This window comes from Vibrio astriarenae, from assembly GCF_010587385.1.
In the GTDB taxonomy this organism is placed as follows: domain Bacteria; phylum Pseudomonadota; class Gammaproteobacteria; order Enterobacterales; family Vibrionaceae; genus Vibrio; species Vibrio astriarenae.
The window spans coordinates 346,029-403,699 of sequence record NZ_CP047476.1 but is presented as its reverse complement, the minus strand read 5'-3'; the positions used below and the strand labels follow the sequence as shown (position 1 = coordinate 403,699).

Sequence of the window (57,671 nt, the reverse complement as noted above, 5' to 3'; positions counted from 1 at the left end):
GTCTCGATGATCAAACAAGGGAAGCATCACGCTTCCCTTATTTAATAATGTTAGGTCGCTAACTCACAGAGTCTTACTCAAAATCCACAACATGCTCTTTAGTTGACTCTAACGTCACCTCTTGCACTTGCTCTGACGGGTTAGCGATCTTGATTTGGTCGTATTGAACAGGGTCATCAAGGTAAGCACCACAAGCAAACGCAACGGTGTAATCACCTGATGGGATAAAGCCGAAGAAGTAATCACCATCTTCCTCAACACCTACTGAAGCGTATGGCGCTACATAACCTTCTGGAAGTTCAAAATCATCATGGTAGTCATCATCAAACGGGTCGATATTATCCACTAACGTCCCTTCAGCGTGGTCGTGACCTTGGTATAGGTAGACAAAGTTACCGCCGTCTGCAGTACAAGCATCACCTTGTGAGAACAACGCAGGATCAACGTTGCCTGAAAGCGATGATGCCGAGCCGTTGTCAATAATCTTCACACCATGAGGTTTAAGATTGTAACCATTGTTATTATTGTTATTGCCGCGCAACACAAGCGACTGGCGCAAGTCAAACTCGATAGTAAACGCCTGAACTGTCTCTGCTGTGACCTCAAAACCACCTAGCTTTAGCTTATTACTTGGTACTTTTAAGTCATGCTGGCCATTTGCCTCTACCCACTGCAGCGAAGGGTTAGATTCTGTATGGATAATGAGCTCACGGTATTGACCTACAGGGATGCGTTCATCTGATAAAATCACACGTGAATCGCTGCCTTGATAATCCAACAAGTTAATTTGCTGGTAAGGATTATCTTCATCAGTATCTACCACATTTAAAAAGTAGCTTTTACCGTTTTCATGCTTCAACTCAAGAGCATCAAATGCAACAACCACTTCTGTCGCATCATCCACAGGCGCATCAGAAACAGCGAATGTTACTAGCGCTGTTTCATTCCCAGGAGTACCCGGATTCGTTTGATCATCATCACTACTACAACCTGCAAGCAAAGCTAATACAGAACTCACTGCAACCAATTTCGTTTTCATTATTTTGTTTCCACTAAATACGAACAATTTGGTGCGTAGTGTATTGCCGCAATGTCAGAGAGAAGTCATTGCTGTGTAGGCATTATGCTGTTTGTGTGACTGTTCAATGTTGAATGGAATTAAAGTCACACTTGATAGAGCTCCAAAGGTAAGCCATCCGGATCTTTAAAGAAGGTAAACGCTTTGCCGGTGAGCTCGTCTACGCGAATAGGTTCAGCATCGACGCCTTTTGACTGCAAATAATCCACATAGCGATGAACAGAATCAACCTTGAAAGCTAAGTGACGCAAGCCTTGAGCCTCCGGAGAGTTCACTCTCTCGGGTGGATTTGGAAAAGAGAACAGCTCTATCTGTGCACCGTCGGGTAACAATAAATCGAGCTTATAAGAATCACGATGCTCTCGGTAAGTTTCTGCGATTACCTCTAGCCCGAGGATATCACAATAAAATGCTTTTGAGGTTAGATAATCAGAGCAGATAATCGCAATATGGTGAATGCCGAGTAATGACATAAAGGCCGTATTTCCTTAGGTAATTCGATTCTAATCACCATATCAAGGCTGCATTTAGACCACCAGTCCATTTTCAGCAGTATGAGTGTGATGAGCTCAAACCTTTTCTACTACCTCAAGCTTTTCAGCATAGTGTATTAAAGCGTCGGTTAAATCTTTCTTGATGAGGGGCTTAGCGAGCACTTCATCTGCGCCAGCTTCAATAAATGAACGTGTCGATTTCTGCATAATATCGGCGGTCCAACCAAATATAATGAGGTTATCAATACCAGAGTCGCGAATTTGTTTTACCGCCTCAACGCCACTTAGTTCGGGCATGTGATTGTCGATAATCAAAAGATTGAAATGACCTGTCTCTAATAGTTCAATCGCTTCTTTACCATTACTACAAGTTTCGTTTTCGATACCAAGTTTATCCAAAAAGCCCTTCGCGATAATCCGGTTCATATTGTTATCGTCAGCCACCAAAGCACGGTAATTGGAAAAATCCATGACACCCGAATGCTCGGTAGTTGAGCGACTATTGCTCATCATCATAGGCAGAGGAATAGTAAAGGTGAAGCAGCTCCCTACTCCTTCCTCACTCGTGACCTCAAGTGTTCCGTTCATTAGCTTAGTTAACCGATAACAGATCGCCAAACCAAGGCCTGTACCCCCATATTTTCTGTTTGTAGAGATTTCCGCTTGCTCGAACTCATCAAAAATCGTCTCGATTCTATCTTTAGGTATCCCTATACCTGTGTCCTTGATGGAAAATTGGGCTTTGCCACCCGCTATCTGCTCAATGACAACATGGATAGCCCCCTCTTCAGTAAACTTGAGAGCATTACCCACTAGGTTGAGTACTACTTGGCGAATTCGAACGGAGTCACCGCTATAGACAGAATGTTCCGGGCAGTAATTGTTGAAAACGAATTGAAGTCCTTTCTCAGAGCATAAGGTTTGATAGGTACTCATCACTGGGTTCACAACGTCATCCATTTTGAATGGCTGCACATCCAGCACCAGCGCATCACTTTCGATTTTTGCTAGGTCTAAAATGTCATTGAGAATCGAAACCAAATGTTCACCCGACCCCAATGCTAAGCTGACGACTTTCTTTTGCTCCTGATTTTCAATATCCTCTTCAAGCATCTGCAACAGGCCCAGCAATCCATTCATTGGTGTTCTGATTTCATGGCTCATCGTTGCTAGGAACTTGGACTTCGCTTCATTGGCACTATTAGCTGCACTGGTTGCATCAGCCTGCTCTTTAACTAGGCGTTTTAGCTCAGTGACATCACGCTCGATGGCAATATACCGCTCAACAACTCCTTCTTCATTCACGAGAGGCATGATGTCGATTTCAACCCAATAAGGCTGACCATCAATTGTATAGTTGAGTATTTCTGCTTTATGTTGGACACCTTTTTTAATCGCTTGATTAAGTTGCCCTACTGTTTCAGGATCAGTTCCATCCCCTTGAAGGAATGAGCCTGGACTGCGACCAACAATGCTATCTAGGCTATAACCTGTCATTGTTTCAAACGCTTTATTGACCCACTCAATCTTTCCGTTCGAATCAGTAATCACCACGGAATCCTTAGTTGCTCTAACCACCGTCGCCAGCAGATCGCTTTCTCTCTCTTTGTCAGATAATTGCTGGTTTGAATCTTCCAACTCTCGCTTAGAGCGCTCAAGCTGATAGTGAGGATTAATAAAGAGCTTCTTACCTAGGTAAGCAACAAGGAGAGAGGAGATAAATACGACAACAAGCAGTGACTTAACCAAGTCATTTTGGATACCAGCAATTTGCTGGTTAACAAAGCTTTGGCTAAGGCCTTGCGTAAGAACTAACCCACCTTTTGTAAGATTCACACTCTCCGTATGCCAAGAGCCCACACTTTTATCAGTCGAATTGTGTTCGACATGTTGATAATAATGGTCGTCCAGATCTTCGGCCTTAATGATGTCTCCGACCGAATCTTGACTAAGTTCGTACCACCGCTCTCTTCCGTTGATAAAGCTTCCAAAAAACTCATCGTAGTCGACGGGAACCTCACCGTAGAGCATGCCAACGAACTGCCCCTCTCTTTTGACTGGCATAAAGAGCTTGAGACAAATATGACTGGTATCATCATGCAGTAAATACACGATTCTCTCATCCGTGGTCGCATTTGCCATCGCCTCAAAAATCACGGCCTCTTGTACCGACGCAGGGTGTCGAAAGGTATCCTCGTACTGTATCTGACCGTCAATATCGCGAGCGGCAAACAAGATAGGCTGATTGCTGCCCCGGTAGCGGTCAAGAAGATAGGTCAAATTCGCTTTGTCTTTTTCAGCTAAAGCATCCGCTAGAAGCGGGTTTTGTGACGCCAATACTATCCGGTCTTCGGCAACTTCTAAATACTGCTCAATGAAAATTCTGGCAGACTCAAGCTCAAAAGCACCGTTACCATCCTGAAGTTGCTCAATCGACTGACGGGTTTGCGATGACACCACCAGCATAGAGGTACCACCAAACACCAAGGTTATGGCGACGACAAATAGCATTAAAAGCCCATTCGGACTAAATTTAGATAATTTCTTTGTACTTGAGCCGCTCATTATCTTCCCTAGAGGTATCCTTACTTACATAAACTTAGGATATAAATCAGCACTTTTCGCTCAAACCGTTTTATCTACTTTCAAGTATTTTGAGTAACGTGATCAACGGGCATCAATGCATCATAAAACTATGAATAAAAGAGATAGATAGAGTACCTCTAGTAGTAGTTACAAAACTCCACATCAACCTAAGCTTGGGCTGTTAAATATCATCATTTAAACTGGATATTATGATTATTCAGGTGTGCCTACGAGATCACTATGATTCAGAGTCTTTCATTGCCAGAAGCGCAAAAACTAGTACTACTGTCGCAAGGCTTACTTTCCCAAGAGTTGAAAGGTCAAGCTTACCAACGCACGCTGCAGGCAATGTCGAACTTGGGCTATGTGCAGATTGATACAATCTCGGTTGTTCAGCGGGCGCACCACCATACACTTTGGAGCCGAAATCCAAAGTATCAGTTAGACCATTTAGACAAAATGCTGAGAGATAAGCATATCTACGAGTATTGGTCACATGCGGCTTCCTTTCTATCGATGAAAGACTTCCGATTCTCTCTGCCACGTAAACAGGCGATTAAATCCGGTCAGCAAAAACACTGGTTTCGTAAAGACAAACAACTCATGAGGACGATTCTTGGTCGCATAACCTCTGAGGGGCCATTGATGGCGAAGGATTTCGAATCTGAGGTAACAAAAACGACGGGATGGGAAAGTAAACCCACCAAGCAGGCGCTGGAAATGCTCTACATGCAAGGGGATTTAATGATCTCTGAGCGTCGCAATTTCCACAAAGTGTATGACATTACCGAGCGTGTATTACCAAGCTCTGTGGATACCTCATTGCCGACTGTGAATGAGCATGCTCGATTTTTGATTCAAGAATACATAGACAAGCACGGACTCGGACAGCTCAAGGAAATAACGTACTTGCTCAAAGATGTGAAAACCACCGTCAAAATCGCACTCAATGAAATGCTTGAAGAAGGAGAAGTCGTTGAAGTGAGCGCAGGTAATGAGCGCTATTACACTACGAACCAAACGCTCTCGTTATTGAACTGCAAACTTAAACGCAAACAAGCGAAGATACTTTCGCCCTTTGATAACTTCCTCATTCAACGAGCACGAATTAAGCACCTATTCAACTTCGATTACCTGTTAGAATGCTATACACCCGTTGCCAAGCGTCAATATGGTTATTTCTGCTTACCGATACTTTGGAGTGGAAAACTGGTTGGTCGGGTTGATTGTAAAGCCCACAGGTCAGCGTCAAGGTTAGAAGTGGTCTCGTTACACCTTGAGTTATCACACAAAGACAGCGAAGCGTTTAGAGAGGCTTTTCATCTGGAACTGGAGCGCTTTGCTCGCTTCAATCAAGTTGACACCATAAACGATTATCAAGACGCCATTTATTACAAATAGACTAAGGACGCTTTTCGAATAAGCGCCCTATTTGATTACTGTTTGGCTATCAACTCTTGAAGGATCTGCTTGTAAGACTCCTGTGGATGAGCGCCTGTCACCGCGCTTTCACGATTGAATACCACCGTTGGAACACCACTGATGCCCATTTGATGCCATTGAGCCTCGGTTGATCGGATTTCTTCCTTCAAGCTTTCGTTAGCTAAAGCTTCAGTCGCCCCCTGCACATCGATACCGACAGCTTGTACTTCGCTGAGCAACACCTCACGGTCAGAGATATCTTTGTGTTCGGTAAAAAATGCGGAGAATAAGCGTAGTTTGAGTTCAGTCTGTAAACCCAAGCTCTTCGCATATTCGAGAAGTACATGCGCATCAAACGTATTCACCATCTTCATCTCTTCAAAATAGTCAAATTTGAAGCCATATTCAGCACCGCGCTGTGCAATCTCAGTACGCGCTCGATCACTGTCTTCGCGCGACGCGCCATACTTGCGCGCAACGTGTGCTCGTAAGTTTTCTCCTTCAACAGGCATATCCGGATTTAGCTCGAATGGTTGCCACTCGATTTCAACCTGCTCTTGCAAGTCTAACTCCTTGATAGCGGCTTCTAAATGCTTATAGCCGACAACACACCAAGGACATACGACATCTGAAATGATGTCTAACTTTATCTTTTTAATCATAATTATTATCCAACTTTTAAGGGTCACCTCAATAGTGACGACTTGTACTTTCTAACTTGAATATCTGAACTATAATCACGACTGAACGATCGTTCAAGTAGTTACTTAATGGTAACTTTAATTGGTATTTGCAAGCAGTGGGAGTGACTTAATGTCAGGACAAACCGTTCTTTTTGATATCAATGAGACTGTACTCGATTTAAGTGTATTAAAACCTAAGTTCCAACAATACATGGGAAGTGATGACTACATAGCTACTTGGTTTGCTATGTTACTTCACTCATCGACAGTGTGTTTAATTACAAACACTCACACAGACTTTAAAAGTCTGGGTTTATCTGCACTGGAGTCGTTAGCTGGACGTTTAGGAAAACGCCTATCCAATCAAGATTATCAGGATATCTTGAGCACATTTGCTCACTTACCTGCACATCCCGACATAGAACCTGCTCTTGTGCTTCTGCGCGAGGCTGGATTTAGAGTCGTGGCTTTTTCTAACTCCTCTTCTGATCTTCTCAAAGCTCAACTTAGCAATTCTGGGCTACTAACCCATTTCGACCATATCATTTCTACAGAGCAAGCAAGCACTTTCAAGCCTGCACAAGTGGCATACCAATTTGCATTAGAATTACTTCAAGAACCAGCCAGCTCGGCTCGGCTGGTAGCAGCGCATGATTGGGATACGCATGGTGCTTTGTACGCAGGGTTAAAGGCCGCCTACGTTAACCGCTTTAACACGACGTACAACACGCACTATTTACACCCAGATATTCGAGGTGAAGATATGCTTGAAGTGACACGTAAGATTATTTCGGCTCGAGTTTAAAATGAAGAAGCCAAAAAGGCCGCACAACGCTAAACATATCGGACACGCGCTGAACGGCAAAATGGGAAGAGTAAGGGCTATGTCGTTTTCAAAAGGCAATCATGGGTGCCGTCTGCTTTAGAAAGGAATTGTATTAAGACATAGCCTTAGAAGAAGTATCTTATCCCTGCATAAACATCAGAGCTCGACTGATCGCTGAGTGTTGTTCCTGACACTTTAAGGCTTGAATTATCCAACTCTAAACGCGTGTTAATCCACCACTTCCTATCGCTAGTTAGCGGCGCATTAAGAATAATTTTAGTCGCGACACTCGCCGATTCGACCATACTGCCACTCAGCTTTCTGTATTCAGGCCAAAGCATGAGAAAAGCACCACTGTCGCTGACAGGAATCGATGCTGCGATAGACAGGTTAAGTCCATCCACATCATCCTTTTGGCCATTAATATCAAATTGACCGAAGACATAGCTTGCTAATGGAAACAGCATGAATCCTGGCGTGTACTGCGGATTCACAGCGGCAACACCGCCTAATGCCAGTAAGTCTGATTTTAAACCAGAGGCTCGTACATTAATGTAATCCGCTGACAGGCCTGCTCTGGGCATCATATTGAAACCCGTATCCGCAACTTGAAAATACTGAAAGCGAGATGAACCATACTCCAATCCAAATTCATTGTCTGAATTGTCGCCAACTTTGCCAAATTTTGCTTCAGCTAGAAGGGCAAACTGATGGCCGTTGTCATAACCGCCAGAAACCATGCCAACGGGCATTACGTTACTGTTGCCACTAACCATAACTGCGGCTTGGGTGTAAACCTTGGTCAAATCAGAGGGATCAATTTCTTTATCTGTTGTTTCCGAAAGTACGTTAAAAGAGAAAAGTGATAACGAAAGAAGAGGAATACTATATTTTGATGACATTATTGATATCCAAAATAGGAGGCAAATTCGCCTCCTAGTGAGATGCATTTGATTGTTTAAACAATGAATAAAGCAGACGCTTTGCTCACTTAATTTGTCGCGTAGTGCGCCATCACACCTTCTGTGTTTGTAAAGCGTTGAGTAACATCACCGAAAAGATCCGCTTTATCTGCAGCTAGGCTATAGTTCTTGCCATCATTCAGCTGGTCAAAATCAACATAGAAATGGGTGTAAGCATCACCGAACTGGTAGCGAACCTGCATCACTTGTTGGTCTAGGTTATAACCCACAGAGTAAATTGTTGCGTATCCGCGCATTACTCCTTCTGCATCCGGGCGATTTGCCGCATCCAATGGGATTTTGTAAGTCACACTATCAATCTTCGCAAGACCGTTCGTATAACTTGTCGGCTCTTTTAACTGCGACTTCATGAACTTGTTCCACACAAAGCGATGCGCTGAGTTGATGTTACCCAAGATTGGATACTCTCCATCGACGACATCTTGAGAGTTTGGTTTTGCTGCGTTCCAGTTTGCTAAATGCTCTTCAAAAGTTGGGCTGTTGGTCATCACGTCGTATTGCTTACCGTGATAAACCTTCCACTCACCATCCAAGAACTCAAGAATCGCAGAATCACCGCTCTTATCTTGAATTGAGTAGTGACCACGCATCGAGTGACCATTGTGTTCAAAACGTTGAATCTCAATGTCATGAATGTTTTCAAGTGCTTCTTCTACCGTTGCAAAACTATCAAGCAGGTAGGCGACAAAAACTGCGTTTGAGATTTGCGCTGCTTCGCCTTCTAAATTACCCGTAGACTCCTCATCTAAGAAAAGCCCGTTTGCTGAGAAGCCAACTTCGTTAAATCCATCTACGATACCGACACCATAGAGTGTCATACCAATTGATGCGTATTTTGACGTCCAGGTCTTGCCTTGTTCAGAGCCGTGCCCTTTATAGCTTTGACCAGCATGACGTACTTCAACAGTCGGTTGATTCTCTTCCATCCAATCCATGGTTCGACTCACAAATACCCCATGGTTTTCGGTTTCCCACAAGATTCGTGAACACGCCTCGGCTGGAGCTACAATAGTAGAAGATGTAAGTGCCGCAATTAAAGCCATCATCGTCTTATTTTTACTAGTTATCATGATATTTACCTTATAAACAGTGTCGTTTCGAAAGTAATTTATACATTTACTCTTCACTTCCAAAACCAGTTATGTTGTATAATTTGCAACATACCGACTATTGTTCTGGAGTATTTCTATGCCAAGAGCATCATTTGACCAACTCAGCGCCTTTGTTGCAGTCGCTGATGAAGGATCATTTAGCAAAGCCGCTAGAAAACTAAAAAAAGACCGCTCAACATTACATCGACAAGTCTCAGATCTTGAGATTGATTGGGGTTTAACGCTATTTGAGAGAGAGGGGAAATTCCCAAAGCTAACCGAGCAGGGAGAAAGTTTAGTTCGCTCATCAAGACTGATCATTTATCAAATGGAAGCACTTGAAACCGCAACCGATAGTTTGCACCTCGGGGATAAAACCAAAATCACAATTTGCTATGACTCATCGATTCCGAGTCTGGCAATACAGCAAATGGATAAAGTCATTCGCTCCAAGCACCCAATGACCGTTATCAATTGGCTATTAAGGAGTCGTAATCAAGGAATCGATCTGTTTATGGAGGGGACCGCTGATTTCTCCATTACTATCAATCAGGGAGCACTCCACCCAGACACAGGCCTTAGCTTTATTAACCTTGGCTATCCCAAGTACAATTATTACGCTCACAAAAGCTCTCCACTGGCAAAAAGCCATCGGCTCTCTATGGCAGAGCTACAACTTCACCGCCAGTTTGTACTCGAAAATTTAGAGCAGTCTGGTTTTGGTCAACAAACAAAAATTTCCTCACAAACCAGCTCTGTCAGTGATCCTATGACATTGCTCAATCTCCTTGAGTTAGAGGGGTATAGTTTGCTGCCAACCTATATGGTTGAACAATCAGGAAAAGACCTAGTGCCTCTAGATTTAGATTTTGCGCTACAGTCAGGACGGTTTGGTTATGTATTGCTTCATCCTTCCTGTGCCGTGAAAAAGCAATGGCAACAAGATGTCATCGATACTGTGGGAGATTGGTTTAAAGAATTTTGTCGTGATTAATTGTGGGTAAAGAAATCGTAGCGCCATAAAAACATGGCGCTACGAAAGTGAATGTATCAAAAAGAATGAAGATCTTATTTTGACCAAGCAAACTTCTGGAACACAGAATCAACTGGCGTTTTAGCGACATGATTTACATAGTTACTAATCACTTTTTGCGATAGGCCTAGAATCACTTCGAGAACTTGTTGCTGACCATAGCCCGCATCGAAAAAAGCATTCATCGTTTCTTCGGAAACATTACCACGCTCTCGAACTATCGCTAGAGTAAAATCCTTCAATGCCTGAAGTTTTGGTGTTGGCATCGCTTCGTCATTGCGTAGCGCTTCAGTAAGCGCTGGGTCAACCTTCATTGAGTGAGCAATTCCAGTATGCGCAGGAACACAATAATGACATTCATGCTCGACATTTATCGTTTGCCACACAACCGTTAACTCTTCTGCATCAAATGACGTAATCGTGAATAGTTGATGGAGTTGTGTATAAGCTTTTAGTGTCTCCGGTGATTCTGCCATTACTGCATACAATCCGGGAATCATGCCCATCTGTTTTTGCGCTCCTTCAAGGATTGCTTTGCTTTTCTCTGGTGCTGTATCAACTGTGTGTAATGTAAATTTTCTCATTCTTGATTTCCTCATTGACTGATCTGGTTCGTGTAATCGGTTATCTGCACAACCAAAATTAAGAAACTGATTTAACTTCAGGCTCTACTAGTACTCTAGTCACAAATAGGCGAACCGTTGGTGCGACGATGGCCAACAGTAATAACGCTGATGGCACCATCTGAGATACGGCATTGACCCAAGCATCAAAGAACTCACCATCAACAGGCAGTGTCTTTGACACCATAATCGCTGGCATACTCAATAGCATGGTAGGTAGAACCATTGACACCATTAGTGGGTATTGAAATTTACGTGGAAACTTTTTCATGACTGACTCCGTTTGACTAGTCTATGTGGTTATTCTAGGCTTGCTTTTAACAGTCAAAAATAGACAACATTGAATTTGAATCATTCATAAATGAAAGGTTGTCCTTGTGGAACGACAATGAAAGCCAAAGACATCTCAAACCTATATTTATTTTGCCAATCTGTAGAGTGTGGTGGCTTTGCTGCTGCAAGCTTAGTTACGCATGTCTCTGCTCCGACTCTCTCGCGAGCAGTCGCCAGCCTAGAAGATAAACTAGGAGAAAAACTGGTACACCGAAATGCTAAGCACTTTCAGCTCACTACAGCGGGGGACGAGTATTACCATCGCTTTGCAGATTTATTCTCTCAACTCAATGATGAATGGACACAGCTGTCGAATAGTCAGCCTGTGCTTACAGGCGAAATTAGAGTTTCATGCCCTGAACCTTTTGCGGATAATTTCTTACAAAAGATGGCCATCGAGTTTATGGATACTCATCCAGAAGTATCAGTGACGATTAACTTTAGCGCAGGAACAGAACGTTTTTTTGATGAACAGATTGACTTGGCGATTGTGACCAGTCCCCCACACGCTAATCATCTTGTACAACGACAACTTTTCGAATCGCCTTTGCTAATGGCGGCAGCACCGAGTTATTTGCAAAAGCATGGCACGCCAACATCGGCCGAGGATTTACTTTCGCACCGATTGCTTTCTGGTAATAACCTACCTTATTGGGAGCTCAAGGAAAAAGAAAAATCCATTCGTATTCCCTATCAACCACGCTATTCCATCAGTAGTCTTCGGCTAAATGTCGATGCAACGCTATCAGGCGCGGGTATTTGCATGATGCCAAAAGCGCTCTTTGATAACCGAGCTGAAAACGGGGAGCTAGTTGAAGTTTTACCAGATGTACAATGCCCTTCGGGTAAGGCCTATCTCGTTTGGGCTGATAGAAAGTTGATTTCGGCGAGAGTGGTTGCATTTAGAGATATGATCTTTGAACGTTTCGGCCAAAGCTCAGAGTTTCTAGCCTCTATCAACATTGAACATAATTGACCACGATTAAAAAGTACAACGCAAAAAGGCCGACTCACAGAAAAGTAAGTCGGCCCTTTCATATCAAGATTATGTTTAGCGACGGCGTTGATATAGGAATGCATTCAACCAAGCAAGTCCAAGAATAATTAATGTCATGACTGGTGGTTTTGATTGCAATGGTAGCACCTCAGCGGGCACACTCGGTAGCAGATGCACATAGACTGCCACCAACATGATGACTGTTGTCAATAAAGTCGATAGCTGCATCACTCTATCAATAACCGATTTAGAAAGCGTACTTTGGCCAATCATCACTAATAGTAAAAGCGTACCTGCAGCCATCTCTCCTAACTGTCCTGCCCAACGTGAAAGTGTTGGAAAAGGAAGTTCACTCAACGCAATTTGTGTTGTGAACATTGTCGTAAACGGGTCAAAAAACTTCACTGTGCCGGCCATAAGCATAAATGCTCCAAGCAAACCGGTTAGTATTTTTTGTACTTTCGTTCCCAAATCATCTGCTTTGTCATAAGTGCGAATCAGAAAATAACCAGTGATGACTAGCATAGAACCAATTAATGAAAGCTCTAGAAGAAGTTGTGATGTGCTCATTTCGATACCTTTGATTGTGAATCATTTGATGAAGGTATCTTAGCGGTAACACTAGAGTTCAAAAATAGACAACATTAATTGTTATGCGTGCGAAAATGCAAGATTATCGCTCTGCTTGCTCTATATAGTATGAGCACTCAACCTAGAGTAGCCGGTTAGAGAGTTGTACCGCCCAGTAAGTCATTCAAGTCGTAGTATTTTCTATGCTGTAATCTCTTGCTCTTCATTCAGGGCGTTAGTTATTGCTGTTTCAAGTGTATTCTTCTTAATCGGCTTGTAAATAACATCACTTGCGCCGTTTTCAAAGAAAGCACTTCGAGCTTCAGAGCCCGTGTCAGCAGTGCATGCGATAATGACCGAGTTAATACCTTTATCTTTAATTACCTTAGTCGCATCAAGCCCAGTCATGTTCGGCATATGGTTATCCATCATAATTAAGTCGTAACGTTTTTTTGTGGCCATTTCTACGGCTTGTTGACCATCCACCGCGACATCTAACGACTCGTAACCAAGGGACTTGAGCAGTTTGGTTAGCACAATGACGTTCACTTTATTGTCTTCGGCAATCAGTACTTTTTTCACGCCATCATCTTTTGGCAGACTCGCAGCAATAATGTCGTAAGTCTGAACCAATTCGATACGGCTGTTTTCTCCATCATCAAAAATAGACACCTTACCTTCCGCTGCTTTAAGAGATTCAATGATAATTTCATAGCCCGTGGCTAAAGCAACGTCCATCGCTTGTATCGAACTCTCTTTCGTCGCTCTAATCCGATCGATCAATTGAGCCGTCGCACCAGCATCACTGAAGGTGAGCTCAAAGCTACAGGCCAAACGCTCATCAACAACCTTGGTGTCAATTGCAAACGTAATTTCCCTCGCTTGTTTATGAGATAACGCAAACAACGCCATGTAAACAAGTGCACGCTCGATACAAGCTTTGTCACCTTTCAACTTAACACCTTCAGATCTGGGCATTTTTCCAATAGTAAAAGGCAGGTCATTTGCTTCTACTAAAGTGGCTAATCTGTTCGTCGTTGTTGAAATACTCTCATTAGCGTCAAATGTTTCTATCGTTTCTAGTACTTCGCCTTGGGCAATAATTGAAAGATCTGAAATCGCTTTGGTTGTAATCGATAGAGACTCACTCGCTAGGCGCAACTGATGAGACATTACCTTACACTCATCAGCATCGTTAACGCCATTCATATTGTCGGCGAGAGTCAGTAAGTTAGCAATCGGCTGCGTCAACTCCTGTGACATCAAGGACAACAAGTGGCTACGCTGTTCACTTCCTTGAACCGCACTGTGTTTGTCTTCAGCTAACTTTAGCTCCAACTCTTTTCTTTCAGTAATATCTCTCTCTACAGCTATAAATCGATCTGCTTGGCCCTCTTCTATTACGGGAGATATCGCGATATCAATCCAATATGGCGTTCCATTTTTGTGATAGTTAACTATCTCACTTTGAATCGGCTGACCTGATTTAATCGCATCGGATAAGCGTTTAATTTCTGATATAGAGGTGAGCTTTCCCTGCAACATATCTCCGGGTTTCTTCCCTTCGACCTCTGCAAGTGTATACCCAGATAGATCCTCAAAACCTTTATTCACCCATTGGACCAATCCTTGTTTGTCCGTGATAACGATGGCGTCTTTGGCATACTCAGCCACCATCCCCAACGTGGATCGATAATTGGATTGGTGTAAGTCCAATTCTAATTGCTTAATTCGCTGTACTCGTTCTTGGAGAACAAGAGAGACAATAGCAACCGCCCAAATCGCATAGATGGCTAGGACTCGATTGAAAACGACCTTCCAAACATCACTACCTACTGGTGACATGTAATAGCCAACCAAGGTAAGTACCGTACAAATCGTCGCCCAAATAATGGTTTGGTTTTGATTCTTCGAAGCTAAAGAGGCTAGTATGACTGTGACATACGGCACCCCTGCAGCCACCCCAAGTGGAATCGTTAAATCGAGTAAGAAGATTCCCACCGACAATAGTACTAACCAAATCGTGAGATGTACTCGCTTTAAAAACGCCATGATTATATTCATTACAACGATTCCTTTTGAGCTTCCACTGCCACATTGCGTTCTAAAATTCTTTCCGCTTGATGTATATTCACGAGCAATAAATTGACTAACAATTGCAACTCCTCCATCGGTGGAATAGTGCCACCTCGAGAAACAACCTCACACTTTTCAGCTCGATGAGAGACATCGCTCAATCCAAACTCAGCGGTGATCCCTTTGATTGAATGCAGTACATTAAACAAGGAACCTGTTGACTCAGATCGGTACGCTTCAATGAGCTTCTCAACATTTTGCTCGATTTCTTCCACAAAAGTTTTGAGTAAGTCGGTTTTCATCTCTTCTTCAAGCGTATCTCCATTTAACAGTTCAGAGGTTGATATCTCTTCTTCCGTTAAAGGTAAAGACTCTATGGGTGAGCGTGTTAGGCTCACTACATTTGACTCTTTGGGATAGTCACCCATAATCACAGATGTGTGTCTAGCAATAGCGCGTCGCAGGCTGTCTAACTGCAAAGGCTTGGTAAGAACAAAGTTTGCCCCAGCAGCAATAAATTCGTCATGCGCTTCTTTGAATACATCGCCCGTGCAAGCAAATATGCAGGTTTTTAGTTTCAGCCCTTGTCTTATCTGCCTGATAGCTTCTACACCATTCATTTTTGGCATGTGATTATCCATGACGATGAGGTCAACATGGTTTCCTTTCAGAAAATCAATGGCTTCACTACCATCGTAGACATGTGTTACCTGATAGCCTTCAGTTTCACAAAATGATTTAAAGAACAATGCACTGACATTATTGTCCTCGACAACCAACACATGAAGTCCAGTTGAAGAATCAGGCTTTACTGATGTCTCTTTTCCCGTATCCAAGTCCTCAAATTCAAGTTCTGATTTTAAGATTTGAACGGGCATCGATAACTTAATGGTAAACTCTGTTCCTACATCTGGTTGACTAAAGACATCGACAGAGCCTCCCATTAAGTCGACCAACTGTTTAACTATCGATAACCCTAACCCCGTACCACCAAACTTCCTTGTGGTTGACAACTCCGCTTGTTCGAAGGCATTAAAGATCCTATCAAGTTTATCTCTTTCAATGCCAACACCAGTATCGGTGACTTTAATTTCTAAGTTGTGCTTTTGATGCATGACGTATTGGATGTTCAAATCCACCTGTCCATGCTCAGTGAACTTAATGCCATTACCAATCAAATTGAAGAGAATCTGTCTCAGTCTTGCAGCGTCACCTATGAGCTCAACGTTTTCGGGAACTTGGTTAACAATATTCAGGTCGATTTGTTTGTTTAACGCCAATGGCTTTAATGCACTTTCGATACTGTCGACAACATTACTCACACCAAATGCCACGGCTTCAAGCTTGAGCTTGTCTTGTTCCATTTTTGAAAAGTCGAGAAGGTCATTAAGTAAAGTGACTAAATGCTCTCCAGAATTAATGATGGTTTGAGCATTTTTTTTGGTCTCCAATTCAGTGGTCTGTTCTTTTATTAGTTGCGCTACTCCGAGCACACCGTTCATTGGGGTTCTTAGTTCATGGCTCATAGTGGCGAGAAATAGTGATTTCGAATTGCTTGCCTGCTCTGCTTTCTCAACTGATTCTTGGTAAGCAATACTATTTCTCTTCAACTCTTTTGCTCGATGCCAGCCCATCAAACCGAGAATAGAAAAAACCAGCAATATAGATACAAAAAGTAACGCTGCGACTCTATCTCTTACGACAGTAGTTAAGTCTGTCAAAATATGCTCTGCATGCTCAACGAAGCCCACGTTTGTTCCGGATAGTACGATAGAGAAAAGGAGCTTCTCCTGTTCAACAAGTCCACTAAAAGTAAGAGATAAGCGTTCCAAATCCGGACTAACGGACGAGCTGCTATCAAAACTAGCGAGTATATGTTCAACGGCCACACCCTTACTTGCTTCGTGACTAGAGCCTTGGACTGTTTTTGCTTGGATACTTGAGAGAACTGAATTTCTTGCGACGATAACTCCAACGATATGATCCAGTGCATCAGTGACTTCAAGCGCTGAATCATGAAAATCTGTCAGGGCATTATTTATGTCCAGCTGATGAAAAAACACACCCTCAAGCTTGTTGTCTTTGTAGAGTTTTTCAATCTTATGGACTTCTCGCTCAATAGAAACCAACTGCCTATTAAGTTGATATGGAGCATCCAACCCATTAATCGAGCTGAGAGTAATTTCATCACGTATTTCTACGATGTCGTGGCCTAAATGACTCACAAGCTCTCGATAGTGACTGATGCTCTTATGCTCAACATAGTGAAGCCACAATAAAGACAAAGTCACAATCATAGTCGCCAACAAAGCACCAATAGAAAGATAGAATTTATTCATTCTCAAGCCTCTCCAAAATAGTCGGGCGATCACCAGTGAGTGTCATTAAAAATGATTTGATATCAACAATGGTCTCTTGATCTAACTCTCGTCCCAGCTGACTTCGGCCCATGATTTTTATCGCATCATCTAGAGATTGCGTTTTCCCATCGTGAAAGTAAGGGGCCGTTTCAGCGACATTTCGTAAACTGGCGACCCGAAATAAGTGCCGGTCTTTAGGTTTGGAGGTGGTTGAAAATCTTCCTAGGTCGTTGCTGCGTTCTGCCCCTGTCTTGTCTTGGCCAAAGTAACCAAATTGCATCACCATACCGCCACCCACATTTGCTCCCTGATGGCAAGCAATGCAACCTTCGGCTTGAAAAGCTTCCCAACCTCGTTTAGCAGCGTTGTTGATTGCCAGCTCGTCCCCCATTAGATAGCGATCAAACGGAGCGTTCGGTGTGGTCAAAGCATTTTCAAACTCGACTATTGAACCGACGATGTTATCAACGGATATATCTAAGCCTGCGGTGGAAAACATCTCTCGGTAAGCAGAAGAGTCATTAACATACGCTTTTATTTCCTCCCATGACGAATCCATCTCAACAGGATTATGCACCGGGCCATCGAGTTGCTCTTCCAGAGTATTCACACGGCCATCCCAAAAGAAACGATAGTTGTAGACAGCATTGAATACCGTGAGAGAGTTTCTTTCACCTAAACCCTCGACACCAACAGAAACTGGAATCAATTCTGCTCCATTGGTTTGTAAGTTATGGCAAGTCTCACAACTCACTTGATTGTTGGAAGATAGATTGGGGTCCTTGAATAATGTCCAGCCTATTTTTGCTTTAGCGTAGTCGATATTATCTAGGTCAAGGATTGGTTGTATTGGAGAGTTAGGGTCAACAAACGCGGAAACTGGTGGGGCGGTTGAGTGATCATCGTGAACAACACTGGACGCCTCTTGATGATGGTGTTGATGTGCATCAAGGGCATCATCATGGCTGGCAACAACGCTGTGATCATGCTCTAAAGACCTAAAGCCTTCGAACACTAATATCCCTACTGCGCCTATCATCACGGCCGAACAGCCCAAAATCAGCTTCCTGTTTGTCATAGTGAACACTCATATAACACTCCTTTTCATTAATTTAGGAAAGTTTTGAACGATATCAATTCACAAGACGTATAATCTAGATATTTATCATTTGATAGCGAAATACCATCAAAATACGAAAGGACTAAATAAAACGATGCAACGTGACAGTCTTTACGAGACTCAATATCCCGTCTCATCATTCTACAAATACGGAAACGCCCAAAGTTATTAGCTTTGGGCGTTTCTTCTATCAAACTTGCTTACGACAAGCCGAGCGTTATAGTGTCATATGCAGAATTGGAAAGGGTTTTCCCATATCATCAATGGGTGAACGAGAAACGACTTTAAAACCCATATGTTTGTAAAAACCAGCTGCTTGCGGGTTTTGTTCGTTTACATCGACCTCCATTGCGCCTAACTGCTGGATAGCATATCTCAACAGCACTTTGCCTACACCTCTTCCTCTTGCCTCACTTGAGATGAACAGCATTTCAACTTTTGCCTCGTGAACTCCCACGAAACCAACGATCGAACCGCTTTCATCTTTTACGCATTTTAGCGTGACAGCTGGGAAGGCCTGCTCAATGATAATGGGTTTAAAAAACTCTATATCTTCTTCTGTTATGAAGTCATGAGTTGCTCGGACCGAATTTTCCCAAACATCCAGCATTTCTGCGTAATGTTCAGGAAGCACATTTTCTACAATCATTGTATTTTCTCTATATTGACTGAAACTCATGTGCAGCCGCGAGCCGCAACTTTAACCCACCCTGTTATTGAATGTCCAACATTAGAGAGGAAGTCAGAATAGTTGCAAGTTAAACCCAAGTGCACTCTTCATCTTTCTCTGGTGCTTCAAACCATGACCAAAACAGTTCTAGCATATCAGGGGTCATCTCATAGGACTTTTCTCCGCGAACATCGTTGCGAGCAAAAGCGCGTGACTTGCATGTTTCAAAATCAACATTGAGATAGACCATTTCATAGTCTACCCCTCTTTGTTTAGCCCATGCCCTCGCCTGATCGCGCTTTTCGCGGTTCCAATATCCATAATCGAACACCACAGGAACGCCCAACTCCAATAGTCGTTCAGCAGACTGATCAAACAAACTGGTTAATGCTGACATTCTCGCATCGAACACTTCTCGTTCCATGTGCTCGCCAAATAGTGGGATCATCCACTCATCTGGGGTAAAGCAAAACGCATTAATGTCTCGAGTCAACTTAGCCGCATAGGTCGACTTTCCGGCGCCAATAAAACCACAGATAAAATAAATTTTGCTCATGTAATCCTTCACTCTTACAGCTTGACCTATCTATAGGTATAGGGTTGAAAATGCGCCCTCACTCACACAGAGGTCGTCATGCTAAATCGTTCTTCCTTATCCAATATCCGAATAACAATGTGTTTTAAAACATCACCTTGGATCACTACGCTGAGTAGATTACCAAACACGGTCAAAGGTGTCTCATGTGTACTTATCTGAAGACCCTGAACTGTGAAGGTCAACATCTAAACGATGCGAAAGATGAAACAGTAGAAGTGTTTCAAAACAAAGACTTTTGACGTTTGTCATCAAACACAACTATATTTTTCACATTCCCCTTCTAACCTATATTACATAAGATGCATAAAACGCACGTAATTAACGGCTAGAAACATTTGAAAAAGTCATATGGTGTGGCTTTGTAAATTGGGGACCGATTATGAATACGTTGAATGCTGAACTTTCACCACTGAACCAACTTCTTGATGATATTTTTGCAACCAACTTTCTCGACCCCATTGATGATTCGCAAGCGGCGCACAATATCAAACGCCTCCTAGGGGACATTGACAGCCAGTTAATCCACCTCAACACCATTCGCCACGACTTCAAGCAAAGCTCCGGCCCCAACTCCCTCCATAGAACGACTTTACGCGCCAGCAACAAACGGACAAGACTTTGCCTAGAGTCCCTCAGAGTCCAATTCGAGCTACTTACTCAACGCTCAATGACCTACGATGAGAGATATACTGACGAGGTGATGACACTTCGCCATCGTGTCGGTGATTTGCGTGTCGCCTTGTGTGCGATTACCCGAAACGAATAATCCCACTACTCATCACAAACAAATTCTAATTTGAATCAATACTCTATTGTATTCGAAACAATTCTCGATAAAATAGTTGTGCGTTTGCCTTTTGTCAGCGCATAACCTGCAATTCACTTTGAATTCGCATAATTTTATTCTCAGGGCGGGGCGAAATTCCCCACCGGCGGTAAATCTATTCATAGATGAGCCCGCGAGCGCTCGACTCGTCGAGGTCAGCAGATCTGGTGAGAAACCAGAGCCGACGGTTACAGTCCGGATGAGAGAGAATGAATAGACGCGTTAACTTTATCGAAGTTGATGCAATTTTCGTTTGTCTGGCATTTTGCCAGAGCTCGCACATGCCCTGATTCTGGTATTTATTTGGAGTACACCATGAATCAGTCATCACTACTTGCCGAATTTGGCGACCCAATTACTCGCGTTAACACAGCACTTGAGGCTTTAAAAGAAGGCCGCGGTGTTCTACTTCTTGACGATGAAGATCGTGAGAATGAAGGCGATATCATCTATTCCGTTGAGTCTCTGACTAACCAACAGATGGCTTTAATGATCCGTGAATGCAGTGGCATTGTTTGCCTATGCGTGCCGGAAGAGCAAGCGGATAAGCTTGAGTTAACGCCGATGGTTGAGAACAACAACAGCGCGAACCAAACTGCTTTTACCGTCTCTATTGAAGCTAAAGTTGGCGTGACGACTGGCGTTTCAGCGCAAGATCGCGTAACAACCATCAAAACTGCAGCAAACCCTAATGCGAAAGCTTCTGATCTTGCTCGTCCAGGACACGTATTCCCGCTTCGAGCTCGCAAAGGGGGTGTTTTAGCTCGCCGTGGCCACACCGAGGGCACGATTGATCTCATGCGTATGGCAGGGTTGCAACCTGCGGGCGTTTTGTGTGAGCTCACCAACCCAGATGGCACTATGAGCAAAACCCCAGAAATTGTCGCGTTTGGTAAGCTACATAACATGCCAGTTCTGACAATTGAGGACATGGTGCTTTATCTTGAGCAGCATGAGCTAAAACTCGCTTAATTACGCTACGAGAAGGCTATCGGTCGTTCATTCACCGATAGCCTATCGCACTATCACGTCCATTCCGCTACTATGTCCCCTTCTCTTGTAATACTTCGATATCATGCACAATAAAGAACAACTGCGAACCGAGCTTCTAGAAATCCTTTCCACTCAACGCCAAAATGCGTTGGATGCGGCGGATACCGCCCATGATCTTGCTACGCATGAACAGAGTGTTGCAGAAACACAATACGATACGGTTGGGCTTGAGGCCGCGTACTTAGCTCATGGCCAATCGCAACGTGTGGCTGAATTCGATATGACCATTAATCGCCTCAAGGCTCTGCCGCTTATTGATTTCAACGAAGAAGATGAGATCAAACTGGGTGCGATTGTCACGCTCTCAGACGGCATGACTTGCTGGTTTTTACCTGTATGTGGTGGCTACAAACTTGCTAACGATTGTGTGGTTGTTATCACTCCTCGATCTCCACTAGGGCAAATGCTTGATGGTGCGGAGATTGAAGAAGTGTTACAAGATGGCAGAGAAATCACCAGCATCGCTTAACGCAAGATAATTTAAAAGCCCACCATTCCAAAAAAACTCGCATCTGGGTCAGCTAACCCGTCCTGTAGCACGAACAGCTCACTAAACCTCATTTTGATCAATGCTATAAGTTGATCCATGTCAATCTATAACCACTCTTTTTCATCTGACTTCTTTTCGTCACATTCAATCGATAAGTTACATTTTGAAACACAACAACACACATGGAAATCTTATGAAAAAGAATTTTATCACTGCACTAGTGGCTATTTCGTCTATCACATTTACTGGTGCTTCATTGGCTCAAGATACTATCTCTGCTGTTGGCTCTAGTTCGGTAACGCCATTAATGGAAACATTCGGCGAGGTGTATTCTAAAGCTCATCCGGAAATCTTCGTTGAAGTGCAAGGCCCTGGTTCAAGTGCTGGTGTTAAAGCAGCAAAATCAAACACCGCTGACCTTGGCATGGCTTCTCGTGAACTAAAAGATTCAGAAAAAGAGCCAGAGCTAGTAGCAAAAGTTATTGCTCGCGATGGTATCGCTGTTGTGGTTAATCCAAACAATGAAGTGAAAGAATTGACTTCACAGCAGATCCAAGAGATCTACAAAGGTGAGATTAAAAACTGGAAAGAAGTGGGTGGCGCTGATAAACCAATCGTAGCGATTACCCGTGACACAGCATCGGGCACTCGCGGTGCATTTGAAGACATCATGGACCTGAAACAAAAAGTAAATGGCCAAAAAGTGTCTGCTATTTCACAACACGCGCAAGTAGCAAATGGAAACGGTGCATTGAAAACATCAGTCGCTTCGAACCCATACGCTATTGGCTATATCTCTTTAGGAACGGTTGACCAATCCGTTAAAGCACTCGCTGTTGATAAAACAGAGGCGACAATTAGCAATGTTAAAAACGGCAGCTACAAAGTCGCTCGCCCATTTTTAGTGCTATACAAAGGCCAACCTAACGCTCGTACCACTGAGTTCCTTCAATGGATGGAAAGTAAAGAAGCTCAACAACTTGTCGATGAAAAAGGCTATATTTCAATTCACTAATAGTTAGTCTCATCACGACACTTTTCATGAACTTAAGAAAAAGAGGCTTCGGCCTCTTTATTTCTTTAGCTGGGATGGAACCGCTTAACGCCGAGATGGACGACCGCGAGAAGAGCGCTCTTTGAAAGCAGAAGCTGCCTTTGCTTGTGACTTCAAAATAGAGTCTACCGTTAGCTCCATTGGCTCTTTGGACTGCAAACCATGAGGAAAGGTTCGTGCACGCGGTGCTAAGTCATACTCTTCTGCTGAAGCGCGTGGCATACGCTTAAAGCGATACAGATAAAAGTTCTCTACCTTCTCACGTGCCCAATCTGTCTTTTTCAGATATTTCACGCTGCTCGCAATTGATGGGTTAGTATGGAAGCAGTTGAACCTCATTGCCGCATCAAGAATATCCCAGCCGTAAAAATCCACCAGCTCTTTGAGCAAGGTCTCTAGTTTCAATCCATGTAGTGGATTGTTCTGCTGAAGCTCAATTCTTTCTTCATCTGTCATCATAACGAGTTCCTGATTGTCTGACTGGCACTAACGGTGAGATTAAAACAAGTCGTGAGTATGTGTAAGCACTATAGCAACTAGACGTATCAAGCGCCTAAATATAGCAAAGGGGCTGGATTCTATCAGATAGAATGCCAACCCCCTACTCAGAATTTTATCTTTAGATATCCGCTTTGGATATGACTTCAAGATAGCATTGCCTAGTAATCCAGCGTTCCGCGAATTGGGTAGTGATTATTTGGGTCACGAATCCATGATAGGCCACGTGTTAGGGCTCCTAGCTCGGGTCTCACAAATGGATTGTTCGAGATATCAACCACATGAACATTACCGTGCTCGTTGACAACAAATAGGCCTGGCTCGGCAAAGTTATGATCGGTTTCCTGCTCAGAACGCGGAATAGAGATATACAGCCCCAGCTCTTTCATCTGCTCTTCCGACAATCCGTAAGCTATCGGAAAACTGATATCCACTTTTTCTAAATGCTTCTCTAGCTGATGTTTGGCATCACCAGACACCGCTAAGATATCCACGCCGGCATCAGCGAACGCTTGTTTGTAGCTCTCAATTTCGTTGAGGTACTTAGTGCACAGTGGGCAATGTCTGCCACGATAAACAAAGACTGCCTGCCAAGTTGCCTCTCCTTGGGGTTTGCCTAGCGTAACACTTGAACCATCAAGCAAAGTTGCTGTCATTGCTGGGAACGAATCACCCGCTTTAAGTTTCACTGAATGTGCCATTTTTATTCCTCATCCTGTCGGTTTAGAGTAAATATATGCACAGAATCTCGACCTTTCAAGCAGTTAACTTTTAGTAACCTACTTATAGCTATCAATCACTTAGACACAAAAAAGCCCACTACCGGAGAGAATGAGGTAGCAGGCTTAGTATTCAAATCAAGCTCTAAGAAAAACGCAAATTATGCAATAAGACCAGCGCCATCTTTCGCCTGACAAACGTAAATGTCTTCTTTCAAACCCGTAGCCGCTTCATATTCGCGCTCTACAGCCGCTTTGATGTCGCTGACCAGTGCTGGTGGAACAAGTGCAACGATACAACCGCCAAAACCACCACCCGTCATGCGAACGCCACCTTCATCACCCACCACTTTCTTGACAATCTCGACCAAGGTATCGATCTCAGGCACGGTAATCTCAAAGTCATCGCGCATTGAAGCATGTGATTCGGCCATCAATTCACCCATACGCTTCATGTCATGCTTACGCAGGGCTTCTGCAGCTTCAACAGTACGATCGTTTTCGGTAATCACGTGACGAGCGCGTTTTGCCACCATTGGGTCAAGTTCAGCTTCACGCGCTTTGAACTGTTCAATAGTTACATCACGCAGCGCTTCAACACCAAAGATACGTGCGGCTTCTTCACACTGCTCACGGCGTGTGTTGTATTCACTGTCCACCAAGCCACGTTTTTTATTTGAGTTGATGATCACAACCGACATGTCTTCAGGCATTGACACCGCTTGCGTCTTCAAATAACGGCAGTCCAACAGAAGTGCATGATTTTTACGCCCTTCTGCTGAAATCATTTGGTCCATGATGCCACAGTTGCAGCCAACAAATTCATTCTCAGCTTGCTGGCCATTAATCGCGATCTCTGCTTGGGTAATATCTAGGTCGTACAGCTCTTTAATTGTCTGACCAATCACCACTTCCAATGCCGCTGACGAGCTCAAGCCGGCACCCTGAGGGACATTACCACTCACTGAAAGGTCAAAGCCCTTAAATTCAAAATGGCTGTCTTGTAGGCACTTCACAACACCACGAATGTAGTTTGCCCACATTTTGTCTTGTTGAAATTCGATCTCTTTCGTAAGGTCAAACTCATCGGTCGCGTTGTCATAATCAACAGAAACCAAGCGAACAATATTGTCCTCTCGCTTCGCTGCTGCAACCACGGTTTGATAGTTGATTGCACAAGGCAATACAAAGCCATCATTGTAATCTGTATGTTCACCAATCAGATTAACGCGACCAGGCGCTTGGATAAAATGTGTTGGCTCGTAGCCTAGTACCGCTTCAAATGAAGCTCTCACTTTTTGGACTAAGTCAGACATAGTTTCGTCCCCAATAAACTCGATAGTTAAATTTTAGTTTGGAGCCCCGCCATTGCGAGGCTCTTTATTTGTTATTGTTCTTTGTAATGAACATCACTTAAATCACGTAGGCGCTGCGCAGCTTGCTCAGCCGTTAAATCACGTTGAGACTCTGCTAACATCTCATAGCCCACCATGAACTTACGGACTGACGCACTGCGCAGTAGTGGTGGGTAGAACAGTGCATGCAACTGCCAGTGATCGATATCAGTACCTTCTTCAAAGAATGGCGCATAGTGCCAGCCCATAGAGTACGGGAATGAGCACTGGAACAAGTTGTCGTAACGGCTAGTCAGCTTTTTGATCGCTAATGCAAGATCGTCGCGTTGCTCATCAGACAATTCGCTCATGCGGCGAATATGTGTCTTCGGCAGCAACATGGTTTCAAACGGCCAAGCTGCCCAATATGGGACAACCGCGACCCAATGCTCTGTCTCAACAACAATGCGCGAGCCATCTTCGATTTCTGCTTGAACGTAGTCCACCAACAGGTTTGTTCCGTTCTCATCAAAATAAGCTTTTAGATTTTTTTCTTTACGCTCAATTTCGTTCGGTAGAAAGCTATTTGCCCAGATTTGGCCATGCGGGTGTGGCTGTGAACAGCCCATCGTCTCACCCTTATTCTCAAAGGCCTGTACCCAAACATACTCCTTACCTAGCTCTTCGATTTGCTCGTCCCATGTATCAATGACGCCACGGATCTTATCAAGAGGCAACTCAGGTAAAGTCTTACTGTGATCGGGAGAGAAGCAGATAACTCGGCTCAATCCGCGAACACCTTGTGTTTTAAACAACGGGTTGTCTGATTCCGGCGCATCTGGAGAGTCCGTCATCAGAGCCGCAAAATCGTTATTGAACACATAAGTGCCTTGATAATCAGGGTTTACATCGCCCGAAATGCGCTCATTGGTTGGGCATAAGAAACACTTACCATCATAACTTGGCAATTGCTCAGTAGACGGCTTTTCATCCTGACCACTCCAAGGACGCTTTGCGCGGTGTGGTGACACTAAAATCCATTGACCAGTCAATGGGTTGTAACGACGGTGTGGATGATCCACTGGGTTAAATTCTGTATTCGACATTGCTCTATCTCTAAACTCTACAACTATTAGTAACCCTGAGGGTTCTTAGATTGCCAATTCCATGTATCTTGTGTCATTGCGGCTATCGAGCGTGTCGCTTTCCAGCCCAGTACTTTCTCAGCTTTCTCTGTGCTTGCCCAACACTCTGCGATATCACCAGGTCGACGCGGGCAAATTTCATAAGCGACATCGTGACCACAGGCCTCACTGAAGGCTGCAACCATCTCTAAAACACTAGAGCCTTTACCTGTACCTAGGTTGAAGATGTGTAAGCCACGCTCTTCACCCACTGCTTTCAGTGCTGCAATATGGCCATCTGCGAGGTCCATCACGTGGATGTAATCTCGTACACCTGTGCCATCCGGCGTAGTGTAATCGTTACCAAACACAGCCAATTTTTCTCGACGTCCAACCGCGACTTGTGCAATGAACGGCATCAAGTTATTTGGGATACCTTGTGGGTCTTCTCCCATGGTGCCTGATGGGTGCGCACCGACTGGGTTAAAGTAACGAAGCAGTGTAATGCTCCAGTCATCTTCTGCTGTAAATAGATCAGATAAACACTGCTCTACCATGTACTTACTACGGCCATACGGGTTAGTCGTTGCACCCGTTGGTGAGTTCTCTGTAATTGGTACAATTTCAGGGTCACCATAAACCGTTGCTGAGGAGCTGAATACTATGCTCTTAACGCCAGCTTTACGCATGCAGCGAGCAAGTACCAACGACCCATTCACGTTGTTGTCATAGTACTCAAGCGGCTTAGCGACTGACTCACCAACAGCTTTAAGTCCTGCAAAATGAATCACTGAACTAATATCATGATTCTGAAAAACGCTGTCTAAAAACGCTTCATCTCGAATGTCGCCTTCATAAAATGTCGGGCGCTTTCCTGTGAGTGCTTCAATACGGTTTAAAACTTCAGATTTGGCATTACAGAGATTATCAACAATGATCGGCTCCATGCCTGCTTCAATCATTTGGACACATGTGTGACTACCGATGTAGCCCATTCCGCCCGTTACTAATACGTTCATGTCAGTCTCCCAATTCACTGAGTATGATTCTAGCCAAGAATTCAAAGGTTGTTTGTGACTGACGTCACGCTAGTGGAAACGTTTACACTAAATTCCATTTTTAAGTATTTTCAGCATTAGGTCGTTGCTCTAACCTTAAGTTTTTCAATGGTTAAAAATATGACAATGAAGGCCTACAAAGTACGATGCTGACCTAATTAACTGATATTACTATCATTTAATGTAAGTAAATATTACAATGTCATCGAATTGTTAAACACGATTCATATAATTATTCTTACAAATACATGCGAACAATTCATCTTGTTTATATAAGCTTGTAAGAACCGCTAAGGATTAGCGTTCTGTGTGGTGTCTCAGGGTTAACGAGTTGAGTTGATTTTCAAAAAAACAACTTGAGTTACTTATGCGCTTTTTAAAACGAAACCAGGCCAAGGCTCAGCCTGTAGAACTAGAACCTTCAAAGGTTCTAACGCTTAGCTACAATGACCTACTTAATCTTGACGAAACCGCCCTAACCGCGTCTGTGGGCAAGCCGAGTTTGATTTTGGGCTTCCTTCCTTGTAAATCTGATATAGACCGCGTCCGGCATAAACTCGCCAGCATAACCAGTGGAGAAATTCTTTTAACCACCACATCCGGTCAACTCAATAGCCTAAGTGACGACACCTATCAAACCCAACGCTCTAGCGACATCGTACTGCAAATTTTTTCAGAAGAACTTATCGAAGATGTCTCTTGCCACACCGTCAATCTTCCTTGCCAAGACATTCTTCGCCAGGAACAAACCCAAACCAAAGACCAGCGTGTCGCAGCCATCGTTCAGCAACTCAATGCGATTCAACCAAGTTTTGAACTTGATCATAAAGACACCTTCGCACTCACACTGGTCAATGGATTTACTAACTGCGAAAGCTGGTTGATGGAAGCCGTCTATCAACAAGCCAAGTTTGCTGTTCCATTCGTAGGTGGCACTGCAGGTAACGACTTAAGCAACAATCAAACGACCATTGCGACCCGCAATAAAACCTACCAAACACAGGCGATCCTTTGCTTTGTTAAGATAAATCCGAACTATCAATACAAGTTATTCACCAGCCACAACTATGAACCCACGACGAAGCATTGGTTGATTACTGATGCGAACCCTGCTTTTCGTAGCGTAAACAAGGTGTTGAGCAGCGATGGCACTGACATGATTGGTTTTGTTGACGCCCTCTGCACACACTTGCAATGCCGACCAGAACAACTTGAACAAGCATTGGGTAATTACACCTTTGCGATTAAAGTAAAAGACACGTATTACATTCGCTCGGTGGCAAGCATCGACATTGAGAATGGCTCACTCTCGTTCTTCTGTGATTTGCCATTGGCGACTAACCTCTACTTAATGAAGAGCAAAGACTTCATCGCCACGACACAGCGAGACTTTGATGCTTTCAACCCGCGTGACAAAGAACCTGTCAGCGGTATCTTGTTTGATTGTGTGCTTCGTCGACTTAAAAACCAGAGTGCTCTTAATCGATTGAATACCTTTGATGATTTCCCATGCGCGGGATTCTCAACGTTTGGTGAACTGTGTGGCGTCAACGTCAATGAAACTCTCAGCGCTCTGTTCTTCTATCGTAAAGGAGACCTCTCGCGCACCAAAACCGACAACTTCGTTGCCCAGTATGCCTCATTCTCTCGTTATTTCTTAGAGCTCGAACTGCAAGCCAACAAGCTACTCAGTCAAATGCAAGAGACTTTGATCACCACCAGCCAAAGTGCAATGTCGGTAGCAAACGAGTCACTTTCGCTATCAAAAGAGGCTGAAGAGAAAACTCAAGCCATCAACTCTGATAGTCGTGAACTTAACGCTCAGTTTGCTACGTTCAATCAGTCGATTCAGACTCTCTCAACTCAGTTGGGTAGCCTGACTGATAATGTGACGAAAGCGGAACAAGATCTTTCGACGATTGAAGCCATTTTCCGCATCATTGAGCAAATCGCCGAGCAAACTAACCTTCTGGCGCTTAACGCCAGTATTGAGGCAGCTCGTGCTGGCCAATACGGTCGAGGGTTTGCTGTTGTCGCTGATGAAGTGCGAAAGCTAGCGCAAAACACTCAAACTTCTCTGAACGATTCACGTGACAGTGTGGCGCGCTTGCTCCAACAGATAACGCAGATTTCTCAAGATGTGAATATTGCGTCATCAGAAATGAACAACGCAAACCAGCAAACGGTGAGCATCTTGAACAATATTCAAGACATTGATTCACATGTTGAAGAGACAGACCAGCTGTTAAAGAGCAATATCGCCATCGCTCAAAAGCTCGATACCATCTACAAACAAGGTGAGATAAGCAATCAGAATGTGACGGTCATCCGCGAGCAGTTCATTCACTAATTAGCAGTCTATTGCCAAGCGGGCTGCGCTACGCCGCAAACGGGTGCCATACCCTTTTGCGGCTTTTATCTTTTCTATTCGTATTCCTATTGCATCTAGAGCCATATCTTCTAATATCGACATATCATTTTGGTTATATCATTGAAACGTCACTATGGATCTTGCTAAATTTGATTTAAACCTACTCAAAACCCTCATCGTGTTACTTAAGGTGCAAAACACCAACAAAGCGGCGGAAATACTGGGTACTAGCCAGCCTGCTGTCAGTCGTAACCTTGCTAAGATACGCAGTGAGATAGGTGACCAACTGTTCATTCGTCAGTCACGAGGCTTCACACTTACCCCCAAAGCGGAGGAACTGGCGAATGTTCTTCCACGATTGTTAGATGAACTTCAAGTCAGCCTTCAAAGCACGGAATTTAAGCCTGAGGAATTGAATGGCACGCTTCGCATCGCTCTCAATGCGTTTATCATGGAAACGCACGGTTACAAGATCATACAAGCGCTATCGGAACAAGCACCCAATGTCACTATCGAGCTGCACAGTTACACCGTCACAACAGCAACGCAATTACTCACAGGTGAACTCGATTTTGCAATTAACTTTTATCCGTTAGATGTCAGCAAGCAACTCAGACAAGTCAAAGTGGGTGGATACTCTTTTCAAGGTCTGTGCCGGAAAGATCACCCAAGAGCAGGCGCAGTATTAGACCTCGATGACTTTGCGAATCTTGACCTGTTAGGTCTGATTGTTCCTGAATTTAATTCTGACCAGATGATTGTTAAGAAACTTCAGGCATTCAAGCACTTTAAGCCACGCATGCGGTCGCAAAATATCAACCCTCTCCTCAAAGAAATCCGTCATTCAGACGCCGTTCTTGTATGCCCTATGAGCATCTTGGAATCACTACCAAACGACAATTACGCCTTAATCAAAGTTCATGAAAAGACCACATATAACAAACTAGACCTTGGTTTGATCTACAACAGCCGATTCCTTCAATCATCGCGCTTCCACTGGATTGAGTCTTTGATAGAAAAAGTCCTCCCACCCTCTTCAAGTCATTGATAAAAAAATACCTCATTCACTTTCTCTGACAAATTGAAGTGAATGAGGCTAAGCAAAGCTATCATAGACAAACTGCTACTCTTGGTTCCATCAGAATAAGCAGGACAAGTCGCAAGAACTCATCCCAATAACTTTTTGTTCATAAACTTATTGGGATAACCACTTAAACTAAAGCGCCTGAGCTCAGGCGCTCTTGTATATCAACACTTAAAATTGGTAGTTGTACTCTATGCGATGGTCACCGTCGGAAAAATCTGTATATTCCGTCCAGTTCGCAAAGTATCGGATATTTGAGCGAGGGTTGATTTGGTATGAGATAGCCGCTTCGTGAGCGAATACAGTGTCGTTGCCCACGCCAAAGCCGTTATCTTTGTATGCTGAAGATCCTGACATAGTACCCATGTACATTGGGTTGTAGTTCAGCCAAATCTTGTCGGTAATCTCTACTTTGCCGTACATACCTACGACGTAAAACGTACCGTGAATATCCCAACGGTCTTGTGCTTGAGCATCAGGACGGTCGGCGTCAAACGTATCGCCAAAAGCCACACCCGCACCCGCTAGAGGGTAAAGGTTTACAGGCCCCATTTTAGGTAGAGCTTGGATAAAGCTATAAGAAGCAGTGCCTTGTGTACCATTATCTGTCTTGAAAGCCATATTCACATCGACCTGTGAGCCACGACCATTAGTCAAGTCCACACCAAAATGACGGTAGCGGAAGCTATCTATGCTGTTATCGTTGCCCTGACGTGCGTCACCATTCCAGCCAAGGTCTTCACCCATTATGCCTTTGAACTCTAGAACGTGCATGCCCATCGTATCTGGATTGCCCGTGTCGTAGGCTTGACCCACTTTTAAGTTTAGGCCTTTATCTGTGTAGCCAATACCAGCTTGGGTATAAACCGCGAGCGGATCAGACATATCTTGTAGTTCTTCTTCAGCAACCGCATTGAAGCTTAAAGCTGCAACACCCGATAAAGCGATAATTCTTTTGTTCATTTCCATGATTGTCTCCACCTTGATGTTCAGCAACGTCCGTATTACTGGAGAACTTTTTAGAGACTGAATTATGTAAACTGATGGATTGCTCAACAATGTCATAACTGATATAGATGAAATATCAAATTACGCATTTCATAAGATAACATTCACCGAACAAATTAATTAACGAATTTAGACAACAACACCGTTCACATCGGGAAAACAGATAACGTAACGAGTGATGAATATTCTGTTTTTTGTCTTTCAATTGACGCTATTTCGTAAAAATTGGTGATATCAGCGGAATTTATATGACCCCTATCAACATAGTGATTTTTGTGAAAACGTTACTCAAGAAACGTAATAGCGCCTACGAGCTGCTCCAAGCCAAAATAGCCTTAACTAAAGCGAGGGATTATTATGTTGGCACAACAAGAAGCATTAAAACCAAAAGTTTGGGGTGAATACTCGCTCTATTCGCTCACCAACCGAAATGGTACTCAGGTAGATATCTCAGATCTCGGTGCCATCATCGTTAACTTCTTTACCACAGACAAACACGAGCAGCGCCGAAATATCGTTTTGGGCTATGACACACCAGAGCAATACATTGAAGGCCGTGTGTTTTTTGGTTGTGTGGTTGGCCCTTGGGCAAATCGCATTGCTAATGGGTGTTATGAATACCAAGGGCAAATTGTTCACTTAGAAAATAATGAAGGCGACAACCACCTTCATGGTGCTTCTGCCAACATTGGTGCAAAACGTTGGGCTGTTGAACAGGCGTTCGATAATAGAATCGTACTTTCTGTTGCGATGAAGGCAGAAGAAGCGGGCTACCCTGCGAATATTCAGTTTAAGGTTGTGTATGAGCTGACAGACAGCGACCACCTCAATATTGAGTACTCTGCGATTCCTGATGCAACAGTGCCTCTAAACATGACGCAACACTCGTACTTCAATCTTGGTGATGCCGATAACGTTCTTGACCATATTGCACAAATTCATTCCGACAAATACCTACACGTCGATAGCAAGGCGATTCCGCGAGAAGTACGCTCAGTCGCAGCTACTCCATTGGATCTCAGAGCACCTGTCGCGATTGGTCAATCTATCGATTCAGACTTCCAACAATTATCTATGGCGGGTGGCTATGACCACTGCTGGTGTTTTGATGGTGTCGATGCAGACCAACCGATCATTAAAAATGCATCCGTCACTGACCCAGACTCAGGCTTAACCTTGTCGGTTTACAGTGATCAAATCGGCATGCAGTTCTACACCGGTAATTTCATCGAAAACGAAATCGGCCATAACGGAAAAGTACTCGGCAAACGATCAGGTTTCTGTCTCGAAACCCAATGCTACCCAGACCAAGTCAACATGAGTCACGCAGCAACCTGTATGTATGAAGCTGGCGAGCAGTATCGTCACCGCGTGAGTTACCAAATTTCAAAATAACAGCGAGCCCTTTCATCTCGCCTATAAACAATCCGTCGCTACAAGCCTTAAGCAGACGTTATGTAGCGGCATCTAATACTGAGAGCAATACTATGATTAATATTCCACAAGTTAAAATGGGTATCGTAGCGGTGAGCCGTGACTGTTTCCCACTATCACTGTCACAGCAACGCCGTCAGGCGGTGGTTTCAGCGTGTACTGAAAAAGATATCGAAATTATTGAGCTAGAAACCATCATCGAAAATGAAAACGATATGGTGAAAGCACTAGAAGAGGCGACGGCTAAGCAGCTTAATTCACTGGTTATTTATCTTGGTAACTTTGGACCTGAAGGCCCGCTATCACAGATGGCACAGCGCTTTGATGGCCCTGTTATGTTTGTTTCGGCAGCGGAAGAGTCAACATCATGTCTCGCAGATCAACGCGGTGATGCATACTGTGGAATGCTGAACGCTTCATACAGCGCGGGTTTACGCAACATTCGTCCACATATCCCTGAGTACCCAGTGGGCACACCTACTGAAGTTGCTGACATGATTGATGACTTCGTCCCAGTCGCTCGCACTATTTTGGGTCTTAAAGGTCTTAAAATTTTTAGTTTTGGCCCTCGCCCACAAGACTTTGTCGCTTGTAACGCACCAATCAAAGCCCTGTTCGACCTTGGTGTTGAAATCATGGAAAACAGTGAGCTAGACCTGTACGACATGTACCTTGAAGCAGAAGGTCATGAAGATATTCCAGCCATCATCGCGGACATGGAAAAAGAGTTGGGTGACAACAACCCATACCCAGATCTACTGCCTAAGCTGGCTCAATACGAAGCGGCTCTACTTGATTTCCATAAGAACAACCTTGGTGGCTCTACGTTCGGTATTTTCGCCAATAAGTGCTGGCCATCATTCCAGAAGTTCTTCGGTTTCGTGCCTTGTTATGTAAACGCTCGCCTAGCTGAACGCGGCATTCCAGTCGCTTGTGAAGTTGACATCTATGGTGCGCTGTCTGAGTACATGATCACTTGTGCGACCAATCACCCAGCTACACTGCTTGACATCAATAACACGGTGCCAAAAGACATGGTTGAAGCGAATCAAGAGATCATGGGAGACTACACAGAGAAAGACCTGTTCATGGGCTTCCACTGTGGTAATACGGCTTCAAGCTGTATGAAGAACTCACAGCTGCGGTTCCAAAAAATCATGCACAGCCTATTAGAACCAACCGAAGAGCCAAACATCACACGCGGTACGCTAGAAGGCCAAATCAAGCCAGGAGACGTTACCCTATTCCGTCTACAATCAACGGCTGATACCAAGCTTCGTTCTTACGTTGCACAAGGCAACATTCTTGACATCGACCCTGAGTCATTCGGTTCAATCGCGGTATTTGCGATTCCTGAGATGAAGCGTTTCTACCGCCACGTCCTTATCCAAAAACGCTACCCTCACCATGCGGGTATTGCCTTTGGTCACGTGGGCAAAACTCTGTATCAAGTATTGAACTTACTGGGTGTTGAAGAGATTGATTACAACCAACCTGCTTCAGAGCGTTACCCTAACGAAATTCCTTGTACTTTCTTAGGCTAATGCCTTAACCAAACACATAACGTGTGGACAAGAGCCTCGGACTGACATAGCCCAGTTCGGGGCTCTTTTTTATTTTATTCAGTGGTGAATGAAAACTTAATAAAAGTATTTGACCCGAAATGAACAAATCGCGGTAAAATGCTGACCAGTTTTTGATTCTTTTTATTTTTCAGTTCGGTAAGTATAGATGTACAAACTCATTGCCCTAGACTTGGATGGCACGCTACTGGGTAGCGACAAAGCCATCTCTCAACAAAACCAAGATGCGATTGCAAAAGCGCGTGCCGCTGGCGTGACGGTCGTTCTTGCCTCAGGCCGCCCGATGCAAGGCATGCTCGACAAGCTTGAGCTTCTGAACATTAATTCTGACAAAGATTTCATCCTTTGCTACAACGGCTCAATGGTGCAGAACATTGCGACAGGTGAAATCATTCACCAGCAAACCATCACTGGCAAAGATGCAAAACGCGTTGCGCGTCTTGCAAAAGAGTTAGGCGTTTATGTTCACGCATTCAGCACCGAACATGGTCTGATTACCACCGAGCACAACCCATACACGGATATCGAGGCGAACATTAATGGTCTTGATATCACTGAGATGAACTTTGAATCACTTTCAGATGATCACCCTATTATTAAAGCGATGATCGTTGCCGAGCCAGCAGCATTGACGGAAGCGATTTCAAAACTTGATCCTAAGCTTCGCGAAGAGTTCACTGTTGTACAAAGTGCACCGTTCTTCTTAGAGTTCCTAAACCCTTCAGCAAATAAAGGTATCGGTGTCGCTGCCATTGCTGAGCACTTGGGTATTAAACAGGAAGAAGTAATGACCATGGGTGATGCAGAAAACGATCACCACATGTTGAAATACGCTGGTCTAGGTATCGCTATGTCAAACGCGATGGAAGAGACTAAGCAGATTGCTGACCACATCACTGTAAGTAATGACGAGCACGGTGTTGCGGTATGTATTGAGCAGTTTGTGTTAAACGCTTAAGAGTGTGAAATAATAAAGGGATGTGTTCATCCCTTTATTTTGTTTTGGCGCTTCACTAATGCTTATTTACTAACGACTACTTTTTACGAAATTCCATTGTATTGCTGTAACCCGACTCTCCAGCATCATTATACGCCTTCACTCGATAACCATAATTGCCGCCATCAAGATCACTGATATTATCGGTATAATTTGCATCTTGTGTTCTAAACACTTCATAAAAATTGACAGTCCCTTTCTCTTTCCGGCCTCGTTCAACAATAAAGCCCAACTCACCCTCTGAATTATCATTCCAAGATAGCATTACGACATTGTTAGACAATGTACCTGATAAATTACTTGGTGATGGCAACGTACCAGGTTGAGGTGAAGGCTCGGTGTCTGTAACCGACACGACGATAGTGTCAGAGGTTGCTGAACCAGACGCATTCACAGCACTTACGCGATAGCGATACTCTCCGGGTGATGCAACAGTGTCGGTAAAAGTGGTTTCACCAGCCGGTACAATTTCTAACTCTTCAAAATTGATACGGCCACGTCGTTTTACGCCACGCTCAACCAAAAAGCCATTTTCATTCGAACTATTATCTTGCCATGTTAATTTGACATTAGGCCCTGTCACGTCGCCTATCAATCCCGATGGCGCTACGAGAACAGTTGAATCAACAACGACCACCTCTGTTGTCGTAGAGTCACTCAATCCATCGTCATCTTGGACAGTCAGAGTAACCGTATAAGTACCCGCAGAAGCATAACTATACGAGAATGTGCTGCCTTCGCCAGTTTCTCCATTACCAAAGTCCCAAGAATAGGTTTGTATTGTGCCATCTGCATCAGACGAAGTACTGCCATTAAAATGAATCAACTCATCTAAATTATATTCCGACTTAAAGTTATCGATTGTAATTGTTGACTGCGGAGCACTGTAGCTATTTAAGTTACTTGCATAGTTCACTGCGGCTAACGCATTAACTAAACCGTGCCCAAATACAACATCATCTCCAGAAGCGCCTAGATCAGTAACAGTTGAAAACAACCCTTGTTCAATTTGTTTCGGAGTGATTTCTGGATTAGCAGCAACCATGAGGGCAGCAATACCAGCCGTCAAAGGTGACGAAAATGACGTACCGCTGTAGTACACATAACGGTTGTCTGGGTATGTCGTTGCGATACTCACTCCTGGCGCTGTAATATCGACGAAAGTACCCCAATTTGAAAAGCTCGCTTTTTCATCATTCTGATCCGTTGCTGCAACACCTACGAAACTTTCATAATCAGGGTATGAAGCAAACTCTTGGCCATCATTACCTGCGGACATAAACAGTAAGCCATTTCGAGCTCGCAAATATTTTGCAGCCGCATCAATCGTTGCATATTGAATACCCCCATAGCTCAGGTTGACAATACGAGCGCCGTTGTCAGCTGCATATTCTATGCATTTTGCCATTGTTGAAATGTAAGCAGAGCTGTTTTCGTCACTGATTGCAATCCTCACAGGAATTATGTCGACATTCCAGTTTGCCCCTGCCACACCTATTCCATTATTACCTAATGCACCTAGTGTCCCTGCAGAGCCAGTACCATGCCCATCGGCATCGAAGATATTGGTATTGTCGTCCTCTGCATTATAAGCAAGATCGATCCTTAGATTATCTTTGAGGTCTGGATGTTCAACATCAAACCCAGTATCACACACACCGACCAATACTGAAGAACTGCCCGTTGTCACCTCCCAGGCTTGTTGACTGTTCACCGCAGTGTGATGCCATTGGTTATCGAAATAAGTATCATTGGGAGAAATGGTCGGTACAACGGCCACATCAGGCTCTGCAAACTCAACATAACCACTGTTTTTCAAAATATTCGCTATTGCCTTTTCTCTACCCTTATGGTCAAAGGTTGCAATGGCAATTTGTGAACCATCCAATACGACTTGGCTTACCAAACCTTGCCCTCTTAGTATGGCATTAAGGCCCCGAACTTGATTCGGCTCAGCCCCCTCAACTAACTTGTACAGCACGGTTCCTGGACGTACTTGTTCATTATTATGCTTCGCAGCCAAAGCACTTCCAGAATTAATCATCAAACACAATAAGACGAACTTAACGACTCCAAAGTCCCGTAGATACATGGTCGCTCTCCTAAGCTGTTTCGGTATAAATAACTTTGTTTTAAGAGGCCGACTGACTATCGCTACTACACGGCAGTCATAATTATTGTAATGACTCATGTTGCTATGAGACCGACTGCTTTTAGCGCTAAAGTTTAGAAAAGCGAGGGATACCTGCAACTTTCTATGTGCTTCTAAATTGCGACTTATTCAAAAAGAGACATCGCCTAACATCACCAGTACCGGCACATTCAGCTTTTAGTCACGATTCAAAATTCACAACAAATGATTAAAGAAACTCGAGCTGTCCCGTACTAAACTGTAACCATTCGTCATTTGGCTACAAATAAAAGACTATCCATGAACATTTAATGACACGTAAAACCAAACCTTGATCACAAAATGATTTTAGTCTATTGTTTCTAACATACAGATTTGAAAGTTAATTACAAAAAGGAGCTTTACTATGTTAACAGTAATCAAACAACTCTTCGTGCCACAGAAAGACTATGCTGGTCGTGATATCGACAATATGATTATGCGTCTTGCAGCACAAACGGGGACAGACATTACGGCTTGGTCATACATCAACGAATTGTCTGTGTACGAAAATACACTGAGCGGCATGCGTGTTTACCCACACGAGTTGTCGAAGTATGCTGCGTAAATTTAACGCGCTATTTCAACCCATTATCGAACTGAGGCATAATCCTCTGGCGTTTATGCCTCACCATTAGGTGGTCGACTCCACCAATGAACACACTTCACTGTCCAACTTTGCTCTTCCGAAACTCAAACTGACTCGCAGGAGTCAGGTATATACCAACTTCTCTGAGCTGCGCCCTCAAATCTAATAACCGAATTTCAGTGATAATTTGTATCACCATCGCGCTCAAGAAATTCACAGCAAGTATCAAAATCAACCAAGAGTAGTTCCAACCTGGTATCGCGTGACTAATTATCATAAAGGCGCTGATCGTAAACAAGGACACCATCACTTGATTCCAAAAACCGTGTGATGTTCGAAAAGTATTATCGGAATGCTGATATTGAATTTTGACGTTATTTGCACCACCACCGAGCTTAATGTAGATGACATTTATACCTGCTTCATAAGACAAGCTGTTGAGATCCAACACTTGTTCAATTCTCTTTAAAATCATTTTTCTCTCTCCCTATGCTCTTCTCTAATTTACATAGGGCAAAGCAAAGGGTAACTAAAGAGAAATCTGAGCCGCGATTCAGTTCAAAGTAATACCTACTAGCTCTCATTAATTTCTTCAGCTTGAGACAAATGCGATAGCCACTTATCCAAAGCATCACTTAGCGCTTTTTTGTTAATTGGTTTTGTCAGGTAGTCATCCATACCAGCCGCAATACACTTATCTCTATCGCCTTGCATCGCATTCGCGGTCATTGCTATCACTGGAATAGAGTGATCAATATTTACATTATCAGTGTTGCGTATTTCTTGAGTTGCTTCATAACCGTCCATTTCTGGCATCAAGCAATCCATGAACACTAAATCGTACTCAGCCTGGCTTCGCAAAGCAGCCAGTGCCTCAACACCACTTTTGGCCTTATCAACACTAATTCCATGTTTCTTAAGAAGAGATTGAAGCACTATCTGGTTCGTGGTGACGTCATCCACCACTAAGATACGTGCGTTAAACTGCGTTTTTGTACTTGGCGTATGTTTCGTCACAAAAGTCTCTTTCGGGCTGTCTTCTGTTAATCCCGATACTTTCTCTAACACACCCATTAAGTCAGATTGTTGCATTGGTTTGGTCAAATAACCGCTAAAGCCTGCAGCTTGCATTATCTTTGCATCTCCTCGCTGAGCAACCGATGAGAACATGACCAAGCGAGTCGTTTTGAGTTGGTTATCCGCCAGAATTTGTTTAGAAAGTTCAATCCCATCTAACTCTGGCATTTGGTAATCAAGAATCGCAATATCGAACGCACTGCCCTTGTGTTCTGCCTCTCTCATCATTGCTAAAGCTTGTTTGCCGCTCGATGCGAGCTTATGAGGAATCTTCCACCTTTCCAGAATTTGAGCCATTAAATTGCGATTCGTTTCGATATCGTCGACTACCAAAACGCGTTTATTTCGTAGGTCACCGCTAGGCAGGTGTACGATGGCGTTCTGTTCCGAGTTCTCGAGCCGAAGCGTAAACCAGAACGTCGACCCCTCGCCTGATTCACTATAAACACCTATTTCGCCCCCCATCATCTCAGTCAGCTTTTTACTGATGGCAAGCCCCAGTCCTGTTCCGCCATATTTACGTGTGGTGGAACTATCCGCTTGAGAGAAACGTGAGAAGAGTTTTCGCTGTTGCTCACCACTTATGCCAATCCCAGTATCCTTAACTCGGAAACGTAGCAATGAATCGTCGTGATTTTTTTCTTCGACATCAACATAAACAGCAACCTCGCCTTTTTCGGTAAACTTTATTGCGTTGTTAACCAGGTTATTTAAAATCTGCCTAATCCGCCCCGGGTCACCTCGATAACACTGCGCCATAATGGGTGTTGCGGGGCAAATCAGCTGTACGCCTTTTTGCTCTGCAGCAAAGTACAACATGCCGCCTATGTCCTCAACGAGCTCACCCAAATCAAAATCGATAATCTCAAGGTCAATTTTTCCCGCTTCAATTTTTGAGAAGTCCAAAATATCATTAATGATCGACAGCAAGGACTCTGCACTATTTCTCGCGGTTTCCGTCATACGCTGCTGTTGCTCATCCAACTTAGTATCAAGCAACAAGTTGGTCATCCCAATCACACCATTCATTGGAGTGCGGATCTCATGACTCATCGTTGAAAGGAAGTCTGATTTAGCCACCGCAGCCGCTTCCGCTTTTTTCGTTTCCTCCTGCAACCTCTCATTGTACTCACGCATGTTTTTGTCGCTCAGCACTAAGCTTGTGGCCATTTCTTTCAAGCCGAGAGTCAATCTCGCTATTTCATCTTTTCCTTTTAAATGATGGCTCGAGCTTAAAGTGTTTAAACCTTTGGTTAGATTTCCAAGCGTCACCTCTTTCGTCGCCTTCAAGAGAAGTCCAACTCTTCTTTTCACTCGTCCAGATGTCCAAAAGCCAACGATTGTAGACACTATCGCTGCGAACAAAGTCCCCATCACAAGAACTAACGTTGTTCTGTTTGCAGAATCTCGAGAGTTTTGAATGCGTATCTCTATGAGTTGTTCTTCAATTTTAATAAAGGTATCTATGTGCTGACGGATCTCATCAACAATTGCCATACCATTCATTTCTCTGACTAAATCGATGACTTTATTCATTGGTTCTATACCTTGTCGAACCGAGCGTCTGAGTTCGATTTCGTTCCAGCCCGTTTCAACAAGCCATCGACTGTGTAAATCATCGATAACTTTTAATCTTTCAACCTGAGGAGGGTTATCACTCACCTGGTAAGATAAAGCCGCCATCTTCTCATCCCACAAGACAAGCGACTTATTAAAGGGCTCTAAAAATACTTCGTCTCCCGTAATCAGAAAACCACGTTTTCCCGTCTCTTTATCCACGATTAGACTCAATAGCTCTTGCGCTCTCGCGATCGCTTTATGGGTGTGGGCGACCCAATCGCTGTCCTCTACCATCGAGCGTGTATTATGATGTACCGACACAGATACAAGGATGAGTAGTAGCAAGGGAATGGAAAAACAGGCGAGTATCTTCTTCTCAATCGAAATATTGTCAAACCAACGACTTAAGAAAGACATAGAGCATCCACCCCTTTTCCTCGAGAATAAAACTAGAGTCTAGGACAGAATATTGACAGCAAAAGGCAAATGCTTGAATTTGTGTGAGGAGATAAACATTTTGTTGCGGTAGCGACTGTTATTATACTCATTAAAGACTCAAAAAATACAAGGCCCTCATAACCTAGCGCGAGATCTTAATCTCTCATGTTTAAAGAAAGACACAAAAAGTTCATGCAGCCTTTTATATGAGGGCCGATTGTAAATCTTGCCTCCAATTGAAAACCTAATAGTTGAACGAGATACCAAATTGAACAGTACTTTCTTCAAAGTGATGCTGGTCAAATGCCTTGTTAGTCTGGCGATACTCTACATAAGGTTTTAATGTAGTTGCTGTGTAGGTAAGGCGAGCTTCATAATGCAAGTTGGTGTCGTTATCCTCCACAAGCTCAGATACAAATTGCCTTTGCATCACGTAGTTGTATGAGAACTCTGCTACCTGGCCCAACTCGTAGCTAAAACCCATATCTATACGGCCGAGATTGCTTCTGGCTGATTCAATGCTTTGGGAGTGAAAGCTATGCTCATGCTCGTGAACTGAAGATGTTTTGCTGTTCCCATAGTCGTAACCGACTCTACCATGAAAACCGAGCTCATGAGTTGCTTGATAGTCAATTCCTAGTCTCGCTCTGAGCTCATTGCTATCGTTGTAACCTCCTTGAGCATAAGCACCATATGCAAATAAACCTATATTATCTGCCGCGTTTACATACTTACCACCACCAAACTGATAAAAATCATGTGCTCCTGTCTCTGCTTCTGCATAAATAAAGAAGCCAGTATCATGCATCCAAACAGCCTCGATGCCGTACGCTTTCTCTGAGTCAGAGGAACTGTGCCCATGGTGCTTTTCATTGGCTACATAAACATCAATTTGTGAACCATTCGATATATCGACATTCCCATGTGCAAAGGCATTTGTGTTGATAATGGATAGCGAAATAAGTGATAAGATGAATTGTATATGCTTCATTGTTTTTATGTCCCGAAATTAAGGCGTAGGTTCGGGGCATCATTTAATGCCCCTCTCTTTTTAGTTATTTTGTATTACCTTCACGAGTATCTCGGTAAGGGTCTGAAGAATTCTTTCGGTGTACAGAACGAGGCTCCAAACCGTGGGCTTCACGCATCTCATCTACCATTCTTTGTTTCTCACCCATGCCACGCTTCATGCTTTCTGGAAGCGCTTCCGTTGGTACAATTAGATCTCGATCTAATGGCCACTCTTTTAGTAAATCTGGGTGGTAGCCCTCTGGGTAATACAACGCTTCATCGATTTCCAAATCACGAATTTCTTGTTCTTGAATGTCGGCACGAGAGTTCTTCGGCATTGGAACACGGAATACTTCACCATCATTCAAGTTAAATTGTGGGGCGCGGTTATTTGGAAAGTCAGGAATGATCCCTTCACGAACCCATGCTTTGTCAGGTGTCACGTTAGCAACGATCATGTCTGGCGCACCAAAGTGGTATGGCCCCTTCCAGTGCTCGCGCACCTGCGCTACCGTCTCATTGTTGTAGTATGGGTCAAACTCCATATGCGTTGTCATGAAGAGCCTTGGCTGTACTTCGTTAGCCAGCCAGCCCGCTGCGTAACCGGAAGTATGGTGAGTATCAATAGTGTAACGTGTTAGAAAGGCAGGAACCCCTTGCACAATCGATGCAATACCTACCAGCTCAGTTTGTACTTCCGTAACAAACAAATCACAGTTTTGGCCGTATTTGACATCAAGCTCAGTTGGACGACCATCACCTGTCCAAATAAAACACAGGTTTTCATCATCATTAATCTGCCAATCTAGACGGTATGCTGAAGCACCATCTTTTGCATGCGAACGACGCCAATGCGATATCTGAACACCATCCACATCATAAATAACACCACCATCATCTTTAAAGTCGAATTCTACGACCTCAATATCATTGCCCGAAGGGAAAACGTCGAACGCATCTTGGTGCCAAGACAGCATTTGTAACATGCCCTCAACCATGTGACGTGTACCGTCTTCCGGGTTACGACCAGAAGGGCCGTAAATTGTTAGTGGTTTCTCCCAACGACCATTCCAACCGCCGAATTGGTACAAATAAGGCAGAGAACCAAAGTGATCTACATGCAAATGAGTAATGAACACTTTGTCTAACTCATTAAGTGCGACCCCCGCACCGATATAGTTAGCAATAGAGGCTTCACCAAGGTCAAAAACAAAATTATCACCATTACCAAGCTCCACATAAATCGATGTATTCGCTTGTCCTGGACGAATCATTGGCGAGGTCCCCATGTAAGTCACTCGCATTTCATTGTGAAGTAACTCTTCGGTTCTGGGGTACCAGTTTGCAGCAGTAACCATGTGATCCATCGGCTCTATACCATCAAACATCAAGCCTTCTTTCCACAGCTCCTCACCGGTATTAATGTCAGTTTTTAAACCACCTTGTAGGATGGCGTGAATCTCTTCAGGAGACGAATAGATTTTGCCTCCTTGTTTAAGGAGTTCATCTGTATTGACATTTTGTTCATAATTAAAGTGTTTATACCCGCTAAAACTCGCTGAGTTTTCAGACTGATAGTGTTCAAATGGGTTATTAGCAAAAGCGCTAGTTGAAATCAAAATAGCGCCAGCAAGAGTAGTTAACGTTCTGCAATGTTTCATAAGTGAGTTCCTACAAAAGTAAACGGAATCACTTCCATGTGTTGCGAATGGGCAGTGACCTCAAACATTCACCCCATGCCCTGTTGATGACGCTATTATCTCCACTTATTGGATGGGAATGGATAGAGCTATCTTTTGTTGAAACCTCAATTTGATTTATGTGTCAGCTCTATTTCAGCTAATTACACAACTACAAATAATGTATCCTAAGTTCGCGTTACCACTTGAGCTCGACCAAGACAAGAAAGGCCCACCCTAAGGTGAGCCAAACTATGGACAAATTATGTAATATAAGAGGCAACTCCTTTTGCCATTGTAGGAATCTAATTAATTATAAAATCCAGAGTGATTAGCACTATTCTCGCCAGTGCGCTTAATTAAGCGGTTAAACTCTCGGTCAGCCAATTCTTGTTCATCGTAAAGCTCTTCCAAAATAACTTGTTCCATTGCCATCACTTCAAAAAACTGATTATCACAGTATGAACTATCCCATCGTGGAAGCATATCATCATCCTGTGCAATACTATTTACATGATCTGCTGCAAAGTGTGCATAGTGCTCAAACAACTCCTCATCAGTGCCATTTGCAGCCCAAGCCAATTTCTTAAACCAGACTGCAGACTGCTCTTCCGAAATATGTTCATTAACTTTACATACTGACATTGCAACCAAAGATTCGGTATAGTTTTCATAGTGAGGCAAAGTGTTATGCACATGTGCGCCACAGGCCAACACAATCCCTGAATACAGCATTGTTGCAACAGCAATTATTTTTTTCATAGAGAAGCCTCACTATTTGGTTGAGAGCAGATTTGCTTCACATTCCCTTTCTCCTCAGCGTCCTCAATGAGTTGAATTCCCATAGCTATACCCTCTCGGTACATTTCGTGTTCTTCGCTGAACTGAAATCTTTGCCCCAGCACTTCCGCCGACAGACCTTCTATTGTTTCTCTCATCACTAGCGACTGCTTGGTGACATAATCCTTTGTCATTGTCCCTTGCTCGACACAATATTGGTTTACAGTTTCAACTGCGGCGGCGGCCATAATTGCGTTGTCTTGGCTAAACAAGGTATCGTGATCGTGCTGTGCGGCATGAGCCGAAAAACCGACTAATGTACCCAAACTTACGAGTCCGGTGATAACTGATTTTTTCATTTGGAATTTCCTACAATTCATTATTTTTAACTGTCAAGTCGACTACCTGACGCCTCTATGAGCAAAGGAGCTCAAATCAGCAATTTACGATCGACACCACAGCAAGTGCAGCTAATGTCATGAGGGTTACAATGCGTATACTTTTCATGTGTGAGTTCCTAACTATCTATCTATCAAGGAACACATCCATGTGATGGGTTAAGTTAGCGGAAAGTCGATGACTCTGTCCGTGCTAAGTTGATTAGAGGAGTATGTGCATTTTTGAGGAAAGAATGTAGATCATCAACTTTGGTTAAGACATAATTTCAGTTTATGTATGGTTCTAGCCGAAACCATATGTTACTCGTAAGTAAGCATCCCAAAAAACATCATGACTTCATCTGCTCCCGTTTCTATGTATATACACACAGCCCCTCAGCTTGGACGTGGGTCAAGCATGAAAAACAGCTCATTTTTCATTGAGATAATGACTAAATAATTAATAAGGTTAATAGACTTTATTTGTATAGGATTATGATAATTTGATTGCAAGTTAGACTGACGATGAAACAAACCGGCCTGCTACTTGGAGTGTTCGATTTTTTAAGGAGATAGCTTTGCTATATAGGTTTAAACGATATTTAGAACAACGCAATCATGAAAATGTCTTAATTCACATTGGTAAATGCGGCGGATCTTCACTGCGAAGTGCAATGAAAGAGCCTACAAAGCTAGAAATAACCCACGCTGTCCATGTAACAAAACTTCTTTATATAAAAAATCAAAATTACTACATTGTCGCTCGCGATCCAATTAGTCGATGTATTTCTGCATTTAATTGGAGGTATAAGTTAGTGGTTGTCGATCAAACTCAAAACAATCGGTTCGATGCTGAATTTGAAATTTTTAAATAGTATCAGAACATTAACAACTTGGCTCAAGGTTTGTTTGATGATTCAGGCAAGGTTAACCCCGACGTCGCTGCAGATTTTGAAACTATCCATCACTTGCGTGAGCGAATCTCATTTTACCTTGAAGACTTCTTGAAAAAATGCCCGACTTCGATGATTAAAGGGGGCTTGATGCAAGAAAGCCTCAATGCTGACATTGAACATTACTTGGGTGTCAATAACGATAATAAACCTATTGAAAAGCTAAACAAGACCACGGTGCCAAGTGAACTGAGCCCACTTGGGAAAGCGAATTTGGTCAAGTACATTCAAGAAGATTACCACTGTCTATTCAAGCTAAGTCAACTGGGGCATATTAGAAATGACACCATGCTAAAAATATTCGATAACGCTCTAACATAACCTTCTTGTTATTTGCCAACTCAAATCTAACAAGTTATTCAATAGAAAAAACCGGAGCAATGATGCTCCGGCTATTCGTTTTACTCTGTAGGCTGCGCTTTTGAATTTGCTAGATCGTTGTCCTTGCTCTCTTTTGAGTCTTGAGGCAGCTTCTTATCACTTTCACTGTCTACCCACTTCATAAACACCTGATAGCCCGCCGTTAAGAATGCCGCACCAACAAACATCCCAAGAATACCACCCGACATCATACCGCCAATCGCGCCAATCAATACCACTGGCATCGGTACTTCTAAACCTCGACCAAGAATCATCGGCTTCAACACGTTATCCACCAAACTTGCCGCAATCATCAGCACGGTAAAGATGCCGTTGTGCAGTGTTGAATTGCCCTCAATTGACCAAAGAATCGCGGTTGTGACAATCGCAATCAATGTCACCGGCAGTTGCATGATTGCAAATAGAAGCGCAATGACGGTAAAGAGCGCAGCCGCTGGTACGCCCGCTAGGGCTACCGTCGCGCCAAAGGTCATGGCAGTTAGGAAAGCAATCCCGATGACGCCAATCGCAACTTGTCGAATCGTCGCGGTCGTCAGGTTATGCAGTTCTGGCCCTTTCGCCTCATCCGAAAAGCTGGTAAAAATCTTGCGCATTGATTTAGTCGCAGGCTCTGCCCAAGCTAACATGATCCCAGCAACAATGATTGCACCAATCATGAAGAAGACATTACTTGCTGCCCCACCCGCCGCTGATACCAACCACGAGGAAGCGGCTTTCAACTGCGGTTGACGCTTATCAATAAAGCTCGACATATCTGTGCTCGCCTCACTCCAAGCATCGTAAACGTCTTCGCCAACAAGCGGCCAATCTTCAACGCTTGCTTTTGGAGCAGGAATTACTAGCGCACCCTGTTGATAATCTTCATAGGCATCCAGTGTCTTCGTTGCAAAAGAGTTAGCCACCATTGTGGTTGGAACCCCGATTAACAGCACACCCACCAGTACAATCAAAGTCGATACTTTGCTGGCAGACCAATTCAATTTAAACTCAAGCCAACGGCGCGCCGGGTAAAGTGCAATAGCCAGCACCATTGCCCACATCAAAATGGGTAAGAAAGGCGCGAACGCCCAAAAACACATTAAAACCAGAAAAGAGATCACCGCAAATCGAATCAGGGAAGCGGTAAACGCCTGGGTTAGCAACTCTTTGGTCTCTTCTTTTTGTTCACACATTGTCAACTCCTAGCTTTTTTAACGCCGTGCTAATCTCTACTCTGCTATTTTTTGTTAGCAATTACACCGCTCATCCATGAACTTCTACACACAACATTAATTCATTGAAAATATTTAGATTGTTGTGCGCCTAATTTGACTATAGTCGACAAATGAAACACAACAAGTTCGTGAGGGGATAACTCTTACCTTAATCAGATCTCACTTAATCAAATAAGCGAGTAAGCTGATTTTCAACCACAGGTGTAATATTGAAACCAATCATAAAGTCTGGGCGTGTCCTCTCATCTTTTTCGATGTAATAGTTCGCCTCTAGACCCAGCTTCCAAGGTCTTCCGCCGATGACGGTTGTCTTTGATACACTTAAGTTAAGTGGAATTTCCGCTTGATGAGTATTCCAGTCATAGGTCATGGTGGGTGAAGAACCGACAGTCCAACCACCACTCAAAATCTCTACCCAGAACAGCTGCGCTGATGTTTTATTAATGCGTTGCTCGTCAGTCCCAGAGCCTGCGACGCCTACTAGATGGTTAGGAAACGCGCCAATGACACGCTCTGCACTCGCCTTACCGATAAGGAGTTCAGGGCCAATAGCAAACTGATCCGAAGAGAGCTCGTTGCTCCCCGTTGGCAAAGAGGCGATCAAACCCACAGCAGCGATATTGCCGCCTTCGAGTTTCGGAGCATAAGCTAAATCAAAGCTAATATCCGACACGCCTGATTGGTCTTGCTTCATCGCACCAACGTTAAAATCATTATCGATATAAGAGACTGCGGGCCTAAAGATGATCTTATCGCCGTTATCGAGAGGGAATGGCATCGTAGGCTGGAAAACCGAAACGAAGCTACTCCCACCGTCTTCGTAGCCGCCGTTATACTGAAACTTAAAATTTAGGCTTGCATAAGCCGTATTCGGATTTGCCAGTTCTTGCGCTGCTTTTTCTGCAGTCACCTGCTTGTCACCGGCAGAAGCAACAGCAAGCGCTGATACACTACAAAGAACAAGCGCGACTAATGGTTTTACTTTCATATTCGTTTTCTCCGCATGAACGCAGACAGAAGCACTCTGTTTGCGCAGCGAATATTAACGAGTTACAAAAAGCAAAATAGCCATTTAACGACAACAAGGGCATCTCGAGAGTGGAAGCAATGGCCCATTCAGCTATTGCTTGTGATGATTAGTTTCGCACTTGAGTTGGAGAAACACCCGCCCAAGCGGTATAAGCTCGTGTAAATGAATTCGTTTCTTGAAAGCCAAGCAAGAATGAGACTTCTGCGATTGGGAGATCTGTTTTGGTTAAATAGTAGTGCGCTAAATCCTCTCTCACTTGATTAAGGATCGCTTGATAGCTCTTTCCCTCTGCTGCCAATTTTCTTTGCAGAGTCCGTTTACTCATGGCCATATTTGAGGCGACTACCTCGATAGAGCTCTCTCCTTGAGGAAGGATATCCATCAGGTGTTCATAGACTCGCGCTGATGTTGCTTGAAACTCGCTAATCGCATCTAGCTGTTTTTTCACCTCTGTCTCAAGTACCCCGAGCATTGTCTGATTGTTGGTCAGAAACGGAGTCTTGGCGTCTTTGGCATCAAAGCTGATTGCAGTTTTTGTACCCTGGCTTATCTCACAACCAAAATACTCTTGATAAGCCTCTATATCGCTTGGCATTGTCGGCAAAACAATCTCAACAGGTTTAATGTGTTTTCGCGTTGCCAAGCGTGCTAATTGGGTAAAGAAAACCAGTTCGGTTAAATTAAACGTGCGCGGACGTTCACCCTCATAGCCATAGCAGCTCAACTCTAATTTAGTCTCCGAGTCTGTAAACTCTAAGTCCATAATCATCGGGCCAATGAGAGGCTTGTACGCTTGCAGCCTTTTCATCGCCGCATTAAGGTTGGGACTGCAAATAGCAGTAAAAATCGGCGCATCAAAACATTCGAAGCTCATCACCTCTGCCAGCTTTAGCGGAAGCTCAATCCCTCGGTCTTGAGCCGCTCTCTCTATGCCATCCCAAAATTGAAAGTACTGAGATGGAGATAGCTGGATTTTCGTTTGGTCAAACAGGCCAATAGGTAGCTGGGCATAACCCAGCGCCGCCTGTAGGCTGATTCCGAGATCATTAAACATAACCCGCCAACTGTTCGGTATGACAAACTTCTCTGCTCTTTTCATCTAAATACTTCTTTCTACTATTCGACCAGTTGGGTTTACTTGCCCTTCTTTTCCATCGCTTGACGAGAAATTTTTAGCACCAATTTACGCGGTAAGAACGGAATGATCCAGTTGAGCATGAACTTCAGTGATGTCTCGTTAAAGGCCACCAACTCTCCTTTTTCCATCGCCTGGTATCCACACTCAGCAACAGAACGAGGAGACTTCGCATTTTTCCAAACATCAACGCCTTCTAGGTTACCTGCTGCAACAAAACCTGTTGCCACCGCACCTGGGCATAATGCCGTCACCGTCACGTTGCTATCACGCACTTCCTCTGCGACGGCTTGGCTGAATGAGGTAACAAAAGCCTTGGTTGCGTAATACACCGCTTGTAGAGGCCCCGGAATAAACGAAGCGGTTGAGGAGACATTCAGAATTTGACCTTTATTACGCTCAACCATCCCTTTCAAATAAAGGTGAGCCAAATCGGTCAACGCCACGATGTTGACTTGCATCATTGAGTGTTCATCGGTAAGCGAGCGCTCATGAAATTTGCCGTGTCCGCCAAAACCCGCATTGTTAATCAAGGTATCAATTTTCAGCCCTAACGCCTGTGTCTTATCAAACAAAGCTTGTGCGGCATTAGGTTGAGATAAATCAGATGCAATCACCTCCACTTTTACACCGTAGCTTGCTTCCAACTCATTTTTAAGTTCGATAAGCTTCTCTTTCGAGCGTGCAACCAAGACTAAGTCACCACCCTTGCTGGCATGAATTTTTGCAAGTTCAAGACCAATACCACCTGATGCGCCTGTGATTAATGCTGTGTTCGACATAATGACTTCCCCTATTCAAGACTTATTGAGTGTCGGTCAACTCGGTTAACCGTTGCGTGCAGTATAGGTACTCCATTCATGCCAATAGACATCAAAAGACGCCATCATCCATTCCGATCGTGCCAACTTCAGTTTAGCTTAGAGACAAGAAAGTGTGCGCGGAACACTTTCTCATTGCGATACCTGAGATCATAACTCGAAAACCGGCAAGCTAAGACTATGATTAGTATTAGTTATTAATCAGTCGTCATGGAAGCTATGGACCCAATCACACAAGGATTGCTGGGTGCGTCACTCGCTCAATCGGTGAGTAACAAACAACACATCATTGTTGGTGGCATCATTGGTTTTTTGTCTGGCATGGCACCCGATCTCGACGTGTTGATACGCTCGTCCAGTGATCCTTTGCTGTTTTTGGAATATCACCGCCAGTTCACCCACTCACTGCTCTTTATCCCAATAGGAAGCCTATTGTGTGCAGTGGTTTTACATCCAATCATTGGCAGGCGTTGGAAGCTCACCTTCAAGCAAAGTTCGCTATTTTGCCTTCTCGGATTTGCCACCCATGCGCTGCTTGATGCGTGCACCTCTTATGGTACACAACTTCTTTGGCCTCTGTCCGATGAGCGTTATGCATGGAATCTTGTATCTGTTATCGACCCGTTATTTACTTTTTTACTCTTGGCCCTCATGTTCACAGCGAGTTTAAAACGAACACCTTGGGTAGCACGAGTCGCTTTGATTTGGGCTGTCGCCTACCCCACTCTTGGTTTGATTCAACGTGAACGCGCAGAGTCGGCTGCTTGGTTATTGGCTCAACAGCGCCAGCACCAACCTGTTCGCCTTTTCGCTAAACCTAGCTTTGGCAATATTGTGGTTTGGAAATCCGTTTACGAGACCAATGAGGCATTTCATGCCGATGCTATAAGAGCTGGTCGGACAATTCGTATCTATGAAGGTGAGTTTATTCCTAAGCTCAATATTAAACAAGATTTTGCTTGGCTCGAAAAAGACTCACAACAAGCAAAAGACATTACACGCTTTAGCCGTTTCTCTGATGGGTATTTAGCACAAGATAACTCAGAACCAATGGCGATTTTCGATGTCCGTTATTCCATGATGCCTAACCAAATAGAACCGATGTGGAGCATTCAATTGTCTAAACAGCGGACTTCACTAGAGCACGTCGAATACATCACTCATAGAAACAGCAGCAAAGAATCCCGTGAGCAAATGCTTAACATGTTACTGGATAAGTAGCTTAGTTTAGCGGCTTAACGCCTCACCAAGCGGTCTAAAATAGGCCTGAAGTGCGTCGTAAATACGTTTTCTATGATTTAAATCTGGATATAGGGGAAAGCTATCTCGCTGCATGGTGCCAGACACAAGATACGAGTTATCAATATCAGAATGACTCTCTATGACCGATTCAAAAGCGCGCGCCATCATTTCGGTCGGTAATGAAAAGTAGTTGCTGCCTACGGCTTTATCCGCTTTCACACTCCTAGCCACATAGTCATGCCTATCTTGTCCATCCTCGCTCAGCAGGGTGACATCAAATATTTCCAGCAGCTTTGTGTTCAATGGGTGTTCAATAAGCGCTGCATTTCGCAGCCAGCAGTTGCTTGCAAACAAAATGGAGCGTTGCGGGCCAGAACGATCGCCAATATCAAATGCTTTTTCAGCAATGTAGTGGTCAAAAGCATGCCAAAATTCGTGCGCCAGTGCTCCAGCCCCTGCATTCTTAGCGAGTGCCAACTCTCGTAAGTTTGGTGCGTAATGCGCTTGTACCCCTTTTCGTCCACCAGTGCCAAACGCCAACCCTAAAGTGCCTCGCAAGCCAATGGCTTTTGGTGGTAGCGCTAGGGTATAAGCAAGATCAGCTAATGAGTCGAAAATTAGGTTTGCCGCAAGCGCCTTCTCTTCCGAATTCACCCACTTACCGACGCGGATGCTACCCAAACCAAACGTCTCTTTGATTTCAAGAAAAGACGTTTGCTCCCCATGACGATAGTCCGGGCCTTTTCGGGTTTTATATTTGAACTTGGATAACTGCAAAGGTGACCTAGGAGTGTATTAAGCTGGCTGGTGTTAATTTTAGCCCTAACGCCTCCAAATCTAAACAAAAACCTAATAGAGCGCGAGAACGCAAGTCTGCACTCTATTCGTTTTAGCCCAAATAGTTACTCATTGAACAACGTCGGAATGATTTCACTCAATCGATGAGCGAATTTCGTATGTTGATCAAGCGGCCAATGCACGCCTTCCACAGCACAAGGCTCGACAAATTCAGCGGCATCCAAGAAGTGGCAATTTAGCTCTTCAGATCGAAGTTTGAAATAGTGGCCGAGCTGCTTAGATTTTTCAGCCGCACCGTCAAACCCTTCAAATCCAATGCGTGTCTCAAATACCAGAGTTGGCGAAACGAGAAGGACATCTGCAGGTTTAGCCATAAAGCCATGATGGAACCGCTGAATCATTTCCACCAGCCTCGCTGCGCCCTTAGAAATATCGCTGGCAGAGACATTAAAACGCGTTTTGAGATCATTGGTTCCCAGCATCAACACCACCAAATCTGGGTGATGGCTTTCCAGACAAGGATACAGATAATCCAAGCCTTTTTTACCAGGTTCAAACGGGTCCTCAAACACGGTTGTGCGACTGTTTAACCCTTCTTCAATGATGCGGTATTGATCTCCAAGTAACAATTGCAGTTGCATCGTCCAACGTTCACTCATGTTAAAGCGACGAGGTAAGTCTGGCGCGTAGCCCCACGTGTTGGAGTCTCCAAAACACAATACGCTTTTCATTATCAATGCCTTCCTTTTGTACGTTTACGAGCAACATATTCCACGAATAATTTTGTATCGTTTGGGCTAATAACCCCATCACTTTACACATATTTCGTGACTTCAAAGCGTCAAATTCTATCAAAAACAACAGTCACTTGGGATAGTCAGTGTATTAAGATTCTTAATAGTTGGTATAGCGCAACTTAAGTGCATCTTTTCGTATATTGAACGCTAAAATACGGAGGTCACCTATGTTGATACACCCTACTAACCTTACTTATAAACTTATCCTAGTGTCTATCCACTTCTCGAATCAATCGAATTCATGTGGTTTGTCGTTGTTGTTACAGTAGCTATTGCTGTTTGGGTAATTGCCAAACTGTGGCATATCCATTCTATCCCCAAACACTTAGCCAAAGAGCGAGGGTTGGCCCAAGCAAAGTTGGTTTTTTGGTTGTGTTTACTAGGGCTCGTATACAAGCCGTTGTGGATACTCGCCGTCATTGCGATTGTCACTGACTGGGACAAAGTTCAGCTTTGGCTAAAAGGGGCACGCTCATGAAAGAGATTATGCTGCCGTATTTACTGGTTGTGTGGCTTCTGTTCAAGTTTAAAGTGCTCAAACCGACGGCACGAAACTACTTCATCACTACGACAATCGGTATTCTGCTCGCCATTGCACTATTTTTAGGCCATCGATTTTACTCTCCCATTGATTTAACCAACTCAACGACGGTTAAATCGCCTCACGCTGTCTTATCTCCCGCCTTTGGGCAACATATGGACAAAGTTCATGTCGTTCATAACCAGGAAGTGAAACAAGGAGACGTTCTTTATACTCTGAAAGATGACAAAATCACTGCCGCCATTACTGAGGTAAAATCAGGCCTCAAGGAAGTGACGCGCCCTATTGAAGCAAAAAATGTTCAGCTTTCACAAGCCAAACGCGATTTAGTTCGAAACGAATCCATGGCAGAGCATGTCAGCGTCAAAGACCTCGAGAACGCACAGGACAGAGTAGAAGTGCTTGAAGCGGAGATGAAAGTTCTTCAAGCCAAACTAGATGGCTTGCTTGCTAAACAAGGCAGCCTTGAATTTGGTCTTTCCCGTTTAACCGTTCAAGCCCCGTTCGATGGAATGGTCACTCACGTTTACGTCGCTGACGGAACACGTGTGGGTTCTATGCACCTATGGGACACCAGTAAGAAGTTCGTTGAAATGCGTATCCCAGATCAAGCTTATGGAAACATCGAACCCGGACAATTCAGTGAATTCTATATTGATGCATACCCAGGACAAATATTTCGTTCTCGCGTGCACAGTGTAGTCAAAGCGACAGGGGAAGCACAAGGAAACCTGCTGCCAAGAGAGCAAGCTGTCTCAAGTCATATTCAGCGCGGTTCAGCGCCTGTAGGTAGAACGGTGATTCTGGAGGTGGATAGAGAGACGATGGCAATGATCCCGATTGGAGCGACTGGTTCAGCTTTGATTAGCGCTAATAAACCCCATCAGCTTTTAGGTTTTTTGGACATTATTGGTGGAGCAACACTCAGGTTAACCTCGGCAAAGTCATTCTTGTCTGCCCTATAAATTACCCATCAAAGACCAAGCATCTGCTAACAAAAAATGCCACCGCAATTGAAGTTGCGATGGCATTTTTCATATTCAGCTATTAAGGTCGATTCGTGGTTTAGAATCGGTAATCTAGCTCGACACCGACAAAGTGATTGTCGTTATCGTATCGACCTTGCATTGCACCACTGTTTATCTCAGGTTCACCGTAGTCTACATAGCTGTAGTACATGTTGATGTTAGTCGTTTTGTCCCATTGGTAGCGACCGCCTAAGCTGTATCGCACCTGCTGATCTACCGGCAAATCCGATGATTGCAGTGACGAATCCTCTAATGGTGAACTTACGTAGCCTACCCCCAACTCCATGACAAATTTATGAGTGAGGGCAATTTTGCTCCCTAATGACGCAAACCAAACGTCTTCAAACCTGCGCGGTTTTGAAATTTCTGTATCACTGAGGCGAACTAAGGTTTGGTCATTTTCACTCCAAAACTCTTGCCCCAGACTCCAAACCAGTGCGATCGGCTGAGTAAGTTGATGATAACCAGAGGCCTCTAGCCTCGCCGCGTTCAACAAGCCTACTTGACTCTCAAACTCTCGGTTGAGTACTGATAAATCACCCTCTAAGTCATGTTCCATTTTTGAGCGGAACGTTAACCCAAGCTTATGCTTCGAAGAGAGAAGATAGGTGGCACCAAGGTTGTAGCCAAGTGCATACGAGCTTGATTCTAAATTCGCCCTCTCTCCCAGAAAAGTCTGCTCAAAGGATGCCCGATCGATTTGAACACCCAAGCCTCAACTCAGTTGTTCACTCACCTCATAGCTTAGAGAGGGGTTGAACTGCAACACACTGAGCTGCAACTCATTCAAGCCAAGCTTTCCCGAATAATCACTGCCGTAGTCAAGTCCACTCCCGCCTGTAGCCACCAATGATAAACCCAACCGAACATGCTCATTGAGCGGTGAGATCGCATAAAGCGAACCATACGGTTGCGCACCACCCGCATTATCACTGTCCAGTGAAGAGTCACGATCATCTTGATAATTAATGCCCAATTTCATCATCGCCATATTGATGGCGATATGCGCTTGGTCGATATGAGACATAGCAGCAGGGTTAGAATATGCGGTGAATGCCCCTTCAGCTAATATGGCTGACCCAGCACCTGCTGTGCCAACATTGAGCTGGCTCATCTCAGACACTAGCGTTGCAGCGGAATGGCTGTTAAACGAAAACAAAGTCAGCGCTAATGCGCTGTATTTATAGTGAGTAGGTATCATGTGTACTCCGACTGTACATTAGCAAAACGCTTCCTTTAGGAAGCGTCTCATCATTACAATTTGTGCACTTGTGGCATTTCATATTCGTTGTTCAACACTGCTTTGGTTGGCTCATACAAGCGAATATGCAGATAGAAATCGTCTTTGGGTGCCGGAAGCCAGTTACATGACTCGTCGGTAGGTTTGGTATGTTGAATACAGATAGGAAGGGTGCCATCTTGCGCAAACTTTAGCTCTTCAGCTCTATTGGTAGAAATCGAATAACGGTCGATCTCATTTTCTACCATGAACAAGTTCTCTGCGTCATACATGGTCAGTGACCAAAACCCCTCTGCTGGTGCATCCGCTGGCATTACCATTCGATACTGATTGTCACCGTTTAGCTGTTTACCCTGACTATCGGTGTAACGGTTCGGATAGAGTGCTCGCTCTGGCACATTTAGACCTGCAGCGCGCAGGTTGATGCTGGCACGACTCAGGTAATCATTACCATACTGACCACCTTCAAACATCATCGACCAGCCATTGTTGGTCGTACCCACGCTGCGCCCTGCGTATTGAATGATCGATTGGGCTGATTTTAAGGCTCTCATTAGCCCTCGTTTTTGCGCCTCGGTCAGTTTGCTTTCATCAAACGGCTCATCGCCACCAATGCCAAGGTATTCAAATTGCG

At 43.9% G+C, this 57,671-nt stretch carries 53 protein-coding genes, 1 pseudogene and 1 riboswitch (2 of these 55 cut by a window edge); of the genes and pseudogenes, 19 read left to right on the top strand and 35 right to left on the bottom strand.

Annotated features, from left to right (window positions below; translation table 11 throughout):
- Window positions 1–10: the final stretch of a ricin-type beta-trefoil lectin domain protein gene (locus tag GT360_RS16300; protein WP_164650024.1), read on the top strand. It extends 515 nt beyond the left edge of the window; the window shows 10 of its 525 coding nt (coding positions 516–525); its start codon lies off the left edge, out of view; its stop codon occupies window positions 8–10.
- A gap of 63 nt (window positions 11–73) precedes the next feature.
- On the opposite strand, the gene GT360_RS16295 is transcribed toward GT360_RS16300, so the two are convergent.
- From GT360_RS16295 to GT360_RS16285, 3 genes are all read right to left on the bottom strand, one after another.
- Complete coding sequence (locus tag GT360_RS16295) at window positions 74–1,039, bottom strand: DUF4382 domain-containing protein (RefSeq protein ID WP_164650023.1); 966 nt, start codon at window positions 1,037–1,039, stop codon at window positions 74–76.
- Window positions 1,040–1,164: 125 nt separating this feature from the next.
- Complete coding sequence (gene gloA2 / locus GT360_RS16290; protein ID WP_164650022.1) at window positions 1,165–1,551, bottom strand: SMU1112c/YaeR family gloxylase I-like metalloprotein; 387 nt, start codon at window positions 1,549–1,551, stop codon at window positions 1,165–1,167.
- A gap of 96 nt (window positions 1,552–1,647) precedes the next feature.
- Complete coding sequence (locus GT360_RS16285) at window positions 1,648–4,083, bottom strand: PAS domain-containing hybrid sensor histidine kinase/response regulator (protein WP_239502679.1); 2,436 nt, start codon at window positions 4,081–4,083, stop codon at window positions 1,648–1,650.
- 318 nt (window positions 4,084–4,401) lie between these two features.
- On the opposite strand from GT360_RS16285, the gene GT360_RS16280 reads away from it, so the two are divergent.
- Window positions 4,402–5,559 (top strand): winged helix-turn-helix domain-containing protein, encoded by a 1,158-nt coding sequence (locus GT360_RS16280; RefSeq protein ID WP_164651130.1) that lies wholly within the window; start codon window positions 4,402–4,404, stop codon window positions 5,557–5,559.
- A gap of 35 nt (window positions 5,560–5,594) precedes the next feature.
- Here GT360_RS16280 and GT360_RS16275 read toward each other — a convergent pair whose 3' ends face one another.
- Window positions 5,595–6,242, bottom strand: coding sequence for a DsbA family oxidoreductase (locus GT360_RS16275; protein WP_164650020.1), 648 nt, complete (start codon window positions 6,240–6,242; stop codon window positions 5,595–5,597).
- A gap of 151 nt (window positions 6,243–6,393) precedes the next feature.
- Here GT360_RS16275 and GT360_RS16270 point away from each other — a divergent pair, with 151 nt between their 5' ends.
- Complete coding sequence (locus GT360_RS16270) at window positions 6,394–7,068, top strand: haloacid dehalogenase type II (RefSeq protein ID WP_164650019.1); 675 nt, start codon at window positions 6,394–6,396, stop codon at window positions 7,066–7,068.
- A gap of 146 nt (window positions 7,069–7,214) precedes the next feature.
- On the opposite strand, the gene GT360_RS16265 is transcribed toward GT360_RS16270, so the two are convergent.
- Complete coding sequence (locus GT360_RS16265; protein WP_164650018.1) at window positions 7,215–7,991, bottom strand: hypothetical protein; 777 nt, start codon at window positions 7,989–7,991, stop codon at window positions 7,215–7,217.
- Between the two features lie 89 nt (window positions 7,992–8,080).
- Window positions 8,081–9,142 (bottom strand): linear amide C-N hydrolase, encoded by a 1,062-nt coding sequence (locus GT360_RS16260; protein WP_164650017.1) that lies wholly within the window; start codon window positions 9,140–9,142, stop codon window positions 8,081–8,083.
- Window positions 9,143–9,260: 118 nt separating this feature from the next.
- Between GT360_RS16260 and GT360_RS16255 the strand changes: the two genes are divergently transcribed.
- Entirely contained in the window at window positions 9,261–10,157 is an 897-nt protein-coding gene (locus tag GT360_RS16255; RefSeq protein ID WP_164650016.1) for a LysR family transcriptional regulator, read from the top strand.
- Between the two features lie 74 nt (window positions 10,158–10,231).
- On the opposite strand, the gene GT360_RS16250 is transcribed toward GT360_RS16255, so the two are convergent.
- Together GT360_RS16250 and GT360_RS16245 are read right to left on the bottom strand one after the other, a co-directional pair.
- Complete coding sequence (locus GT360_RS16250) at window positions 10,232–10,780, bottom strand: carboxymuconolactone decarboxylase family protein (protein ID WP_164650015.1); 549 nt, start codon at window positions 10,778–10,780, stop codon at window positions 10,232–10,234.
- Between the two features lie 58 nt (window positions 10,781–10,838).
- Window positions 10,839–11,090 carry a DUF2798 domain-containing protein gene (locus GT360_RS16245; protein ID WP_164650014.1) on the bottom strand — a complete coding sequence of 84 codons (252 nt, stop codon included), beginning with the start codon at window positions 11,088–11,090 and terminating at the stop codon, window positions 10,839–10,841.
- Between the two features lie 117 nt (window positions 11,091–11,207).
- Here GT360_RS16245 and GT360_RS16240 point away from each other — a divergent pair, with 117 nt between their 5' ends.
- Window positions 11,208–12,128 (top strand): LysR family transcriptional regulator, encoded by a 921-nt coding sequence (locus tag GT360_RS16240; RefSeq protein WP_164650013.1) that lies wholly within the window; start codon window positions 11,208–11,210, stop codon window positions 12,126–12,128.
- A gap of 75 nt (window positions 12,129–12,203) precedes the next feature.
- On the opposite strand, the gene GT360_RS16235 is transcribed toward GT360_RS16240, so the two are convergent.
- The 6 genes from GT360_RS16235 to GT360_RS16210 all read right to left on the bottom strand — a co-directional run bounded on the left by GT360_RS16235 (window position 12,204) and on the right by GT360_RS16210 (window position 19,501).
- Window positions 12,204–12,719: a hypothetical protein gene (locus GT360_RS16235; RefSeq protein WP_164650012.1), complete on the bottom strand. Its 516-nt coding sequence runs from the start codon at window positions 12,717–12,719 to the stop codon at window positions 12,204–12,206.
- A gap of 201 nt (window positions 12,720–12,920) precedes the next feature.
- On the bottom strand, window positions 12,921–14,783 hold the full coding sequence (locus GT360_RS16230) for a response regulator (protein WP_164650011.1): 1,863 nt from the start codon (window positions 14,781–14,783) through the stop codon (window positions 12,921–12,923).
- Complete coding sequence (locus tag GT360_RS16225) at window positions 14,783–17,134, bottom strand: ATP-binding protein (protein WP_164650010.1); 2,352 nt, start codon at window positions 17,132–17,134, stop codon at window positions 14,783–14,785. Before GT360_RS16225 ends, GT360_RS16230 begins: the two co-directional genes overlap by 1 nt.
- On the bottom strand, window positions 17,127–18,233 hold the full coding sequence (locus GT360_RS16220; protein ID WP_239502678.1) for a cytochrome-c peroxidase: 1,107 nt from the start codon (window positions 18,231–18,233) through the stop codon (window positions 17,127–17,129). The genes GT360_RS16225 and GT360_RS16220 overlap by 8 nt, the downstream gene beginning before the upstream one ends.
- Before the next feature lie 259 nt (window positions 18,234–18,492).
- Window positions 18,493–18,924, bottom strand: a complete 432-nt coding sequence (locus GT360_RS16215) for a GNAT family N-acetyltransferase (RefSeq protein WP_164650009.1) — start codon at window positions 18,922–18,924, stop codon at window positions 18,493–18,495.
- Window positions 18,925–19,033: 109 nt separating this feature from the next.
- The gene (locus GT360_RS16210; protein WP_164650008.1) at window positions 19,034–19,501 is read right to left on the bottom strand and encodes a P-loop nucleotide/nucleoside kinase family protein; all 468 of its coding nucleotides are present in this window, start codon (window positions 19,499–19,501) and stop codon (window positions 19,034–19,036) included.
- Window positions 19,502–19,922: 421 nt separating this feature from the next.
- On the opposite strand from GT360_RS16210, the gene GT360_RS16205 reads away from it, so the two are divergent.
- The 4 genes from GT360_RS16205 to GT360_RS16190 all read left to right on the top strand — a co-directional run bounded on the left by GT360_RS16205 (window position 19,923) and on the right by GT360_RS16190 (window position 22,927).
- The gene (locus GT360_RS16205) at window positions 19,923–20,309 is read left to right on the top strand and encodes a hypothetical protein (protein ID WP_164650007.1); all 387 of its coding nucleotides are present in this window, start codon (window positions 19,923–19,925) and stop codon (window positions 20,307–20,309) included.
- A 132-nt stretch (window positions 20,310–20,441) separates the two neighbouring features.
- Window positions 20,442–20,584: riboswitch (FMN riboswitch) on the top strand.
- Between the two features lie 100 nt (window positions 20,585–20,684).
- A complete protein-coding gene (gene ribB / locus GT360_RS16200; RefSeq protein WP_164650006.1) occupies window positions 20,685–21,341 on the top strand; it encodes a 3,4-dihydroxy-2-butanone-4-phosphate synthase in 657 nt (218 codons plus the stop codon).
- Between the two features lie 103 nt (window positions 21,342–21,444).
- Window positions 21,445–21,891 carry a hypothetical protein gene (locus GT360_RS16195; RefSeq protein WP_164650005.1) on the top strand — a complete coding sequence of 149 codons (447 nt, stop codon included), beginning with the start codon at window positions 21,445–21,447 and terminating at the stop codon, window positions 21,889–21,891.
- Between the two features lie 214 nt (window positions 21,892–22,105).
- On the top strand, window positions 22,106–22,927 hold the full coding sequence (locus tag GT360_RS16190; RefSeq protein WP_164650004.1) for a phosphate ABC transporter substrate-binding protein: 822 nt from the start codon (window positions 22,106–22,108) through the stop codon (window positions 22,925–22,927).
- 84 nt (window positions 22,928–23,011) lie between these two features.
- Here GT360_RS16190 and GT360_RS16185 read toward each other — a convergent pair whose 3' ends face one another.
- The 5 genes from GT360_RS16185 to galE form a co-directional block, all read right to left on the bottom strand.
- Complete coding sequence (locus GT360_RS16185) at window positions 23,012–23,425, bottom strand: VF530 family protein (RefSeq protein WP_164650003.1); 414 nt, start codon at window positions 23,423–23,425, stop codon at window positions 23,012–23,014.
- A gap of 200 nt (window positions 23,426–23,625) precedes the next feature.
- Window positions 23,626–24,165, bottom strand: a complete 540-nt coding sequence (locus GT360_RS16180) for a redoxin domain-containing protein (protein WP_164650002.1) — start codon at window positions 24,163–24,165, stop codon at window positions 23,626–23,628.
- A 179-nt stretch (window positions 24,166–24,344) separates the two neighbouring features.
- On the bottom strand, window positions 24,345–25,499 hold the full coding sequence (gene galK, locus GT360_RS16175) for a galactokinase (RefSeq protein ID WP_164650001.1): 1,155 nt from the start codon (window positions 25,497–25,499) through the stop codon (window positions 24,345–24,347).
- A 71-nt stretch (window positions 25,500–25,570) separates the two neighbouring features.
- A complete protein-coding gene (locus GT360_RS16170; protein ID WP_164650000.1) occupies window positions 25,571–26,623 on the bottom strand; it encodes a UDP-glucose--hexose-1-phosphate uridylyltransferase in 1,053 nt (350 codons plus the stop codon).
- A gap of 26 nt (window positions 26,624–26,649) precedes the next feature.
- Entirely contained in the window at window positions 26,650–27,660 is a 1,011-nt protein-coding gene (gene galE, locus GT360_RS16165) for a UDP-glucose 4-epimerase GalE (protein ID WP_164649999.1), read from the bottom strand.
- A 406-nt stretch (window positions 27,661–28,066) separates the two neighbouring features.
- On the opposite strand from galE, the gene GT360_RS16160 reads away from it, so the two are divergent.
- Window positions 28,067–30,049 (top strand): methyl-accepting chemotaxis protein, encoded by a 1,983-nt coding sequence (locus GT360_RS16160; protein WP_164649998.1) that lies wholly within the window; start codon window positions 28,067–28,069, stop codon window positions 30,047–30,049.
- 154 nt (window positions 30,050–30,203) lie between these two features.
- Window positions 30,204–31,118: a LysR family transcriptional regulator gene (locus tag GT360_RS16155; RefSeq protein WP_164649997.1), complete on the top strand. Its 915-nt coding sequence runs from the start codon at window positions 30,204–30,206 to the stop codon at window positions 31,116–31,118.
- A gap of 207 nt (window positions 31,119–31,325) precedes the next feature.
- On the opposite strand, the gene GT360_RS16150 is transcribed toward GT360_RS16155, so the two are convergent.
- Complete coding sequence (locus GT360_RS16150; RefSeq protein WP_164649996.1) at window positions 31,326–32,123, bottom strand: hypothetical protein; 798 nt, start codon at window positions 32,121–32,123, stop codon at window positions 31,326–31,328.
- 396 nt (window positions 32,124–32,519) lie between these two features.
- Here GT360_RS16150 and GT360_RS16145 point away from each other — a divergent pair, with 396 nt between their 5' ends.
- From GT360_RS16145 to GT360_RS16135, 3 genes are all read left to right on the top strand, one after another.
- Window positions 32,520–33,557 (top strand): aldose epimerase family protein, encoded by a 1,038-nt coding sequence (locus GT360_RS16145; RefSeq protein WP_164649995.1) that lies wholly within the window; start codon window positions 32,520–32,522, stop codon window positions 33,555–33,557.
- A 92-nt stretch (window positions 33,558–33,649) separates the two neighbouring features.
- The gene (locus GT360_RS16140) at window positions 33,650–35,140 is read left to right on the top strand and encodes an L-fucose/L-arabinose isomerase family protein (RefSeq protein WP_164649994.1); all 1,491 of its coding nucleotides are present in this window, start codon (window positions 33,650–33,652) and stop codon (window positions 35,138–35,140) included.
- A gap of 187 nt (window positions 35,141–35,327) precedes the next feature.
- Window positions 35,328–36,137: a Cof-type HAD-IIB family hydrolase gene (locus tag GT360_RS16135; protein WP_164649993.1), complete on the top strand. Its 810-nt coding sequence runs from the start codon at window positions 35,328–35,330 to the stop codon at window positions 36,135–36,137.
- A 76-nt stretch (window positions 36,138–36,213) separates the two neighbouring features.
- On the opposite strand, the gene GT360_RS16130 is transcribed toward GT360_RS16135, so the two are convergent.
- Window positions 36,214–38,268, bottom strand: coding sequence for a S8 family serine peptidase (locus tag GT360_RS16130; RefSeq protein WP_164649992.1), 2,055 nt, complete (start codon window positions 38,266–38,268; stop codon window positions 36,214–36,216).
- A 445-nt stretch (window positions 38,269–38,713) separates the two neighbouring features.
- Here GT360_RS16130 and GT360_RS16125 point away from each other — a divergent pair, with 445 nt between their 5' ends.
- Window positions 38,714–38,914: a hypothetical protein gene (locus GT360_RS16125; RefSeq protein ID WP_164649991.1), complete on the top strand. Its 201-nt coding sequence runs from the start codon at window positions 38,714–38,716 to the stop codon at window positions 38,912–38,914.
- A 97-nt stretch (window positions 38,915–39,011) separates the two neighbouring features.
- Here the strand turns inward: GT360_RS16125 and GT360_RS16120 are convergent, their stop codons facing one another.
- The 6 genes from GT360_RS16120 to GT360_RS16095 form a co-directional block, all read right to left on the bottom strand.
- Complete coding sequence (locus tag GT360_RS16120) at window positions 39,012–39,410, bottom strand: hypothetical protein (RefSeq protein ID WP_164649990.1); 399 nt, start codon at window positions 39,408–39,410, stop codon at window positions 39,012–39,014.
- Window positions 39,411–39,508: 98 nt separating this feature from the next.
- Window positions 39,509–41,989, bottom strand: coding sequence for a response regulator (locus tag GT360_RS16115; protein ID WP_164649989.1), 2,481 nt, complete (start codon window positions 41,987–41,989; stop codon window positions 39,509–39,511).
- Window positions 41,990–42,254: 265 nt separating this feature from the next.
- Window positions 42,255–43,001, bottom strand: a complete 747-nt coding sequence (locus GT360_RS16110; protein WP_164649988.1) for a hypothetical protein — start codon at window positions 42,999–43,001, stop codon at window positions 42,255–42,257.
- Between the two features lie 64 nt (window positions 43,002–43,065).
- A complete protein-coding gene (gntH, locus tag GT360_RS16105; RefSeq protein ID WP_164649987.1) occupies window positions 43,066–44,682 on the bottom strand; it encodes a guanitoxin biosynthesis MBL fold metallo-hydrolase GntH in 1,617 nt (538 codons plus the stop codon).
- Between the two features lie 327 nt (window positions 44,683–45,009).
- Window positions 45,010–45,462 (bottom strand): hypothetical protein, encoded by a 453-nt coding sequence (locus GT360_RS16100; RefSeq protein ID WP_164649986.1) that lies wholly within the window; start codon window positions 45,460–45,462, stop codon window positions 45,010–45,012.
- Entirely contained in the window at window positions 45,459–45,839 is a 381-nt protein-coding gene (locus GT360_RS16095) for a hypothetical protein (protein WP_164649985.1), read from the bottom strand. The genes GT360_RS16100 and GT360_RS16095 overlap by 4 nt, the downstream gene beginning before the upstream one ends.
- A gap of 911 nt (window positions 45,840–46,750) precedes the next feature.
- Between GT360_RS16095 and GT360_RS16090 the strand changes: the two genes are divergently transcribed.
- Entirely contained in the window at window positions 46,751–47,131 is a 381-nt protein-coding gene (locus tag GT360_RS16090) for a hypothetical protein (RefSeq protein WP_164649984.1), read from the top strand.
- An 80-nt stretch (window positions 47,132–47,211) separates the two neighbouring features.
- Here the strand turns inward: GT360_RS16090 and GT360_RS16085 are convergent, their stop codons facing one another.
- From GT360_RS16085 to GT360_RS16070, 4 genes are all read right to left on the bottom strand, one after another.
- The gene (locus GT360_RS16085) at window positions 47,212–48,363 is read right to left on the bottom strand and encodes an AI-2E family transporter (protein ID WP_164649983.1); all 1,152 of its coding nucleotides are present in this window, start codon (window positions 48,361–48,363) and stop codon (window positions 47,212–47,214) included.
- Between the two features lie 205 nt (window positions 48,364–48,568).
- Window positions 48,569–49,393, bottom strand: a complete 825-nt coding sequence (locus GT360_RS16080; RefSeq protein WP_164649982.1) for a hypothetical protein — start codon at window positions 49,391–49,393, stop codon at window positions 48,569–48,571.
- Window positions 49,394–49,541: 148 nt separating this feature from the next.
- Window positions 49,542–50,534, bottom strand: a complete 993-nt coding sequence (locus GT360_RS16075; protein ID WP_164649981.1) for an AraC family transcriptional regulator — start codon at window positions 50,532–50,534, stop codon at window positions 49,542–49,544.
- A 35-nt stretch (window positions 50,535–50,569) separates the two neighbouring features.
- Window positions 50,570–51,352 carry an SDR family NAD(P)-dependent oxidoreductase gene (locus GT360_RS16070; protein ID WP_164649980.1) on the bottom strand — a complete coding sequence of 261 codons (783 nt, stop codon included), beginning with the start codon at window positions 51,350–51,352 and terminating at the stop codon, window positions 50,570–50,572.
- Window positions 51,353–51,610: 258 nt separating this feature from the next.
- On the opposite strand from GT360_RS16070, the gene GT360_RS16065 reads away from it, so the two are divergent.
- A complete protein-coding gene (locus GT360_RS16065) occupies window positions 51,611–52,612 on the top strand; it encodes a metal-dependent hydrolase (RefSeq protein WP_164649979.1) in 1,002 nt (333 codons plus the stop codon).
- A gap of 6 nt (window positions 52,613–52,618) precedes the next feature.
- Here the strand turns inward: GT360_RS16065 and GT360_RS16060 are convergent, their stop codons facing one another.
- Complete coding sequence (locus GT360_RS16060; protein ID WP_164649978.1) at window positions 52,619–53,410, bottom strand: CLCA_X family protein; 792 nt, start codon at window positions 53,408–53,410, stop codon at window positions 52,619–52,621.
- A gap of 125 nt (window positions 53,411–53,535) precedes the next feature.
- Window positions 53,536–54,162, bottom strand: coding sequence for an SGNH/GDSL hydrolase family protein (locus tag GT360_RS16055; protein WP_164649977.1), 627 nt, complete (start codon window positions 54,160–54,162; stop codon window positions 53,536–53,538).
- 307 nt (window positions 54,163–54,469) lie between these two features.
- Here GT360_RS16055 and GT360_RS16050 point away from each other — a divergent pair, with 307 nt between their 5' ends.
- Window positions 54,470–54,706: an Mg2+ and Co2+ transporter gene (locus tag GT360_RS16050; RefSeq protein WP_239502677.1), complete on the top strand. Its 237-nt coding sequence runs from the start codon at window positions 54,470–54,472 to the stop codon at window positions 54,704–54,706.
- Window positions 54,703–55,734 carry an HlyD family secretion protein gene (locus tag GT360_RS16045; protein WP_164649976.1) on the top strand — a complete coding sequence of 344 codons (1,032 nt, stop codon included), beginning with the start codon at window positions 54,703–54,705 and terminating at the stop codon, window positions 55,732–55,734. Before GT360_RS16050 ends, GT360_RS16045 begins: the two co-directional genes overlap by 4 nt.
- A 100-nt stretch (window positions 55,735–55,834) precedes the next feature.
- Here the strand turns inward: GT360_RS16045 and GT360_RS16040 are convergent.
- Together GT360_RS16040 and GT360_RS16035 are read right to left on the bottom strand one after the other, a co-directional pair.
- Window positions 55,835–56,998: pseudogene (locus GT360_RS16040) on the bottom strand (OmpP1/FadL family transporter).
- 53 nt (window positions 56,999–57,051) lie between these two features.
- Window positions 57,052–57,671: the final stretch of a DUF1254 domain-containing protein gene (locus GT360_RS16035; RefSeq protein WP_164649975.1), read on the bottom strand. The gene runs 757 nt beyond the window's last position; the window shows 620 of its 1,377 coding nt (coding positions 758–1,377); its start codon lies beyond the right edge, outside the window; its stop codon occupies window positions 57,052–57,054.

Excerpts from the sequence above, each read along its gene's own strand:
- GT360_RS16085 (WP_164649983.1), bottom strand. The coding sequence starts at position 48,363 with ATGTGTGAACAAAAAGAAGAGACCAAAGAGTTGCTAACCCAGGCGTTT.
- GT360_RS16160 (WP_164649998.1), top strand. The coding sequence starts at position 28,067 with ATGCGCTTTTTAAAACGAAACCAGGCCAAGGCTCAGCCTGTAGAACTA.
- GT360_RS16190 (WP_164650004.1), top strand. The coding sequence starts at position 22,106 with ATGAAAAAGAATTTTATCACTGCACTAGTGGCTATTTCGTCTATCACA.
- GT360_RS16270 (WP_164650019.1), top strand. The coding sequence starts at position 6,394 with ATGTCAGGACAAACCGTTCTTTTTGATATCAATGAGACTGTACTCGAT.
- GT360_RS16235 (WP_164650012.1), bottom strand. The coding sequence starts at position 12,719 with ATGAGCACATCACAACTTCTTCTAGAGCTTTCATTAATTGGTTCTATG.
- GT360_RS16185 (WP_164650003.1), bottom strand. The coding sequence starts at position 23,425 with ATGATGACAGATGAAGAAAGAATTGAGCTTCAGCAGAACAATCCACTA.
- GT360_RS16135 (WP_164649993.1), top strand. The coding sequence starts at position 35,328 with ATGTACAAACTCATTGCCCTAGACTTGGATGGCACGCTACTGGGTAGC.
- GT360_RS16220 (WP_239502678.1), bottom strand. The coding sequence starts at position 18,233 with ATGACAAACAGGAAGCTGATTTTGGGCTGTTCGGCCGTGATGATAGGC.
- GT360_RS16260 (WP_164650017.1), bottom strand. The coding sequence starts at position 9,142 with ATGATAACTAGTAAAAATAAGACGATGATGGCTTTAATTGCGGCACTT.
- GT360_RS16095 (WP_164649985.1), bottom strand. The coding sequence starts at position 45,839 with ATGAAAAAATCAGTTATCACCGGACTCGTAAGTTTGGGTACATTAGTC.
- GT360_RS16045 (WP_164649976.1), top strand. The coding sequence starts at position 54,703 with ATGAAAGAGATTATGCTGCCGTATTTACTGGTTGTGTGGCTTCTGTTC.
- ribB (WP_164650006.1), top strand. The coding sequence starts at position 20,685 with ATGAATCAGTCATCACTACTTGCCGAATTTGGCGACCCAATTACTCGC.
- GT360_RS16100 (WP_164649986.1), bottom strand. The coding sequence starts at position 45,462 with ATGAAAAAAATAATTGCTGTTGCAACAATGCTGTATTCAGGGATTGTG.
- GT360_RS16210 (WP_164650008.1), bottom strand. The coding sequence starts at position 19,501 with ATGAGCAAAATTTATTTTATCTGTGGTTTTATTGGCGCCGGAAAGTCG.
- GT360_RS16065 (WP_164649979.1), top strand. The coding sequence starts at position 51,611 with ATGGACCCAATCACACAAGGATTGCTGGGTGCGTCACTCGCTCAATCG.
- GT360_RS16140 (WP_164649994.1), top strand. The coding sequence starts at position 33,650 with ATGATTAATATTCCACAAGTTAAAATGGGTATCGTAGCGGTGAGCCGT.
- GT360_RS16145 (WP_164649995.1), top strand. The coding sequence starts at position 32,520 with ATGTTGGCACAACAAGAAGCATTAAAACCAAAAGTTTGGGGTGAATAC.
- GT360_RS16195 (WP_164650005.1), top strand. The coding sequence starts at position 21,445 with ATGCACAATAAAGAACAACTGCGAACCGAGCTTCTAGAAATCCTTTCC.
- GT360_RS16050 (WP_239502677.1), top strand. The coding sequence starts at position 54,470 with ATGTGGTTTGTCGTTGTTGTTACAGTAGCTATTGCTGTTTGGGTAATT.
- GT360_RS16055 (WP_164649977.1), bottom strand. The coding sequence starts at position 54,162 with ATGAAAAGCGTATTGTGTTTTGGAGACTCCAACACGTGGGGCTACGCG.
- GT360_RS16180 (WP_164650002.1), bottom strand. The coding sequence starts at position 24,165 with ATGGCACATTCAGTGAAACTTAAAGCGGGTGATTCGTTCCCAGCAATG.
- GT360_RS16170 (WP_164650000.1), bottom strand. The coding sequence starts at position 26,623 with ATGTCGAATACAGAATTTAACCCAGTGGATCATCCACACCGTCGTTAC.
- GT360_RS16125 (WP_164649991.1), top strand. The coding sequence starts at position 38,714 with ATGTTAACAGTAATCAAACAACTCTTCGTGCCACAGAAAGACTATGCT.
- gloA2 (WP_164650022.1), bottom strand. The coding sequence starts at position 1,551 with ATGTCATTACTCGGCATTCACCATATTGCGATTATCTGCTCTGATTAT.
- GT360_RS16205 (WP_164650007.1), top strand. The coding sequence starts at position 19,923 with ATGAATACGTTGAATGCTGAACTTTCACCACTGAACCAACTTCTTGAT.
- GT360_RS16075 (WP_164649981.1), bottom strand. The coding sequence starts at position 50,534 with ATGAAAAGAGCAGAGAAGTTTGTCATACCGAACAGTTGGCGGGTTATG.
- GT360_RS16250 (WP_164650015.1), bottom strand. The coding sequence starts at position 10,780 with ATGAGAAAATTTACATTACACACAGTTGATACAGCACCAGAGAAAAGC.
- GT360_RS16230 (WP_164650011.1), bottom strand. The coding sequence starts at position 14,783 with ATGAATATAATCATGGCGTTTTTAAAGCGAGTACATCTCACGATTTGG.
- GT360_RS16070 (WP_164649980.1), bottom strand. The coding sequence starts at position 51,352 with ATGTCGAACACAGCATTAATCACAGGCGCATCAGGTGGTATTGGTCTT.
- galE (WP_164649999.1), bottom strand. The coding sequence starts at position 27,660 with ATGAACGTATTAGTAACGGGCGGAATGGGCTACATCGGTAGTCACACA.
- GT360_RS16155 (WP_164649997.1), top strand. The coding sequence starts at position 30,204 with ATGGATCTTGCTAAATTTGATTTAAACCTACTCAAAACCCTCATCGTG.
- gntH (WP_164649987.1), bottom strand. The coding sequence starts at position 44,682 with ATGAAACATTGCAGAACGTTAACTACTCTTGCTGGCGCTATTTTGATT.
- GT360_RS16130 (WP_164649992.1), bottom strand. The coding sequence starts at position 38,268 with ATGTATCTACGGGACTTTGGAGTCGTTAAGTTCGTCTTATTGTGTTTG.
- GT360_RS16240 (WP_164650013.1), top strand. The coding sequence starts at position 11,208 with ATGAAAGCCAAAGACATCTCAAACCTATATTTATTTTGCCAATCTGTA.
- GT360_RS16275 (WP_164650020.1), bottom strand. The coding sequence starts at position 6,242 with ATGATTAAAAAGATAAAGTTAGACATCATTTCAGATGTCGTATGTCCT.
- GT360_RS16265 (WP_164650018.1), bottom strand. The coding sequence starts at position 7,991 with ATGTCATCAAAATATAGTATTCCTCTTCTTTCGTTATCACTTTTCTCT.
- GT360_RS16115 (WP_164649989.1), bottom strand. The coding sequence starts at position 41,989 with ATGTCTTTCTTAAGTCGTTGGTTTGACAATATTTCGATTGAGAAGAAG.
- GT360_RS16225 (WP_164650010.1), bottom strand. The coding sequence starts at position 17,134 with ATGAATAAATTCTATCTTTCTATTGGTGCTTTGTTGGCGACTATGATT.
- GT360_RS16285 (WP_239502679.1), bottom strand. The coding sequence starts at position 4,083 with ATGCTATTTGTCGTCGCCATAACCTTGGTGTTTGGTGGTACCTCTATG.
- GT360_RS16295 (WP_164650023.1), bottom strand. The coding sequence starts at position 1,039 with ATGAAAACGAAATTGGTTGCAGTGAGTTCTGTATTAGCTTTGCTTGCA.
- GT360_RS16245 (WP_164650014.1), bottom strand. The coding sequence starts at position 11,090 with ATGAAAAAGTTTCCACGTAAATTTCAATACCCACTAATGGTGTCAATG.
- GT360_RS16150 (WP_164649996.1), bottom strand. The coding sequence starts at position 32,123 with ATGGAAATGAACAAAAGAATTATCGCTTTATCGGGTGTTGCAGCTTTA.
- GT360_RS16255 (WP_164650016.1), top strand. The coding sequence starts at position 9,261 with ATGCCAAGAGCATCATTTGACCAACTCAGCGCCTTTGTTGCAGTCGCT.
- GT360_RS16120 (WP_164649990.1), bottom strand. The coding sequence starts at position 39,410 with ATGATTTTAAAGAGAATTGAACAAGTGTTGGATCTCAACAGCTTGTCT.
- GT360_RS16215 (WP_164650009.1), bottom strand. The coding sequence starts at position 18,924 with ATGATTGTAGAAAATGTGCTTCCTGAACATTACGCAGAAATGCTGGAT.
- GT360_RS16080 (WP_164649982.1), bottom strand. The coding sequence starts at position 49,393 with ATGAAAGTAAAACCATTAGTCGCGCTTGTTCTTTGTAGTGTATCAGCG.
- galK (WP_164650001.1), bottom strand. The coding sequence starts at position 25,499 with ATGTCTGACTTAGTCCAAAAAGTGAGAGCTTCATTTGAAGCGGTACTA.
- GT360_RS16110 (WP_164649988.1), bottom strand. The coding sequence starts at position 43,001 with ATGAAGCATATACAATTCATCTTATCACTTATTTCGCTATCCATTATC.